Raw genomic sequence first — 56,356 nt, forward strand, 5'->3', positions numbered from 1 at the left:
CGCCCTGGACGCCGCGCGCCAGCAGGTCGGAGCGGCCGAGGAGTCGCTCGCACGTGCTCAGGAGAGTGTTCTGCCGTACCTGCCGTCGAGTGAGGTGCTGTTCCTGACGGAGCTGCCCCGACGCGTCGACGCCGTGAACGTGAAGCGTGGCAGCGCGATCTCCGGAGCGGTGATGACGGTCTCCGGTGCCACGGTTCGCCTGACGGGAGCTGCCGCCGAGGCTGATTCGCGACTGCTCAAGGCCGGCGCCGAGGGAGTCTTCGAGCTCCCCGACGGCACCGAGCACCGCGCGGTGGTGTCGGAGCTCAAGCCGGGGAAGGATGCCAAGGCGCGCTGGGAGGTGCTCTTCGAGCCGGATCCTCTGACCCCGGAGCAGATCGAGCAGCTGCAGGGGAGCAACGTCCGAGTCCGTATCGCGGTCGGCGCGACCGAGGGCGATGTGCTCTCGGTACCGCTCGCGGCGCTCACGGCAGGTCCGGGAGGGGAATCGCGCATCGAGGTCGTCGAGTCGGATCCCCGTGACGGCGAAGATGCCGAGACACGACTGGTGGTCGTCGAGACCGGACTCGCGGCGAAGGGCGCCGTGGAGGTCACAGCGGTCGAGGGCGAGCTCGACGAAGGCGACCTCGTGGTGGTGGGGAAGTGACCGACGCGCAGACGTCGATCCTCCCCGCAGCGCCCGAGACGGATCCTGCCGCGCCGCTCGTCGAACTTCGAGACGTGACGCGGTCGTTCCCGGGGCCGCCAGAGGTGCAGGCGCTCAAGGCGGCGACGCTCACGGTGGCGTCGGGGGACTACATCTCGATCGTCGGGCCGAGTGGGTCGGGCAAGTCGACCATGCTCAACATCCTCGGTCTCCTCGATCGTCCGAGCGTCGGCGAGTATCGCCTCTCGGGGGCTCTCACGGGCGATCTCTCCGACGATGAGCGCGCAGCGGTGCGGGCGCGCTTCATCGGCTTCGTGTTCCAATCGTTCCACCTCCTTCCTCGTCGGACCGTGCTCGACAACGTGCTGCTGCCGATGCTGTACAGCGGGGTGCCGCGGCGTGAGCGGGAGGAACGCGCGCGGGAGGCTCTGACGCGCGTGGGGCTCGGGCATCGGATCGACTTCTTCCCGAACTCCTTGTCGGGTGGCGAACGACAGCGGGTCGCGGTCGCTCGTGCCGTGGTCAGCGGACCCCGGCTGCTGCTCGCCGACGAACCGACCGGAAACCTCGATCAGAACACCTCGGGTGAGGTCATGTCGCTCTTCGAGGAACTCAACGAAGACGGGCTGACGCTCATCGTCATCACACATGACGATGGGGTCGCCCGCCGAGCCCGCCGCTGCATCCGCATCTCCGACGGCCGATTGAGCGAGCTGTGATCGGGAGACTCCGGCGCAGGCGCCGGCAGGACGACGAGGCCCAGCCGCAGACCTCGATGACGGATGCCGCAGGCACTCCGCTCGTGCCCGCCATCGCACATGCCGACCGGTTCACGTTCCAGGACCTCGTCGCCGAGGCGACCTCGGACATCGGATCGCGACCGGCCCGGTTGGTCATGACGATCCTCGGCACGGTGCTCGGCATCGCGTCGCTCGTGGCGACGATCGGCTTTGCGCAGACGGCTGCAGCGCAGATCGCGAGCCAGTTCGACGGCGCGGCGGCGACACGGGTGGTGGTGACCGCGGCCACGGCACAGTCGGGGTCGCAGAACCAGAGCGTCGCTGCAGGCCGACTGCCGTGGGACTCACCCGATCGGGTGGCGTATCTCGCGGGAGTCGAGAGCGCGACTCTGCTCGGCGAGGTCGAGCTCACTGAGGGTGAGACGATCACGGCGGTGCCGGTGAACGACCCGTCGGCCGCGGCGGTCGCCTCTCCTCGTCTGTTCTCGACGTCGCCGGATCTGCTCGACACCGCCGAGGGCGGGCTGGTGACCGGTCGGTTCTTCGACGCCGGACACGATGTGCGCGCCGACCGCGTCGCCGTGCTCGGGAAGCGGGCAGCGGAGCGGATGGGCATCAACCGCGTCGATTCGCAGCCGTCGGTCTTCATCGGCGGTGTCGCCTATGCGGTCATCGGCATCGTGGACGGGATGGAGCGTCGCAGCGAGCTGCAGGATGCGGTGATCATCCCGACCGGGTCGGCCAGGGCCGACTTCGGACTCCTCGCACCGTCGGAACTCGACATCCGCATCGTCGTCGGGGCAGGGCCTCAGGTGGCGGAGCAGGCTGTGCTCGCTCTGCAGCCCGATGACCCCGAGAGCCTGGAGGCCAAGGCCCCCTCGGGATCGTCGGATCTGAGCCAGAGCGTGCAGTCCGACGTGAACGTGGTGTTCCTGATCCTCGGTGTGATCGCTCTGTTGGCGGGCGGTCTGGGCATCGCGAACGTGACGCTGCTCTCGGTCATGGAGCGGATCGGCGAGATCGGTCTGCGCCGTGCACTCGGTGCGACCCGACGTCAGATCGGAGCGCAGTTCATGGTCGAGTCGATCGTGATCGGCTTCATCGGCGGACTCATCGGGTCGGCACTCGGCATCTTCGCGGTGATCGCCGTGGCGGTCGTGCAGGGGTGGACGCCGGTCACGGATCCGCTGATCGCGATCGCGGGCGCGATCCTGGGTGCGGTGGTCGGCTGGGGTTCCGGGTGGTATCCCGCGAGGCGGGCTGCACGGGTCGAACCTGTCGCGGCGCTGCGGGGAGGGTGACTGCTGCTGATCGACCCGAGCGGCCACCACACCGCGCGCCGGGAGTGCAGCGCAGGGCCCTGCCGCTAGAATCGATCAAGCACGAAGGAGCAGGAGTATCGGTGGTTGAGAAAGCGGCGAAGTCCAGGGCGAAGGCACAGAAGGCCGACGAGAAACCCCTCGGACCGACCGGTCGTCCGTATCACGGGTTCGCGACCCCGGCACCGTTGACCTCTCACGGCCCCGCGCGCATCATCGCCCTCTGCAATCAGAAGGGCGGCGTCGGCAAGACGACCACCTCGATCAACCTCGCCGCTGCGCTCGCGGAGTACGGTCGCAAGGTGCTCGCGGTCGACTTCGATCCTCAGGGCGCGCTGTCGGCCGGCCTCGGCATCCAGACGCACGATGTGCCGACCATCTACGACCTGCTGCTCGACACCAGGCGCGATGCGCACGACGCGATCGTGCACTCGGGCGTCGAGGGCCTCGACGTCATGCCGGCGAACATCGACCTGTCCGCGGCCGAAGTGCACCTCGTCAACGAGGTCGCACGCGAGACGATCCTCGCTCGGGTTCTCCGCCAGGTCGCGGGGGAGTACGACGTCATCCTCATCGACTGCCAACCGTCGCTCGGACTCCTCACGGTCAACGCCCTGACCGCAGCACACGGCGTGATCATTCCGCTCGAGTGCGAGTTCTTCGCTCTTCGCGGAGTCGCGCTGCTGATCGAGACCATCGACAAGGTGCGTGACCGGCTGAACCCGTCGATCACGATGGACGGCCTGCTCGCGACCATGTACGACCCGCGCACGCTGCATTCGCGCGAGGTGCTCGAGCGTGTGGTCGAGGCGTTCGGAGACGACGTTCTCGAGACCGTGATCGGCCGTACGGTGAAGTTCCCCGACGCGTCGGTATCGGGCGTGCCCATCACCGAGTTCGCTCCCGAACATGCCGCTGCGCAGGCCTATCTGCGGCTTGCGCGGGAGCTGGTCGCCCGTGGCGCCGTCGCCTGACGAGAGCTCTGTCGACACGACGGATGCCGTCGATGACTCGCGGTTCCGCGTCTCGCTGTCGAACTTCGACGGTCCGTTCGACCTGCTGCTGAACCTCATCTCGAAGCATGAGATGGACATCACAGAGGTGTCGCTCAGTGCGGTCACGAACGAGTTCATCGCCTATCTCAAGGGGCTCGACGACGACGAGGAGCTCGACCAGGCATCCGAGTTCCTGGTGGTCGCGGCGACGCTGCTCGATATGAAGGTGGCGGGCCTGCTGCCGCAGGGAGAGCTGGTGGATGCCGAGGCGGTGGCGTTGCTCGAAGCCCGCGATCTCCTCTTCGCTCGACTTCTGCAGTACCGGGCCTTCAAAGAGGTCTCCGCATGGTTCGCCCGCTGCCTGCAGCGCGAGGACCGACGTCACGTGCGCGCGGTGCGCCTCGATGAGAAGCACCGCAAGAAGACGCCCGAACTGGTCTGGTCGCTCAGCGTCGACGACTTCGCGGCGCTCGCGCTGCTGGCGTTCGCTCCGAAGGAGCTTCCGCACGTCGGGCTCGATCACCTGCACGCGCCGCTCGTCAGCATCCGCGAGCAGGCCGCCATCGTCGTCACTCTGCTCCGGGCTGCCGAGTCGGTGAGCTTCCGCGAGCTGGTCGCCGGGGTGCAGGAGGTGGGGATCGTCGTCGCGCGCTTCATCTCGGTACTCGAGCTGTACAGGCACGCTGCGCTGTCGTTCGATCAGCTGGAGCCGCTCGGTGAGCTCACGCTCCGCTGGGCCGCCGACTCGTGGTCGGACGAGACACTCGCAAGCCTGGGAGCCGACTATGACCGATGACCAGATGACCGACGACGGCTCCGCTGCGGATGAGCCGTCGAACACGCCGCTCACCGAGCGGATCGAGGCGATCCTGCTGATCATCGACGAGCCGATCGGCCTGGTCGCACTCGCCGCCGCCGTCAACGCGCCGGTTGCGGCAGTGCGTCAGGGCATCGAGACGCTCGTCGACGACTACGACGGACGTGGTCGCGGCCCGCGGCGCGGCTTCGAACTGCGCGAGGTGGGAGGGGGCTGGCGGCTCTACGTGCGCGAGGATCATGACGATCTCGTCGCCGACTTCGTCGGCGGGCAGGCACCGGCACGCCTGTCGCAGGCGGCCCTCGAGACCCTGGCAGTGATCGCCTACAAGCAGCCCGTCACCCGCAGTCAGGTCGCTTCCATCCGGGCGGTGAACGTGGATTCCGTCGTGAGGACGCTGCTCGCGCGCGGCCTCATCACCGAGCTCTTCGCCGACTCGGAGACGGGTGCGATCAACTACGGCACGACCGAGACGCTGCTGCAGCATCTCGGAATCAACTCACTCGACGACCTGCCACCTATCTCGCCGCTGCTCGACGACGGCGCAGACGGCTTCGACGAAGGGACCATCCGATGACCTCTCCCGTATCCGACGACTCGACTCAGCCTGAGGGCGTGCGACTGCAGTCTGTGCTGTTCGACGAAGGGACCATCCGATGACCTCTCCCGTATCCGACGACTCGACTCAGCCTGAGGGCGTGCGACTGCAGAAGGTGCTCGCCGCGGCGGGCGTCGCGTCGCGTCGCGTCGTCGAGCAGTACATCGTCGAGGGTCGCATCCGCGTCAACGGCGTGATCGTGACCGAGCTCGGTCGGCGCATCGATCCCGAGACCGACCTCGTCGACGTCGACGGCACGGCGGTGCAGCTCGACGTGTCGAAGCGCTACGTGATGCTGAACAAGCCCACCGGAGTCGTCAGCAGCATGCGCGACGAGAGCGGCCGCCCGGATCTTCGGCGCTTCACCGAGGACTACGAAGAGCGGCTCTACAACGTCGGACGACTGGATGCAGAGACGAGCGGTCTACTCATCCTGACCAACGACGGCGAGCTCGCGCATGTGCTGGCCCACCCGTCGTTCGGCGTCACCAAGGTCTACATCGCGAAGGTCGAGGGAGCCGTCACGGCCCAGACCATCGCGAAGCTCACGAAGGGCATCGAGCTCGACGACGGTCCGATCGCGGCCGACAAGGCGCGTCTTCTCGACACCTCCCGCGGGTCGAGCCTGGTCGAGCTGACACTGCACTCGGGACGCAACCGCATCGTGCGCCGGATGCTCGCAGCAGTCGGCCACCCCGTCACAGAACTCGTGCGGCGCCAGTTCGGCCCGCTGCACCTGGGAACGCTCCCTGCCGGTCGGACCCGCGAACTGAGTAAAATCGAACTCGGTGCGCTGTTGACTCTCGCGCGCCGTGATTCCGGTGTCGCCGAGGCGCCAGGCGAGCAGCAGGAGAACGAGTGACCGACACGACGAGTGCGCCCGAACGGGTGCCGGCCTCGGCGTCGGTCGCGCCCCGCGCCGCCGCTCGACTCTCGGGCACCGTCCGCATCGTCGGGGCGGGACTCCTGGGTGCGAGCATCGGCCATGCGTTGCGCGCCAAGGGCGTCGACGTGGTGCTCGCCGACACGTCTCCTGCCCAGTTGCGCCTCGCCGTCGATTACGGTGCTGGACGCACTGCCGCAGATGACGATGCACCTGCGCTCGTCGTCGTGGCTGTCCCGCCCGATGTGACCGCCGACGTGATCCAGGCCGAGCTGTCGCGTCATCCCGATGCGGTGGTCACGGATGTCGCGAGCGTGAAGCTCGAGCCGTTCCGCGAGCTGCGGAGCCGGGGCGTGGATCTGACCCGCTACATCGGTTCGCACCCGCTGGCCGGGCGCGAGCGCGGGGGAGCGATCTCGGCACGGGCCGACCTCTTCATCGGTCGCCCGTGGGTGGTGTGCCGTGACCACGAGACGAAGGCAACCGATCTCGCACTCGTCGAGGCTCTCGCGCTCGACGTCGGTGCCACGCCGATCGAGATGACTCCTGAGGAGCACGATCGATCGGTCGCGCTGACCTCGCACGTGCCCCAGGTGGTCGCGAGCCTGCTCGCAGGTAGGCTCGCCGGCGCTGACGACGGCGCGTTGCGACTCGCAGGGCAGGGGGTGCGCGACACGACCCGAATCGCCGCTTCGGCTCCCGAACTGTGGGTGCAGATCCTGGGTGCGAACGCACGTCCGGTGGTCGAGATCCTCGACGCGCTGGCGGATGATCTGCGTGAGGTCTCGGAGGCGCTTCGTGCGCCTGATGCGCCGGGCGCACGGCGCGTCGTGGCTGAGGCGATCCGTCAGGGCAATGACGGCGTCGAACGGCTGCCGGGCAAGCACGGTCAGAACCACCGTTTCGAGACGCTCGTCGTCATGGTCGACGACACCGCGGGCCAGCTGGGACGCCTGTTCGGCGAGCTCGGCGAACTCGGAGTCAACGTCGAGGATCTTCGCCTCGAGCACTCGCCGGGGGCGCAGTTCGGTCTCGCCGAGATCAGCGTCGACCCGGCAGCGCTGCACGGAGCGATCACAGGACTTCAGGAACGCGGCTGGCGGATTGCGGGTACGAGCAATGACTGATCTTTCGACGAATGCGGAGCAGACAGAGGCGACCGGCGTCGACTTCATCGCGATCGACGGCCCCGCGGGGTCCGGCAAATCGAGCGTGTCCAAGGCGGTCGCGCGCGCCCTCGGCTTCGGATACCTCGACACCGGCTCGGCGTATCGTGCGCTCGCCTGGCATGTGCTCGACCGCGGCGCCGACACGGCCGATGCCGAGGCGGTTCTCGCGGCGGCATCCGACTTCCCCGTGCGGCTCGGGCTCGATCCCGATGACCGGACCGTGCAGGTCGGCGACGTCGACGTGACGGAGGCGATCCGTGAGTCCCGGGTGTCCGGCGCGGTGAGCGGTGTTGCTCGTATCGGCGAGGTCCGTGAGCAGGTCAATCGACTGTTCCGATCTCTCGTGGCCGACGCGTCGTATCCGGCGGTCGTCGTCGAGGGACGCGACATCACGACCGTGGTCGCCCCTGATGCGCCTGTGCGCATTCTGCTCACCGCGGCTCCCGAGGTGCGCGCCGCGCGCCGCGCCGGCGAGCTCGCCGGAGAGAACGCCGAGGCGGTGGCCGCGGCGCTCCACAAGCGCGACGCATCCGACAGCGCCGTCGTCGACTTCCTGAATGCCGCAGAAGGCGTCGAGGTCGTCGATTCGACGGAGCTCGATTTCCCACAGACCATCGACGCCGTGCTCTCGGTGATCGAACGAATCCGAGGAGTACACCATGGCTGACGACGAATACGAAGGCGGCCCCGACCAGCTCGCCGAGAAGATGGAATCGCTCGACGAGCAGCTCGCTGAGGCGCGCGCCGAGACGCTCCGCGCAGGACTCGCCGACTACGACCTGGACGATGAGGACGCAGCTCTCCTCGCCGGCATCACGATGGGTGAAGACGGGATCCAGTTCTTCCCCGCTCTGCCGGTCGTCGCGATCGTCGGACGGCCGAACGTCGGCAAGTCCGCGCTCGTGAACCGCATCCTCGGCCGCCGTGAGGCCGTCGTGGAGGACACACCCGGCGTGACGCGTGACCGAGTCACGTACAAGGCCGAATGGGCCGACCGCCGATTCTCGCTCGTCGACACCGGCGGGTGGGAGCCGGATGCCCGCGGCATCGACCGGTCCGTCGCCGCGCAGGCGGAGGTCGCGATCGACCTGGCAGACATCGTCCTCTTCGTCGTCGACGCGATGGTCGGCGCGACGTCGACCGACGAGCATGTCGTCAAGCTGCTTCGCAAGAGCGGCAAGCCTGTCTTCCTCGTGGCCAACAAGATCGATGACGCGCGTCAGGAGCCGGAAGCCGCCGCGCTCTGGAACCTGGGTCTCGGTGAGCCTCACCCCGTCTCGGCCATCCACGGCCGGGGCGTCGCAGACCTGCTCGACGCCCTGCTCAAGAAGCTTCCGGATGTCTCTGCCGTCGCGAAAGCAGAGATCGGCGGACCGCGCCGCGTGGCGATCCTCGGTCGTCCGAACGTCGGCAAGTCGTCGCTGCTCAACAAGGCCGCCGGTGAAGAACGCGTTGTGGTGAACGACCTCGCCGGCACCACGCGCGACCCGGTCGATGAGATCGTCGAGCTGGGCGGCAAGCTGTGGACGCTGGTCGACACCGCCGGCATCCGCCGTCGCGTGCACATGGCCCAGGGGGCTGACTTCTACGCCTCGCTGCGTACATCGGCGGCTCTCGAGAAGGCCGAGGTCGCCGTCGTCGTGCTCGACGTCTCCGAGACGATCAGTGAGCAGGACGTTCGCATCATCGATCTGGTGCTCGAGTCCGGGCGTTCGCTTGTGCTGGCGTTCAACAAGTGGGACCGTCTCAACGACGACGACCTCGAGAACGCCGACCGCCGACGCTATCTCGAGCGGGAGATCGAGCAGGACCTGGCGCACGTCGCCTGGGCCCCGCGGGTCAACATCTCGGCGAAGACCGGTCGTCACCTCGACAAGCTCGTTCCGGCACTCGAGACGGCCCTCGAGAGCTGGGATCGGCGAATCCCCACGGGCAAGTTCAACGCGTTCCTGGCGGAGCTGGTCGCCGAGCACCCGCACCCGCTGCGTGGTGGCAAGCAGCCGCGCATCCTGTTCGGCACGCAGGCATCGACCCGCCCGCCGACGTTCGTGCTCTTCACGACCGGCTTCCTCGACCCGGGCTACCGCCGGTTCATCCAGCGTCGCCTGCGCGAGCTGTACTCGTTCGAGGGGACGCCGATCGTCGTCAACATGCGCGTGCGCGAGAAGCGCCAGCGCTGAGCAGTCAGGCTGCCCGGCCCGATCGTCGTCACGTACCGCGTTCCCGCGTGTGACGGCGATCGGTGCCAATACCGGAATGCTGTGAAAGGCTTGCACGGTGACTGTCGTACCTCCTGCTGCCGGTGAACCTCGTCGCCCTGAGGGGCCGAGAAATCCCGGTGATGCGTGGGTCGTCGCGCCTTCGGGGGAGAAGTACTGGGGTCGTTTCGGCGCTGCGGGACTTCTCGCCGTCGATCCCGAGCGGGGCATCCTGCTGCAGCACCGTGTGGCCTGGAGCCATTTCGGCGGCACGTGGGGGCTTCCCGGCGGTGCGATGCACGAGGGCGAGAGCGCCATCGTCGGCGCTGTCCGCGAAGCGCAGGAGGAAGCAGGCGTCCCGGATGCCTCGGTGCGCCCACGGTTCACGAGCGTGCTCGATCTCGGGATCTGGTCGTACACGACGGTGATCGCCGATGTCGTGCGCCCGTTCGAGCCCGTGATCAGTGACCCTGAGAGCGTGGCGCTCGAGTGGGTGCCGGTCGACGAGGTCGACTCGCGACCGCTGCACCCCGGCTTCGGCAGCGCATGGCCGGCTCTTCGCTCGCTGCTCGAGGTTCGTCCGTCGCTCGTCGTCGATGGCGCCAACGTCGTGGGTTCCGTGCCTGACGGCTGGTGGAAGGATCGCGCGGCCGCGGCAACGCGACTGTCTGGGCGGTTGAACGGCCTTGCCGTGCCTGCGTCAGATCTCGGGATCGACGGGACGCTCTGGTTCCCGGAGGTCGCGCTTGTCGTCGAAGGGCAGGCACGCGGGATCTCCGCACCGTCGCCGTCAGCGTCAGCGTCTGCTGCTGCTGCTGCTGGTGCTGGTGCTGATGCAGATGCGATGGCCCCTGAGCTGCTCCCCGCCGGAGGTGTCTCGGTGGTGCGCGCTGAGGCCGCGGGCGACGATGCGATCGTCGCGGAGGTAGAACGTCGATCGCGGTCTGGACAGTACGTCGTCGCCGTCACGAGCGACCGCGAGCTGCAGAACCGCGTCATCGCGGCAGGCGCCGTGAACGTGCTCTCTGCCGGCTGGCTGTTGGGTGTGCTGCCGCAGAAGGTGTGACGGTTGCAGCTGAGGCGGCAGCACACAGGCGGCGTCGCTGCGATCAGACGAACATGACCCGTCGACGAGGTGGGTCGATGTAATCTCTGCCGAGGGGGCTGGTCCAGGTGATGCTCCCATCAGGAGCCTGACGGGCCGTCCACCGATGCCTCTCATCGATGTCGGGGTGTTTGAGCGAGTGATGCGTGGTGCAGAAGTGGCTGAGGTTGTCGACGCGCGTTCGTCCACCACGAGCGTGGTCGTGGTTGTGGTCGATCTCGCAGCGGTGCACCGGCATCCTGCACCCGGGGAACCTGCAGTGTTCGTCTCTCGCTCGAAGGAAGCGTTTCATCTGCTCGGTGGGGGAATAGGAGTCGGTCTCTGTCACCAGGCCGGTCGCGTTGAGGAACAGGCGTGACCATCCGGTGCAGCGCCCCGCGAGCCCGCGCGCGACATCGGGATCGAGTGGTCCGTGTCCGTCGAGCTCTGCGGGTCGGTCGTCATCTCCGGCGAGAGTGCTCGCCGCGACCGTGACCTGAATGCGGGCCGAGATGTTCTCGAGTCCTGTGCCGTTCACTTCGCTCGGATCAGTGGAGAGCAGCAGATCGGCCAACAGATCGGCGCGGATCTGATCGAAAGTGCGTGTATCGCCCGAAAGGTGCTCGATGTCGGGACTTGCCGGATCGGTCATCGGGTCTATCAAGCCGGCGAGCGGATCGGTGACGAACGTGCCGTCGGCAGCGATCACTCCGGCCTCGAAGTAGGTGCCGTACCGGGGATCCTCGGGGGAGAGATCGGAGAGGTAGAGCGAGTTTTCGGAGTCGTCGTCGAGCGGCTCGAGGATCGGCTCCCGCTCGTCGCGGGTGCGGGCGATGTGTCGTGCCATTCGCGTGAGGCGATCGGAGATCGCCACGGCGACCCACTCAGGCAGGATCGCCGTGAGCGCAGCCAGGCCGTCGCCCACCGATCTGACGGTGACAGAGCGTTCTGCCGTCGCGCGGCGCTGGGTCTCGACGACGGTCTCGCCGACGAGACGGGCCGCGACCTTGCGAGCGTGGGGCTTCGTGCGCGACGCGGTGTCCTGCTCGGCGACTACGAGCACTGCGGCCTCGTAGAGACCCATCGTCGCGGCTACCACGCGTCTGTCGCGGATCGCGTCGTCGACGATCTCGCCGGCTCGCACGATCTCACGCACATGGTGCGCACTGATCGAGCCAGCCGCGAAGGAGGCGAACACGGCAGGTAGGGCCCGTGACAGGGTGCGCGCATCGGTGAAGGCGTACTCGACGGAACCCTTCGGGATATGCCCCGCCGCGGAGTACTCCGCGATCATCGAGCGATAGATCGCGTCGCGATGGTGGGGGCTCTCGGAGACGTCCGCGTCGTGCACGCCGATGCGCTCGACGAGGAGCGAGTACGACTTGGCTTCAAGCGCAGCGATCTGGCGCCGCGTCGCGATCCACTCATCGAGCAGGCGACACCGCTCCTCGAGATCGAGGTCGAGATCGGTGCGGTGAGCCATACCTCAAGATTAGAACAAAGATTCGAACAATGGCAGGGGTCACTCCGGGAAGATACCGGCATCCCCAGATGCACGGCCGCGCAGCCGATCGATATCGCGTCGCTCGCGCTTCGTGGGGCGCCCAGCGCCGCGATCGCGCAGCCCGAGAGCGGCCTGCGGCTCACGCTCCGGCGTGCGGTCCTCATACGCCAGTGCGGCCAACGGAGCGCCCACGCGTTTGACCAGCAGCTGCCGGACGATCAGGATCCGATCGAACCCGGCGATGCGCACGCGCAGCTCATCGCCGATGCGGATGTGTTGAGCCGCCTTCACCTTGTCGCCGTTCACGCGCACATGCCCTGCGCGGCATGCGGTCGTGGCGGCAGACCGCGTCTTATAGACCCGGATCGCCCAGAGCCAGCTGTCGACGCGTGCAGCATCCGCCATCAGGAACCTCGCTTTCGCAGGGTGATCAGGGTGCAGGCGATGATCAGCCCCTGCCCGATCGTATAGGTGAGCATGATCACGGGGCTGCTCCACGGCGGGAGGGAATCCGGCAGGAAGAGCCTGAAGGCGAGCACGGTGTCGCTGGCGAGGAAGAACACGCCGCCCGCGGCGACGAGCGGGTGGCATCGCGTGGAAAGGGCCGCAGTCGCGCCGAGCACGAGTCCGTATGCGGCGACGGCGGGAAGAAGGCCGCCCGTGTGCGGCCCGAGAACGACGAGCATCGCCACCCACCACGCGGCGTATACGGCGGCCCACCACGGCATCTTCCGTCGCGCGAGATGCCGGGCGAACAGTGCGATGTAGGCGAGGTGTGCGATGCCGAAGAAGAGGAGCATGAGCGGCACCTCGAGTGCCGCGGGGAAGATTGCACCGACGCTGTCGCCGAACCACGAGAAGACGATCGCGGCGCCGGTGAGAATGATGGCTGCGCGCGGGGCGATCCGCCGGAGCGACACCAGAACGGGGATCGCGAGCAAAGGCATCAGCAGTAACTTGGTCGGTCCTGCCAGAGGGCTGCCCATCGCGAGCAGAACCACGTGCAGCGCCGAGACTGAGGCGTAGGGGACAAATGCCCAGATCAGCCGGTCTGTCGAGCGGTGGCGCTGCATCTCCCCATCGTATGGCGGGGTCGGACGGGAGCTGATGGTCAGGACTCGACGGTCACCTGAGTGATCTGGCCGTCGGTGCCGAGATGGACAGCGGGCCAATAGCCCTCGGGGAAGTGCTGACCGCAGGTGTCGATCAGGTGCAGCACGATGGTGCCGTCTGCCGAGGCTTCCAGTGTCTCGAGGCTCAGGTCGCCGGCTGCGTCGTCGAGCTCGTGCTGTTCGGGAGTTCCTGCGCTGAACGCCGCCACGACGGCATCTGACGCCAGACGCCGCAGGACGGGAAGTGCCGCGACGGTCTGGTGCACATGGGGGAGCAGAGTGCTCGCCTGCTCGGCATTCGTGCCCTCGATCATGAGGTCGAGGGGTGCCCCGTCGACGACGGTGCCTCCGGCATACCAGTCGTGCGTGAGGATCGTGCCGTCGCCCAGTTCCGTCGTCGCGCGGACGAGGGTGCCGAGTTCAGGGTCTTCGATGATCGGATGCTCGTCGCTCATGTCATCCACGCTACTGGTCGTTCACGGTGCCAACGCCATGCCTGCGGCATCGAGATGCTCCTGCAGGATGCGGATGGCCTTCGGCCCGACGCCGTGGATCGAGAGGAGGTGCTTCTCGGATGCTCCGTCGAGCTGCTCGAGGCGAGTGAGCCCGTGCAACGCGAGCTCTCGCCGCGAGACCTTTCCCATCGACGTGGGGAGTTCGGACTCGTCGGTCATGACGTGAGCGCTCGAGAGACGAGTGTGCGGCCCGGCTTCATCTCGACCCGCTCCGTGAAACCTGCCGCGAGGAAGGTGCCGAGGGTGCCGTGGAAGAGATCGTTCGTGCGCTTCTTCTCGCCACGGGTGTCGACCGGATAGCCCTCGATGACCCTTGCCCCGGACGCGCCCGCAAAGTCGACGGCGGCGCGGAGCAGCTCGAGATTGAGGCCCGAGCCCCGGTGCTCGCGGCGCACGACGAAACAGGTCACCGCCCAGACGGAGTCGTCGTCGAGCGGTTCGTCGGACGCCGTGGCGATCATGCGGGTGCGGGGGATTCGTGCCTGACCGGTGCGCGGGCCGATGCGGATCCAGCCCGCAGGCTCGCCGTCGACGTAGGCGATGAGTCCCGGAGGCGGGCCGTCGGCGATCTCGTCTCGGAGCATCTCCGTGCGCTGGGGAACGGTCGTCCCGTTCCAGTCCTTGTTGCTCAGCATCGGCCAGATGCACTGACAGCTGGCGCCGTCGCCGCCGCCCGTGAGTGCATGCTGAACATCATCCCAGCGGGTGGTCGTCGCCACCTCGGTCGTGATCGTCACCATGTAGGTGACCGTACGCCGAGCCTCGGACACCACGCAACGCCCGGCGTGCGTTCGGTTCGCGGAGCACGCGGGAGTAGGGCTAAGATAGGGGAGTTGCCTGCGCGAGAGCGCAGAACAACGGGCTGTGGCGCAGCTTGGTAGCGCACTTGACTGGGGGTCAAGGGGTCGCAGGTTCAAATCCTGTCAGCCCGACCAGATGGGGCCCGGAAACTCGCAAGAGTCTCCGGGCCTTCTTCATGTCCCGGGCCTTCTTCCTGTCCCGGGACTCGCCGCTGAGCCGCTGAGAGCGCACGGATACCGGGCTAGTGACTCAGCGTCGCGTCCCTGATACCGGGGAATCGAACAGCAATCCGTCGACGATGTGGTTCCGTACTGCTGGCCGCGAGCTGATGTACGTCAGCAGATCCTCGAACTGGGAGAACACGACGACCGTCTCTTCGAACTCCGGCTCTGATCCGTGGACGACCGCTCCATCGTCGCGCACTGCCAGGTACTCGTATCCGTTGCGAACAGAGAGTAGGAGGGGGAGGTGGCGCTTCCAGAACAAGGACACCGCGACCACCTCGTCATCCGTCACCGCGGCTTGGACACTCAGCTGCTCGCACTCATTCCATGCGAACGCGTCGTCCGCTACGTTCGAGTAGTCGTGACGGGAGAGGAACCACACCGTCTCGTCCGCGTTCGACAACAGTGAGAACGAGGACACCCAGCGGATCACCGTTTCGGGTGCTGTCTGCAGCGCGGAGGGAACAGTGCCTTCCGCAGGGAGAGGTGGCGCACACGTCCACCCGGCTTCCTGTAGGGATGCGGACGTGCACCGGAAGAGTTCCGTCATCATGTCCACGTCACCGAGGGGGCTCGCAGGCAGGTGGTCATGTGGTCGCGCCTGTGTTGGCCCATTCGAGCGTCGACATCTTCGCCTCGATCTGCTCGAGCCCGATGTTCCCGCATCCGACCAGCGTGAGCCTGCGCAGTCGCGGGAGATCGTTGACGGCGGCGATGCCGGTGATCTTCTTGCAGTACTGGATGTTCAGGATCTCGAGCAGCTGGAGAGCAGCCAGCTCTGAGATGTCGCCCAGAGCGGTGAGGTTCTTCAGCCGCAGCGACTCCAGCTGGGGGAGCGCGCTGATTCCGGTGAGGGTCGTCAGTGTGCGTCCACCGATCAGCCCGAGGCGGCGAAGCCCGGCAGGTTCGACGAGGCGGAAGATCTCCTCGTCAGCGGGAACATTCAACAGATTCAACTCTTCCAACGGCAGCTCGAGCGCTTGCCGCACGTTGTTCAGAGATCTCTGCGGGTAGAGGGAGAGCGCGCGGAGCCGGGGGAAGTGCTCGTTCTTGAAGCGGAAGGGCTCACCGACGTAGAGGGTCGTCAGGTTCGGCACCACCACATCCGGCCACACCAGCGTCCGATCGCCGATGTGCACGGAGAGCTCTTCCAGACTCTCGGGGATATCGCCCTGCCGCAGTCGGGTGACGACGGTGGGAAGCACCCTGCCCGGGCCGATGCTGAGGGTCTTCAGGCTCGTCATCGCTGTGATGATCTCGGGGAGTCGGTCGATGGGGCCGTTCAGGGGAGACCACAGGTGCACATCGGTGATGTGCGCGAGTTGTTCGGCGGTGTAGGACTGGTCGTAGAAGACGAGCTCTCTGTCGGGCACGTCGAACTGGTCCCGGTGTGCGCTGTGCAGCACCATGGTCCGCATGCTCATGTCGCCCTCATCCGTTCCTCCTCGAATCCACCGGCTGCAGTGCCACGCCGACACTCAGATTAGTGGCGCCTGCTGTCGTCGCCGAGTGGTGCGTCCGGTGGTGCCGGCAGGAGTCCCCAGCCATCGAGAATCCCGAGGACGGCACGGGTCACGTGCTCCGGTGCATCCCAGGTGATCATGTGGCCGGCATCAGGGATGACGTGTTCGTCGACCATCTCGGCTGCGGACCACCGCGCTGTTGCCGTGGCGATATTGCCCGTTCGGTCCCGCTCACCGCGGATGAGGGCGATCGGCACCGGGGAGCGGTATCCGGGATCGGGAGCGACGAACGATGCGGTGGCCGCCCAGACGTCGAGGAAACTGCGCTTGGGCATCCGAGCGAACGCCGCTTCGGTGCGAGCGACGGCGTTCGCGGACTCAGCCGAGGCTCGCGCCATCACCCGAGCAAGCATCCGCTCCGGTATGACGGAGAGGGTGGGTGCAGCGATTCGAAGCGCGAATCGCTCGAGGGCTGACAACGGTCCGGCATTCCATGCCGAGTCGAGGATGATGAGACCGGCCGCTTTCTCCGGGTGCTCCTTCGCGAACGCCTGGATGAGGTTTCCTCCCAGAGAATGTCCCACGAGCACCGGAGCGTCGACGCCGCACTCGGCCACCAGCGCGCCGAGATCATCGAGGGCATCGCGGGCCGTGAAGCGCACTCCGGCATTGAGGGTCGACTGCCCATGCCCACGCAGATCCCAGACGATCACCCTGACGGCCCGCTCGGAGAGCGACGCCGTCAGCGCATCGAACATCGTGTGGTCGACGCCTGCGCCGTGCGTGAGTATCACCGTGGGTGTGCCCTCGCGTGCATCCGCGAAAGCAACGTCGGCGGTCGGTCGCACGAGACTGCGGTCGAGGTACTCCATCCTCCGACGCTACCCAGTTCTGTGTTCTATCGGGGCGGGGCCGGACTGCTCACGCGGGCGGCACCCGTTCATCGCGGGCCGAGTCGCGTGTGACCGTGCTGCGATCGGATAGCCTGCAGTGTTGACGCGAACTATCGGGGGGTAGTCATGACAGAGGCAGCGCCAGGCTGGTATCCGGATCCGGAAGACACGCAGTACCACCGATGGTGGGACGGTTCGGCATGGACGGATCACACGAATCGCCCGCAAGGGTCGGTGTCGACCCCGACCCCGACCCCGAACGCAGCGGAGCAGCTCCCGCGCAAGAAGAAGAGCCGGAAGGTGCTCTTCTCTGTCGTCGGCGCAATTGCCGCGGCGGCTCTCGTCGGCGGCGGGGTCGTCGTCGTCAACACGCTCAACAGCGGAAGCGGAGCGGTCGAGGCGAACGGCTACCTCTGGGAGCCCGTCACGTATCTCGATCCGGACGAGTCGTTCGCGCTCCCCTTTGATGTCGACCCCGACACGCTCAGCACCGCGAACGACCCGGTGTTCCCGACGCGGGGCGTCATCGACGTGTACGTCGACGACGCCTTCACGATCGTTCCCAGCAGGACGCTCGTCTTCTGGATGAACGACGACAAAGGGGTGACGGTCGATGTGCGCGCCACTGCCGCGTACACCTGGGCGATGGACTCCGAACCTCTCCTCACCGACGGCCCTGTCGCCACGGAGGACATCCTGAGCTCGCCCGGTGCGACGGACACTGCGCTGTCCGCGCCGTTGTGGACCGAGATGGATCGGTACTACGTCGTGCAGAGCTTCGACCGCAGCGGCGAGAAGCTCGAGACGCCGATCGTGCACACCATCGAGGCCTCGGACGAGGACGACAAGATCCACGCACCCCTCGACCTGGTCACCTCTCTCGGCGACACCCCCGGCTCCGTCAAGTTGTCATGGAACGAGCCGAAAGGGATGCCCGAGGACTTCACGTATTACGTCATCAAGACGCGGCCCGAAGACGTGATCATCGACGGCGAACGCACCGACGTCCATTCGGTGGAGCCTCAGGTCATCGCCGAGACCAAGGAGACGTCGTGGGAATCGTCGCCGGTGCTGCCCAACGAGGCGGCGTCGCAGGCCAACCGCGAACTCGCGCTCTACGACCTCGACTCGGCCGACGACCTCAACTTCGGCTTCGCCTCGGGGACCGATCGGAACCGGGCGCCGTCTGACCTCGCCGTCATCGCGCTGTCGGACGACCGGACCGAGAGAACCTCGATGGTTCTTCAGAGCGTCGTCGACGAGATCGGCGGCTTCCCCTACAAGAAGGCACGCGGCCAGGCCAGGGATCTGTTCCCCGCCGATGCCGGCGACCTCACCGGGCTCCCGACCTGGTATCCGGTGACGACCCTCGACGGTGACACCGCCCAGATGCGAGTGAGCATCGACACCGCGGCGATCGAGTCCGCGTATGAGAGCTACTGGAATCTCGATGGCACGGGTGAGTTCTACACGAGGATGCCTTTCACGATCGCCGGCACGGCGATGTCGGGCACGATCACCGCGGTGAAACCAGACGCCCTCAGCGAGGAGCAATGGCTGGCACAGTCCATCGCGAATGCCGAGGCGTACAACGCGCGTGCTCAGAGCGAAGGTCCACTCGTCGGCGACACCACGCTCGCACAGGACCCCACCATGTCGCTCGACGCCTTCAATGACATCGAGCCCGCCTCGACGGTGCCGGACTCCGAGTACGACGTGTACGGCAGTAACGAGTTCAGCATCTTCCTCGCCGGACACATGGTGGGCGGCACCCGACTGATCGACATGACGGAGTACATCGACACTCCGGGATTCCCGTCGCCGGATGACGCCGTGTACGAGGCGATCAGACAGAACCCGATGGTGAAGATGTCCGTCGTCAGCTACCGCGTGAGCGACAGCACGCTCTACGTCAACTACGCCTCGGATGCCGATGAGATGAAGAGCCAGGTCACGGCGCTGGCAGACGACGCCGTCGCTGCTGTCATCGATGACGGCATGACTGATACGGAGAAGGTGGCGGCGCTCAACAGTTGGATCGTCGACACCATGGAGTACGATTACGAGGCGCTCGCGGCTCTCGAGTCCACTCTGGGCCGGCTCGTCCTGGAGGACACCGGACGCTACTCCGACGCACGCGGGGGTCTGATCGACAAGCTCGTCATCTGCGGCGGGTACGCCGACACCTTCAACCTCCTGGCCCGCAAGGCAGGTCTCGAGTCGGTGTACGTCAGCGGCGTCATCGCGGAGTCCGGATCGAGTCACGCGTGGAATCACGTCAAGGTCGACGACGAATGGAAGGCGATCGACACCACGTGGAACGATGGCGGCGACGAGACGGAGTACTTCCTGATCAACGAGTCGGACTTCACCGGTGTCGCCGAGCGCACCACCAGGGACAGCGGCTGGATCGTTCCGCAGTACCAGCACCTCTACGCGACGCCGTAGCTGAGGAGGGCAGTCATCCGGTCGTGGTCAACCCCCTCTGCCGATCGGATGCCTGCGCGTAGCGTCGCCCTCCCACGCATCCCCACAGAGGAGACGACAATGAGTGATCTGCAGAACACGCACGGCACGCCCGGCGGAGACGAAGAGGCCGACACGGCATCCGGTGGCGCCCCCGAGGAATCGACGTCGAAGAGCACGGATGAGATCCTCGAGGACGAGACGACCGACGAAGACGGCAAGCCGCTGGAGAACCCCTCCGGCGGCTGAGCCTTCATCATCACGGCGTGAGAGCGCCGCTTGCGGACAACCGGCGAGCGGTGCTCTTCGTCTGTATGACGGACCGCATTGTCGAGTCGATGGTTCCCGGTGCTTCGGGGTTGGTTGCCCTCCCGAGTCATCCACCCCAGATGGATCGCTCGAGAGGGCTCACCGTCCATCCCGGACGGTAGGGGAGGCGGCGAAGATCTCGCTGCTCTCGTCGGCTGATTCCCCATTCCCCAGCCTGTAGCCCCCGCTACTGAATGCAGAATATCGCGAAAACCTCTTGTCCGCCATTTGGGGGACAAAGAAATCTACGAATGTTTCTTCCAGATTCTGGGGTTGCCCTGAGAGCGCCGACTCATAGAGTGGGGTAATGGACAGAAAGCTCGTGCTCGATGCGCAGCTCGCCATCGCCGTCGGTCACCGCATCGAGGTCACCGAGCACCTTGTCGAGGCGACAGGTAAGCCCGCGGTGCTCCTGATCGTCGACCTCGACACCGGCATCCGTTATCGTCGCGAGGGTGCGCCGCGGGGCGAGCTCGTGCGCTGGTTCGGACGGGTCGTCGACTGCACGGTGTCGATCAGCGGTCGCACCGCCTACACCGCGATCGCAGTCGACACCGACGGTGACGGCAGCGGGGCAGCGGGAGCCGAGGCGGCACTGCTGGGAGCGGATGCCGCAGTCGAGGCGGCGAAGGCGCAGGCCGCGCGTTGGGGAGGCGGCGATCGCATTCCCCAACCGGAGCCCGAACGCTTCTGGTGAGGCTGCTCACCGGAAGTCGCGCGAACGATGCGCGACACCGGTGCGGAGATCTTCGAAAGCATCGGCCAGCACGTTCACGACCCCTTCTGCCGAACGCTCGAGGATGCCGCGGATGATGAGCGCAGGTGAATCGCGAGCGACCCGTCGATAGCGAGACCACACCCCGGTCGAGCAGATCACATTGACCAGACCGCTCTCGTCCTCGAGATTGAGGAACGTCACACCCGCCGCCGTCGCCGGACGCTGTCGGTGTGTGACGAGCCCCGCCACCTCCACCCGTCGGCCGACCTCATGGTTCTGCAGGTCTGCGGAGGAGAGCACTCCTCGCTCTCGCAACAGACCGCGGAAATGCGACATCGGATGGTCATCGGTCGAGACGCCGGTCGACCAGAGATCGGCGGAGAGCCGCTCATAGCTGGACTGGTCGCTGAACAGCGGCGGCTGCACGGCCACGGTCGTCCCGGGAAGATACTGCGCGCGTTCCTCGGCTGCCGCGCCCGAGAGCCAGATCGCCTCTCGCCGCTGGAGCCCGAGACACTCGAAGGCGCCGGCCGTCGCCAGGGCCTCCAGCTGCGCGGCCGTGGCATCGGTCCGCCGAACCAGATCATGCAGGTCACGGTAGGGACCCTCTGCGTCTCGCTCGGACACGATTCGCCTGGCCAGCGGCATGCCGATCCCGCGCACGCCGCTGAGCCCGAGGCGCACCGCATAGGCGCCGTCCCTGCGATGCTGCGCCGACTCGTCGGGGTGGGAACGGTCGAATCGGGGGACGCGCGGCTGCGCCGGATCGCAGCAGGAATCGAGCCCCGTCGGCATCCGCAGCGGCGCCCCGCCTTCGAGGGGCTCGAGAACCTCCGTCGCGCCGGAGGCATGCAGGTCGGGACGTCGCACCTCGACACCATGGCGTCGGGCATCCGCAGTGAGGGTCGAAGCGGAGTAGAAACCCATCGGCTGCGATCGCAGGAGACCGGCGAGGAAGGCCGCCGGGTAGTGCAGCTTGAGCCAGGAGCTCGCGTACACGAGGAGAGCGAAGGACAGCGAGTGGGACTCGGCGAACCCGAAGTTCGAGAACGCCTGGATCTGCGCGTAGATGCGATCGGACTGCTCGGAGGTCATTCCCCGCCGGGACATGCCGGCGTACAGCTTGTCGCGCACCTTCTCGATCTTCTCGAGGCCGCGCTTCGACCCCATCGCGCGGCGCAGAAGGTCGGCCTCATCTGCGGTGCAGTCGCCGATGGCCGTCGCCATCTGGATCAGCTGCTCCTGGAAGATCGGGATGCCCAGCGTTCTCTTCAGGATCGGCTCGAGATCGCTGTGAGGGTAGGGGATCTCGAGCACCACGGGGGCATCGCCACGGGCGGCTCGCGCTCGGTTCTCCTCGTCGAGCGCATCCTTCGCGATCTTCCGGCGGACGAAAGGATGCACCGCCCCGCCCTGGATGGGACCGGGGCGGATGAGAGCGATCTGGATGGCGAGGTCGTAGAAGGCACGGGGCTGCAGGCGTGGGAGCAGACCGATCTGCGCACGGGACTCGACCTGGAACACGCCGATCGAGTCTGCCCTGCACAGCATGTCGTAGACGGCTGGCTCTTCCTTCGGGAGCGTCTCCAGCGTCCATTCCTCGCCCGTGGCGTCGCGGATGAGATCGAAGCAGTGCTGCAATGCCGCCAGCATCCCGAGACCCAGCAGGTCGAACTTCACCAGGCCCATCCAGGCCGCATCGTCTTTGTCCCACTGGATCACCGTGCGGTTCTCCATGCGCGCATGTTCGACGGGCACGACCTCCCCGACGGGTCTCGCCGTGAGGACCATTCCTCCGGAGTGGATGCCGAGGTGACGTGGTGCCTTCAGCAGCTCGCCGGCATACTCGACGACGTTCTGCGGGATGTCGTGTTCCTCGGCCATCTCCAGCCCGGAGCTCCAGCCGTCGACCTGTCGGGACCACGCGTCCTGTTGGCCGGGGGAGTATCCGAGAGCCCTCGCCATGTCGCGCACGGCGTTCTTCGGGCGGTACTGGATGACATTCGCCACCTGGGCCGCGCGCTCTCGCCCGTACTCGCCGTACACCCACTGGATGATCTCCTCGCGGCGGTCGGAGTCGAAGTCCACATCGATGTCTGGCTCCTCCTGCCGGGTGGTGGCCAGGAACCGCTCGAACGGCAGCCGGTACAGGATGGGATCGACCGCGGTGATCCCGAGGAGGTAGCAGACCGCGCTCGCCGCGGCCGATCCCCGTCCCTGGCACAGGATGCGGCGGCGTCTCGCCTCGGCGACGATGCCGTGCACGATGAGGAAGTAGCCGGGGAAGTCCTTCTCGGCGATGACGTCGAGTTCGCGCTCGATCCGGCGATGGCCTTCGTCATCGAGGTTCGGATACTTCGTCGGCACTGCCTCCCAGACGAGGTGGCGCAGCCAGCTCATCGGCGTGTGCCCGTCTGGGACCTTCTGCTGCGGCAACGCAGGACGTGCGCGGCGAAGAGGGAAAGCCGATGCCGCCGCGAGGTCGAGTCCGTAAGAGATCGCGCCCGGATAGCGGCGGAAGCGCGCCGCCATCTCCGCCCCGCTTCGCAGGTGCGCGCCGCCGTGCGAAGGGAGCCAGCCGTCGAGGTCGTCCATGCTCCGCACGGCCCGCACCGCGGCCACTGCCTCGGCGAGCGATGCGCGCTCCGGGGTGGCGTAGTGCACGTTGTTGGTCGCCACCACCGGAAGCCGCAGGCTTCGGGCGAGGTCAGCCAGGGCGTCGTTGCGGCGTGTGTCCAGCGGGTCGCCGTGGTCGAACAGCTCGACGGCGACGTGGTCCTGGCCGAAGAGGTCGACGAGCCGCTTCAGGGGGGTCAGTGCGTCCCCTGCTTCGAGACCACGACGGACTCCGCCCTTGCGGCATCCCGTGAGGATGGTCCAGTGTCCGTCGGCCGTCGCCGCCAGCTCGTCGAGATCGTAGACGGGCCGCCCCTTCTCTCCTCCCCGCAGATGGGCCGCGGTCATGGCGCCGGAGAGACGGTGATATCCCTCCAGCCCGTCAGCGATCACGAGCAGATGGTCGCCGACGGGATCTGCGGAGCCGCGTTGCGGTGCATCGAGTCCGAGCGAGAGCTCGGCTCCGTAGACCGTCTGCACCTCGACCCCCATGAGCTCGGCGACCTCGGCGAAACGTGCCGCCCCGTAGAAACCGTCGTGGTCGGTGATGGCCAGAGCGGTGAGGCCGAGCCGTTCGGCTTCGGCCAACAGATCTTCGGGGGAGGAGGCGCCGTCGAGGAACGAGTACGACGAGTGCGCGTGCAACTCGGCATAGGGCACAGCGCCGTCGGGTCGTGTCGCGGACGGCGGGTTGCGCTTTCGGCGAGTGCTGATGGGCCCCGGATCGGGGCGGATGGTCGGAGGCTCTCCGCCGATCGGGTGGGGGGACTCCTCACCGCTCAGGGCGCGCTCCAGCTCATTCCACGTCATCGGAGGGTTGTGCCACCCCATCAGCGATACCTCCCTTCGGCCCACCAGCGGCCGCCGGCGCTGAAGACGAGCCAGGCGCGATCGTGGCCGTCGACGATCTGAAGGCGATGCCCTCTCTTGCCGCCGGATGCATCCCACCGTCGTTCATGGATCGGCCAGGGCCCGGCCCATGCCCGTATATCGTCTCCGTCGATGTGAGACGGGGCAGCGGACAGCGAGCCCCGTTCGTCGACGGCCACCGTCTCTCCCCCCTCTGAGTGGACTCCGATCGGTCGGGGTGGCAGGAACACTTCAGCGGGCAACGGGTCGGGCAGGCTGCCTGGCCAGGGCAGCTCCGGGTCACGGGGAGCGACAGGCCGCTCCCCCACGGGGTGAGGACCTGGCGATCGGCGAGCCATCGGCCGCCCGAGAGGGCGGCGGTGACCACACCCTGATGGCCGAGCATGGTCTGCACGCGGGACACGGCATGATGCAGGCGCTCGTCCGTGCCGGAGCCGAACAGCCCGGGTTGATGATGGGCCGCATCGTCCACTGACACGGGAACGATGCGCACCACAGTGATGCCCCCGAACGACCGCGCCTCGTCGACAGGGTCCTTTGCAGACTCGGCGGCCAGGGCCTCCAACTGCCAGCGGACCCTGTCGACGAGGTCTGCGGCATCGAAGCAGGTGGGATGCAGCCAGGAGCGGGAGAACACCTCGCCGTTGTCATCGGTCAGGTCGATGCGCACCTCGGTGCAGACGACCGATGCCTCACCGAGCGCGAGCATCACGGAGTCGGCTGTCTGGCGAACCGCGAACGCCACTTGATCGGTTCCTGCCAGAGGGGACTCGAACTCGATCGAGCGCACCAGCTCAGGATCGGGCGGACGCGGAACCACTCCACGCGAGTCGGCGCCGGCAGCAAGGGCATGCAGGCGGGCGCCGCGCTCGCCGAATCTGTCACGGACCTCGATCTCGTCGAGCGCCGCGAACTCGCCGAGAGTGCGGACCCCGAGTCTGACCAGCAGGCCGGTGAGCTGTTCATCACGAAGGACGCCCACCGGAAGCGGGCGGAGGAAGTCTTCTGCCTGACCGGCGGGCACGACGGTGCAGGTCGTCGGCCCTCTGGCTGCGAGCTCGGCCGTGAACGGACCGTCGGCGATGCCCACGCGCACCTCGGGGAAGCCTGCCTCGGCCAGCATCCGGATCAGGCTCTCTCCGGCTGGACTCTCTCCGTCGTGATAGCGGGAGATGCCTCGGGCGCGCACGGCGGCGAGCCCCGGTCGCAGCAGAGCCGCCCCGGGGGCATGCCTCTCGATGAGTCGGAGCACAGGCAGGAAGGCCCTCTCGTCGCGCGCCGGATCGTGGGGGAGCACCCGCAGTGAGGAGAGGTGTCCCTGCGCGACCCTGCGGCGCTGCCCTGCACGCACTCCGTGCTCGCGGGCCGTCGCCGTGCAGGCGACGACGGTGTTCGCGTGCATGAGGGCGGTCGGTTCATGAGGTGGTGGGCCGCCCAGAGCCGCACGCAGCGGCCAATCGGGGAACCACAGGACGAGCACGCGCAGAGGGGCGGTCATCCTGCCACCGCCAGAGGCGGACGCCCCTGTGTGGGATCACGCTGTTCGCGCAGTGCGGGCAACGCTGTCAGCTCGGCCACCGAATCGCCGGCCGAGGTCTCCGTGGGCAACTCCTCGACGGCTCCCAAGGGGCCGGGCAGGCGCACGCGCACGCTCGCTGGCAAGGGGCTGTGCCGTGTCGTCGCGGTCACCGTGGCGGTGGAGCCTTCGATCAGTCCCCACCCCTCGCCGATGCCCTCCCACCGCTGATCGTGGAGGCGGATCGTCCCCTCGCTCTGCGGCCAGGCCCCCGCAGCGCTGGACTCGGTGACGAGGAGGGTGCCCCCGCGATCCCGCAGACGTGCGCTCAGGCGTGACACGTCGGCATCGCGTGCCCGACTGCCGGGCTGCACGGCGATCAGCGGCACGACCTCTGCCAGCGCGGAGGTCGCGGCGAGCCATCGGTCTCCCGGTTCGGGGACGAGGATCAGTCGGGGCAGCGCTATGCCGAACGCTGCCGCGGCTTCGACGCCCAACGTGGGCATGCCGACCACCGCGCACCAGAGCCCTCGGCGGGAAGCGGCGCTGAGGAGCGCGAGCACCAGGCTCGGGGAGGGCGAGACCGTATAGGCGGTTCCGGTCTGCAGTCCCTGCTCGGGAAGCAGCGAGGAGAAGGCGGTGTCGAGAGGAAGCAGTGGGAGCTCGCTACGACGCCGCTGCATACGGCTGATCTCCCGGCGCAGCCGCAGGACCTCTCCGGCGCGAGAGTCGCCGACCGGAGAGAGCGCGGTCACCGCTTCGAGCCCGATCCCCATGCATCCATCCTCGAATATATGTACGAATAAATCAACTGGAGATGATGACTCTATTTCGAACGTCGGACATTCGCAGAACGGCGCGGATGTCGGATCCACCGCGCCGGCCCGACGTTATCCACACCGCTCCCCGCGGGTGGCCGGGATCTCCTACCCTTCCCGCATGGACCCCCGCACCCTGACCCTGATCGTCGTGCACCTCGCACTGCTCGCAGTGGGCTGCGCGCTCCTCGTCATCGACGTCCGCTCGCACCGGCTGCCCGACAGGATCGTCCTGCCCACCCTCGCATCGCTCCTCGTGCTCGTGCTCCTCGACGCCGTGGTGGCGGATGGAAGCGGGCGTTCCGCGAGAGCCGGTGCCGGCCTGCTGATCCTGGGCGGCTTCTACGCGCTGCTGCGCCTGATCAGTCGAGAGGGGATGGGCGGGGGCGACGTGAAGCTCGCCGCCGTGATCGGGCTCGTGCTCGGCTGGCACGGCTGGCAGGCGCTCGCCGTGGGAGCCGCCTCGGCATTCGTTCTCGGAGCACTGCACGCCATCGTGCTGATGTCGATCCGCCGGGCGGATCGGTCGACGCGCATCGCCTTCGGTCCCTGGATGATCATCGGGGCGATGCTCGGCATCCTCGTGGCGTGAGCCGTGTCCGGCGTGACAGGGCTAGTGTGAAACACATGGCACTCGCACGACTCCACGGAGGCCCGCTGGACGGGCAGATCATTCCCCTCGACGATGCGGACGACAAGCTGATCGTCCCCTACAGCGAGACGCAGGTGGTGTACAACCGCCGCGGTGACGAGCAGAACACCGGCAGCGACGACGGTCCCACCGAGATCGACTACTGGTTCGACGAGTCGCTCGAGGACCTCACCTCTTCGGATGACTGAGGGAACACACGGTTCCCCGCCTTCGCGCGTCGTCGAGGTCGAGCGCAAGTACGACGTCGACGACGCCACACCTCTTCCGGTGTGGGTGGGGATCCCCGGAGTGGACGCCGTCTCGTCCGGTGAGGTGCGCGAACTCGACGCACGCTACTTCGACACCGAGGATGCCGAACTCTCCCGCTCAGGAGTGGCTCTTCGTCGCCGCACCGGCGGCCCCGATGCCGGATGGCACATCAAGGGACCCCGCGAGGGTGACGGACGTCTGGAGATTGGCTGGCCTCTGGGAGACGGCGACGGCATCCCGGATGCCGTGACCGAGACGCTCTCGCGATGGACGACAGGGCCGCTGACCCCGCTCGCCCGGATCGAGAACACCCGGACGGCATACCTGCTCACGGGCGCCGCAGGGGTGGTCGCCGAGTTCGTCGATGATCGCGTCCGTGCGACCGATCTCCGGCATGACGTGCGGCGCGAGTGGCGGGAGTGGGAGTTCGAGCTCGGGCCCGCCGCCCCATCCGATGCCGCAGGGCGAGAGGCCCTGTTCGAGGCCGTCGAAAGGGTGATCTCCGAGGTCGGTGGTCGCGATGCGTCATCCGGCTCCAAACTCGCCCGTGCTCTGGGTTTCTGACTCCCTGCGCAAGCCCCTTCCGTGGGCGAGCGGGGCCATGCTTGAGTGGCTGACATGACCCGCTCCGCCGTCCTCCGCTCGCTGCGGACGATCGTTCCAGACACCGTCATCGAGCAGCACGAGGTACGCGACATCTTCGCCTCGCAGCCTGACGTCGGACGCCTCGCGCAGCGGATCATCGGAGCGTCCTTCAACGCCTCGGGCATCGACACCCGTCACACGGTCATCGAAGAGCTCTCTCCTGCAGCGGAGACCGACGACAACGTCTTCTACGATCGCGCGACAGGCCTTCTGCAGTCTCCGGGAACGGCTGCGCGCAACGACGTCTACAGACGAGAGGCGTCGCGCCTCTTCGTCCAGGTGGCGCGCGACGCCATCGACGCCGACCCCGACATCGTCGCCTCAGACGTCACGCACGTCATCACGGCATCGTGCACGGGTTTCCACGCACCCGGCCCCGAATACGAGATCGTGCGGGGGCTCGGCCTCTCCGACAGCGTGCAGCGCTATCACCTCGGTTTCATGGGCTGTTACGCCTCGCTGCCGGCGCTCCGTGCCGCGAGTCAGTTCTGCGCGGCCGATCCCGCGGCCGTGGTGCTCGTCGTCAGCGTCGAGCTGTGCACCGTGCACCTGCGCTCGTCTGAGGACCCGGATCTCATCGTCGCCAACTCTCTCTTCGCCGATGGCGCGGCTGCAGGCATCGTGACCGCGCGCGAGCTCGCGACTCCGGTGCCCGCCGTACGCCTCGACGGCTTCCACACGGCGATCGCCGCGGAGGGTGAGAAGGACATGGCCTGGACCATCGGCGACCACGGTTTCGAGATGATCCTGTCGACGAAGGTGCCTCAGATCATCGGCGAGACCATCGTCGGCGCCATCCGTCCGCTCTACGCCCGCGAGGGCGAGCTCGGGGCCGCCTTCGACGACGGGCGGGTGGGGGATCGGGTGGAGCACTGGGCCATCCATCCCGGTGGGCGCAGCATCCTCGATCGCGTGCAGGAACGACTGAATCTCAGCGACGCGCAGCTGCACCCGGCCAGGGAGACGCTTCGCGAGAACGGCAACATGTCGAGTGCGACCGTGCTCTTCGTCATCAAGCGGATACTCGACGATGGCGCGACCGAGGGGTCGCGGGTCGCGGCGATGGCCTTCGGGCCGGGGCTGACCGCCGAGAGCGCGCTGATGACGGTCACCACCGGCGTCTCGTGAGGCACGACCTCTCGTCGCGCGCCACCGAGGCGCGCGAGCTCATGGACGATCCGGATGCCGATATCAGGATGCTGGAGCGTACCTACCGACGATTCCAGCTGGTGAACGCGCTCGTCTCCCGCCCCGGACTCCTGTACCGCCAGGAGATCCGTCCGCGCGCCCGGCGCGGTCCCATCCGCATCCTCGACATCGGCGCGGGCGGTGGTGACGTGTGTCGGATGATCGCGGCGCGGTTGCGGCGAGCAGGACTGGTCGCAGAGATCACGGCGCTCGACGCCGACGAGCGCGCGATCCGGTGGGCGGCGGAGCACGACGGTGGAGCCGGCATCCGGTATCGCTGCGCCTTCTCGACCGATCTCGTGGCCGAGGGCGAGCAGTACGACGTGGTCTTCTCGAATCACGTGCTGCATCACCTCACGGGTGCGGAGCTCGACGGCCTGCTCCGCGACTCGTCGGCGCTCGTCGCTGCCGGCGGCGTCGCGGTGCACCGTGACATCGCCCGCACCCGATCGGCCTATGCGCTGTACGACGCCGCGACGTGGATCTTCTCTGGGACGCTGTTCCGAGGCTCGTTCATCAGAGAGGACGGCCTCATCAGCATCCGTCGCTCGTACACGAGGAGCGAACTCGCCGCTCTCGTGCCGTCCGGGTGGACCGTGCGCTTCGGCCTCCCCTCGCGGCTGGAGCTGCGCACGCACGCCGACCCGGCCTCATGACACACGAAGGCCCGGCCACGCGTGAGCGTGCCGGGCCTTCGAGTCGATCGCGGTGATCAGAAGTTGATCATGTGACCTGCGAGGCCGTGGAAGCCCTCCTGCAGCGCCTCCGACAGCGTGGGGTGGGTGTGCACGTTGCGGGCCAGCTCGAGAGCAGTGAGGTCCCACTTCTGGGCCAGCGTGAGCTCGGGCAGGAGCTCCGACACGTCGGGGCCGATCATGTGGGCGCCGATGAGCTCGAGGTGCTCGGCGTCGGCGATCAGCTTGACGAAGCCGACGGGCTCGCCGAGTCCGTGCGCCTTGCCGTTCGCCATGAACGGGAACGTCGCGACCTTGATCTCGCGCCCCTCGTCCTTGGCCTGCTGCTCGGTGAGGCCGAACGAGGCGACCTGCGGCGAGCAGAACGTCGCGCGGGGCATCATGCGGTAGTCGCCGAGCGTCTGGGTCTCTGCTCCACCGATCGTCTCGGCCGCGACGACACCCTGGGCCTCGGCCACGTGGGCGAGCTGCAGCTTGGCGGTGACATCGCCGATGGCGTAGATGCCCTCGACGTTGGTGCGCATGTGGTCGTCGATGTCGATCGCGCCGCGCTCGGTGAGCTTCACACCGGTGGCCTCGAGTCCGAAGCCCTCGATGTTCGGGGCGAAGCCGACCGACATGAGGACCTTGTCGGCCTCGATCGACGACTGCTGGCCGTCCTTGCCGGTGTACGACACAGTGACGGACGAGCCGTTGTCGACGACGGACTCGACCTTGGTGGAGGTCAGGATGTCGACGCCGTAGTTCTTGTACTGCTTGGCGATCTCCTTCGACACATCGGCATCCTCGTTGGGGAGGGCGCGGTCGAGGAACTCGATGATGGTGACCTTGACGCCGTAGTTCGTCATCACGTAGGCGAACTCCATGCCGATGGCGCCGGCGCCGACGATGACGATCGACTTCGGGAGCTCGCGGCTGAGGATCTGCTCCTCGTAAGTCACGACGTTGTCGCTGAGCTGGACGCCCGGGAGCAGTCGCACCTTCGAGCCGGTGGCGATGATCGCGTTGTCGAAGGTGACCTCTTCGGTCGAACCGTCGGCCTTGGCGACCGAGATCGCCTTCGGGCCCGTGAAGGTGCCGCGACCGTCGTACTCGGTCACCTTGTTCTTCTTCATCAGGAAGTGGATGCCCTTGACGCGGCCGTCGGCGACGACACGGCTGCGGTCGAACGCCTTGCCGTAGTCGATCGTGAACTCACCCGAGATGCCGAAGAAGTCGGCCTTGTGGTTGAGCGTGTGCGCGAGCTCCGCGTTCTTCAGAAGAGCCTTGGAGGGGATGCAGCCGACGTTGAGGCACACACCGCCCCAGTACTTCTCTTCGATGATGGCGGTGGACAGACCGAGCTGCGCGCTGCGAACCGCAGCGACGTATCCGCCAGGACCTGCACCGAGGATGACGACATCGTAATGTGGCATGCCTTAAGCCTATCGCTCCGTCGGCGTCGCGGAATCGGTCGCGCCGGGACCGCGACGACCTCGGATCACGAGCCAGACGATGATGCCGACGATCACGAGCACACCGGCGATCGCGAGCACCCAGATCATGACGGTCGAGGGTGAGGTCTCCTCGGCCTCGGGACTCGGCGAGACATCCGTGCCCGGCCCCGCGGTCGCGGTGGGCGCTGCGGCTGTGGGCTCTGCCGTGGGCTCAGCAGTCGACTCCGAGGTCGGCTCTGGGGTCGACGTGCTCTCCGTGCTGTTCGCGACGCTGAAGGAGAACTCTTCCGAGATGGGGTGGCCGTCGCTCGAGACCACCTTCCACAGCACCGTGTATTCACCGGCCGCGGCCTCGGCCACGAGTGGTTGCGTCACGATCGCGCCGGTCACCGTCGCCGGGCCGTCGGTCACTGCTGTGCCGGAGGCGTCGGTGACCACGACCTCGGTCGCTCCGTCTCCGTCGATCAGCTTCGCGCTGAATGTCAGAGTCAGCTCCGTCGGAAGTGTGTCGACAGTGCTGTCCGCCTCAGGTGAGGAGGCCGTCAGACTGTCGTGTGCCGACGCGGACAGCGGCGCGAAGAGTACGAGGAAGGCGGTCAGCAGGGCTGCGGCGAGAGCGATCGGAGCTGCGGAGAGGCGTCGAGCATCGGTTTTCACATATACAGCTTAGGAACTCGCGGTGTGCGGGGACTGAGTGAGAACCCGGATGCCGCGAGCCGGTCCGCATCCGTTAGTCTGGAGGACTAGGAGGGCAGAAGTGACAGACAGCGAAGGCCGACAGGCCGGTGATGCCGCGATCCACCGTTCCGGCGAGCAGCGACACGATGTGACGCAGACGTTCGGACACGATTCGGATCTTTCCTTCGTGCCCTTCGGGGTCGAGTTGACAGACGTCGAGCAGAGTGCCATCGCGGCGCTTCCCTCGGGTTCTGCTCTGCTTCTGATGCGCTCCGGCGCACTCGCCGGTGCACGTTACCTCCTCGACACCGATGTGACCACGGTCGGACGGCACCCCGAGGCCGACATCTTCTTCGACGATGTGACGGTGTCTCGTCGTCATGCGGAGATCACCCGAACAGGTTCGGCGTTCGAGATCATCGACCAGCGGTCGCTCAACGGCACTTACGTGAACGGCGAACGTGTCGACCGCAGTGCCCTCGTCGACGGCTCGGAGCTGCGGGTCGGAAAATTCCGGCTGAACTTCTTCGCGTCGCCCGCCGATCGCGCCGCAGCGAACGCCTGATGGCGGCATCCTCCGCCCGTGAACGCTCCGCGTCCGCGGGCCTTCTGAGCATCGGCCAGGTGCTGGCGCGACTCACTCCCGAGTTCCCCGAACTCACCTCCAGCAAGCTGCGATTCCTCGAAGTGCAGGGGATCGTCTCCCCGTCGCGAACAGAATCCGGCTACCGCAAGTTCTCTCACGCCGACATCGAGCGGCTCCGGCTCGGGCTCACCCTGCAGCGTGACCACTATCTGCCGCTCAGCGTCATCCGCGAGCAGCTCGATGACGCTGAGGCGAACGGCGACTCCGCCTCCTTCACACCGCCGCCATCGATCGCGCCTGCTCCGCGTCGCTATCGGCGCGAGGAACTGCTCTCGGCTGCCGGGGCAGGGCCCCAGCTCCTCAACGATGCGATCAGCACCGGCGTGATCACCGCTCAGGAGATGTATCCCGAGGCGACCGTCACTCTGCTGCGCGGTCTCGTCGCTCTCGACCGCCACGGCATCGAGCCCCGGCACCTTCGCTCACTGCGACAGGGCGCCGAACGCGAGGTCGCGCTGATCGAATCGGCCTTGTCTTCACTGCTGCGCCGCACGGACGCCGCGTCGCGCGCGAAGGCGAGCGATATGGCTCCGAACTTGGCCGCGAAGATCGACGAGGTGCGTTCGCTCTTCGTCAAGGACGCGATCGCACGGTTGCTTTCGTAACGAACTGATTGCGACACACCTTCGGTGTACTACGGATGTCATTGCCGGTGCCGGAGGGCTGCTCTAGCGTGGGGGTAACGGCTCCAGGGAGGATTTCAGATGAATGCGGATGAGCGTGCGGGTGACCCGCGGTTCGTACCCGAACTCCTCTTCACCGACGGACTGCCGGCGATGGATGACGAGGTCGGCTACCGCGGTGCGGTGGCGGCCCGTGCCGCTGGCATCACCTACCGGCAGCTCGACTACTGGGCCCGCACCGAGCTCGTGGTGCCGACGGTCCGCGTCGCGAGTGGTTCCGGTTCGCAGCGCCTCTACGGATTCCGCGACATCCTCGTGCTCAAGCTCGTCAAGAGCCTTCTCGACACGGGAATCTCCCTGCAGCAGATCCGCACCGCCGTCGACGAGCTTCGTCGTGCAGGCATCCGTGATCTCGCGGGGACGACGCTCATGAGTGACGGCGCATCAGTGTACCTGTGCACGTCGAACGACGAGGTCATCGACCTGGTCAGCCGCGGCCAGGGCGTCTTCGGCATCGCGGTCGGCAAGGTCCTTCGAGAGGTCGAATCCACGCTCGTGGCCTTCGAATCCGCAGCACCCGACCCCGTCGACGAGCTCTCGGCTCGCCGCTCCAAGCGCTCAGCCTGAGCGTGCGCGACCCGCGAGTCGCGTGACACGAAGAAACGGCCACCCTCGCGAGAGGATGGCCGTTCTGCGTGTGACGTGGCTCAGGCCTGAGGACCGGTCTCCGGGACCGGGATACGGCCGGTGCGGATGATCCGGTCGAGCAGCGAGTCGAAGTCGGCGGCGAGCTCCTGGGCGGAGTCGCCCGGCCAGATGTGCAGGGGCTTCGCGGCACCCTGAGCCTGCTGCAGCGACGTGCGCTCCGGCAGCTGAGGGGAGAGGACGAGCGGGCCGAACATGTCGCGGAGTTCCTTGATGCGGAACTGGTGCTCGATCGACTGCGGACGCACGCGATTGACCACGATGCCGAGAGGCTGGAGTCGAGGGGAGAGGCCTCGGCGGATCTCCTCGATCGCACGCAGTGCACGGTCGGCGGCTGCCACCGAGAAGAGACCTGGCTCGGTGACGACCATCACACGGTCGCTCGCCGCCCAGGCCGTGCGAGTGAGAGCGTTCAGCGACGGCGCGCAGTCCACGAGGACCAGGTCGTAGTCCGCCTCGACGGCGGCGAGCGCCTCTTCGAGCTTCCAGACGTCGCGCACGCTCGGGTGCGGACCGTCGAAGTTGATGGCCGACGGGCTCCCGATGAGCACGTCGATCGTGCCGGGGTGCACCTTCGCCCAGCCGCTGGCGGTGATCGCCTGACGGACGACCTTCTCCTTGGGGTTGGCCAGGACGTCGGCGACATTGAGCCGACCGGCCACCTGGATGTCCATGCCTGTGGACACATCGGACTGCGGGTCGAGGTCGACGACGAGCGTTCGGACACCACGGGCGAAGGCCGCTGAGGCCAGGCCGAGGGTCACGGTCGTCTTGCCGACGCCTCCCTTGAGAGAGCTGACGCTGAGTACGTGCACGAACACCACGTTACCTTCCCCTAGGCTGGGTGCACACTCAGCCCCGCCCCATGCGCGCCGGATCACGGCGAGCATCGAGCTTTCAGAGGTGTGCATGTTCCAGAAGATCCTTGTGGCGAACCGCGGCGAGATCGCGATCCGCGCCTTCCGAGCGGCCTACGAGGTCGGAGCGAGAACCGTCGCGGTGTTCCCGCATGAGGATCGCGGGTCCGTCCACCGGCTCAAGGCCGACGAGGCCTACGAGATCGGGGAGCGGGGTCACCCCGTGCGTGCGTACCTCGACGTCGACGAGATCATCAGGGTGGCGAAGGAGGCCGGCGCCGACGCGATCTACCCCGGCTACGGGTTCCTCTCGGAGAACCCCGAGCTCGCTGAGAAGGCTGCAGCCAACGACATCGTCTTCATCGGGCCTCCGGCGAAGGTGCTCGAGATGGCCGGCAACAAGGTCGAGGCGAAGAGGCATGCGATCGAGGCCGGAGTTCCCGTGCTCCGCTCGACCGAGGCATCCGACGATGTCGAGACGCTCCTGGCTCAGGCTGACGACATCGGATTCCCGCTGTTCGCCAAGGCCGTGGCCGGCGGGGGCGGGCGCGGGATGCGGCGTGTGGGGAGTGCGGAGGAGCTCGCTCCCGCACTCGCAGAGGCGATGCGCGAGGCAGCGAGCGCGTTCGGCGACGCGAGGATGTTCCTCGAGCAGGCCGTCGTGCGGCCCCGCCACATCGAGGTGCAGATCCTCGCCGACAAGGCCGGCGAGACGGTGCACCTGTTCGAGCGTGACTGCTCGGTTCAGCGTCGGCACCAGAAGGTGGTCGAGATCGCCCCGGCGCCCAACCTCGACGACGGCATCCGCACGGCCCTGCACGGCTATGCGGTCGCGTTCGCCCGGTCGATCGGCTACGAGAATGCGGGAACAGTCGAGTTCCTTCTCGAGACGGCGGGGGAGCGCACCGGTGAGGTCGTGTTCATCGAGATGAATCCACGGATCCAGGTCGAGCACACCGTGACGGAGGAAGTCACCGATGTCGATCTGGTGCAGAGCCAGATGCGGATCGCGGCGGGGCAGACGCTCGCCGAGCTCGGGCTGCAGCAGGACGATCTGCACGTGCGAGGTGCCGCGCTGCAGTGTCGGATCACGACGGAGGATCCGACCCAGGGATTCCGTCCGGACACCGGCAAGATCACTACCTACCGTTCGCCGGGAGGGGCGGGAATCCGTCTCGATGGCGGCACCGTGCACCAAGGCGCCCAGATCAGTCCGCACTTCGACTCCATGCTCGCGAAGCTGACCTGCCGAGGCCGTGACTACCCGGCTGCCGTCGCCCGCGCGCGTCGGGCACTGGCGGAGTTCCGCATCCGCGGCGTCTCGACCAACATCCCGTTCCTGCAGGCGCTGCTCGACGACGACGCGTTCATCGCCGGTGACGTGAGCACGTCATTCATCGATGAGCGCCCGGAGCTGCTCAAGGGCCGCGAGTCGAAGGACCGCGGTACGAGGATCCTGAGCTGGCTGGTCGACGTCACCGTCAACAAGCCGCACGGAGCTCACCCCGGTGTCATCGATCCCCGCACGAAGCTGCCGTCGATCGATCTCGATGCGGCACCTGCTGCGGGGTCGCGGCAGCGTCTGCTCGAACTCGGTCCGGAGGCTTTCGCCAGGAACCTGCGTGAGCAGACCGCACTGGCGATCACCGACACCACTTTCCGTGACGCGCATCAGTCGTTGCTCGCGACCCGTGTGCGCACCAAGGATCTCGTCGCGGTGGCACCTCACATCGCACGGCTCACTCCGGGTCTGCTCTCCGTCGAGGCCTGGGGCGGAGCAACCTACGACGTCGCCCTGCGCTTCCTCGGCGAAGACCCCTGGGAACGCCTCGACAAGCTTCGCGCAGCACTGCCGAACGTCGCTATCCAGATGCTGCTGAGGGGCCGGAACACCGTCGGCTACACGCCGTACCCGACCGCGGTCACAGAGGCCTTCGTCCGCGAAGCCGCGGCGAGCGGTGTCGATATCTTCCGCATCTTCGACGCCCTGAACGACGTCGAGCAGATGCGACCGGCGATCGAAGCCGTGCGTGCCACGGGCACCTCGGTCGCCGAGGTCGCGCTCTGCTACACCGGTGATCTGCTCGATCCCGCAGAGAACCTCTACACGCTCGACTACTATCTCTACCTCGCAGACCAGATCGTGGCCGCGGGCGCACACATCATCGCGATCAAGGACATGGCGGGCCTCCTGCGCCCCGCCGCTGCGGCGAAGCTGGTCAGCGCGCTCCGCGACCGCTTCGACCTCCCTGTGCACCTCCACACCCACGACACCCCGGGCGGTCAGCTCGCGACGCTGCTCGCCGCGAGCGCAGTCGGAGTCGACGCGGTGGATGCCGCTTCGGCACCTCTGTCCGGCACGACCAGCCAGCCCTCGCTGTCGTCGCTCGTCGCAGCGCTCGCCCACACCGACCGAGACAGCGGCATCGACCTCGGCGCCGTGTCGGATCTCGAGCCGTACTGGGAGGCGGTGCGGCGTCAGTACTCGCCCTTCGAGTCAGGCCTGCCCGGGCCCACGGGACGCGTCTACCACCACGAGATTCCCGGGGGACAGCTGTCGAACCTGCGTCAGCAGGCCAAGGCGCTGGGGCTTGCAGATGATTTCGAGCTGATCGAGGACATGTATGCCGCGGCGGATCGGATTCTCGGACGTGTGCCGAAGGTGACGCCGTCGTCGAAGGTCGTGGGCGATCTCGCTCTGCACCTCGCGGCCGTCAAGGCGGACCCGGCCGACTTCGAGGCGAACCCGGAGAAGTACGACGTACCCGACTCCGTCGTCGGATTCATGGCGGGCGAGCTCGGAGAGCTGCCGGGCGGATGGCCGGAGCCGTTCCGTTCCAAGGTGCTGGCTGGTCGCACGGTGCGCACGGGTCTCACCGAGATCTCGGCCGACGATGAGGCAGCGCTCGCGAGCGACAGTGCAACGCGTCGCGCGCGCCTGAACGAGCTGCTGTTCCCCGCGCCGACGCGCGAGTTCATGCAGACGCGGGAGCAGTTCGGTGACGTCTCCGTGTTGGACACGAGCGACTACCTGTACGGGCTCGTACAGGGGCAGGAGCATCTCGTCGAGATCGACAGAGGCGTGCAGCTGTACGTCGGTCTCGAGGCCATCGGCGATGCGGATGAAAAGGGCATCCGCACGGTCATGACCACCCTCAACGGCCAGTTGCGCCCTGTCTTCGTCCGCGATCATGCCGTCGCGGTCGACGCCCACGAGGTCGAGAAGGCCGACACCTCTGTGCCCGGCCAGGTCGCCGCGCCGTTCTCCGGTGTGGTGACGCTCAAGGTCGACGTCGGAACCGCCGTCAGAGCAGGAGAGCCGGTCGCATCGATCGAGGCGATGAAGATGGAGGCGGCCATCACCGCATCCGTCGACGGAGTCATCGAGAGGCTTGCGATCGGCGCCACCCAGCAGGTCGATGCAGGCGACCTTTTGGTCGTCATCCGCCCGGCACACTAATCTTGTGCGGGCGCGGGTCGCGCACCGATCGATGCGCACCCGAGGCCCGCGCAAGGCTTGGAGTGACAAAGTGACCCCGAAGAAGAGGGCAGAATCGCCGGACGAAGAGTCCCGCGGAATGCTCGATGACGCCGCGTCGATGGACACGGCCGTGATCGGCATCCTCAGCGGCACCGCGCAGGTGAGCGTGCAACTGCCGAAGGATGACGACGACGATCTGGCTGACGACGGCGTCGTCGAAGGAGAGGTCATCGCCGACCTCGTCATCGACGAACCGGTCTCTGCGGCGAAGGCGGCCGAGATCGTCGCTTCCGCAGACCTTCCGAGCATCCCGATGGAGCCGATCATCATCGAGCTTCCGCCTGAGCCTGAGCCTGAGCCTGAGCCTGAGCCTGAGCCTGAGCCTGAGCCTGAGCCTGAGCCTGAGCCTGAGCCGGAGCCGGAGCCGGAGCCGGAGCCGGAACCCGAACCGGAACCCGAGCCCGAGCCGGAACCCGAGCCCGAGCCCGAACCGGAGCTCGAACCCGAGCCTGAACCCGAACCGGAACCCGAGCCGGAAGCGGAACCCGAGCCTGAGCCGGCACCGGAGCCCGAGCCCGAGCCCGTGGTCGTCACGCCTGCCCCCACAGCTCTGATCGAGGCAGACGCCGTGACCGAGGAGGCGGCCGCCGCGGCCGCGTTCGTCGCCCAGGCGAAGGCGGACGTCAGAACACGAGCCTCGATCCGTACCGGCGCGATCCCCACGGTGTCCGCTGCGCATACCGCGCCCGAGAAGAGGGAGGTCCCACGCGTGGACACGCCGAAGCCAGCCTCACAGGCGGCACGATCGACCCGTGCTGCCCGCCCCGACGCGAACCTGTCGTCGAAACGTCTCGGCGAGCTCGGCGACTCCTCTCGCGAGACCGCCGACCTGCTCACGGCGGACCGCCTGCTCGACCCGCATCGTGTGACGAAGCCCGAACCGGAGGGGGCATGGAGCCACTTCCTGTACACGATCTCCGGTCGCCGGATCAATATCGGTGACGGCAAGCGCGCGCGGGCACGCAAGGCACTGTCGGCGCGGATCTCGGCACCGCTCGTCGGAGGAGCACGCTTCGTGCCCGTGCTGTCGCGCAAGGGCGGCGTGGGAAAGACCACGATCACGGCCCTGCTGGGCATGGCGCTGGCTGATGCTCGCGACGACCGGGTGATCGCGGTGGATGCGAACCCCGACCGCGGGACCCTCGCCGATCGCGTCGAGCGACCTCAGCACTCGCGGTCGGTGCGCGACCTCGTGCGCATCCACGATGAGGTGCGCGGTTATCACGACATCTCTGCGATCGTCGCGCGTGATGCGACCCGGCTGGACGTGCTCGCTTCCGACTCCGACCCTCGCATCGCAGAGGCGTTCAGCGACAGCGACTATCGCGACGTCGCCGGTGTCGCAGCCCACTATTACTCGCTCGTGCTCACCGACACGGGAACAGGGATCGTCCACTCCGTGATGTCGGCGACGCTGGATCTCGCCGATCAGATCGTCATCGTCTCCGGTCTCAGCGTCGACGAGGCGCGGCTCGCGTCCGAGACGCTGACCTGGCTGGAGACGAACGGCTACGCCGAGCAGGCCAGAGAGGCGGTGGTCGTGCTCAACCAGTCCACCCCCGGTGCTCCGTTGGTGCGCCTGAACGAGCTCGAGGCGCACTTCCGTACGCGCGCGGCGCATGTGGTGCGCATGCCCTACGACTCGCAGATCGCCGGAGGAGGCACGATCGTGTTCGCGAATCTGCAGCTCGAGACACGGGTCGCCGCGCGAGAGCTGGCAGCTCTCCTCGTCGAGGGCCTTCGGGCCAAGGGCGCCTGATGTCGGTTCGCGAGATCCGCGTCTTCGGCGACCCCGTGTTGCGGACCGTGTGCACGCCCATCGAGAACATCGACGACGGAGTCCGTGCCCTCGTCACCGACCTGGTCGACACCGTCGAGCTTCCCGGACGCGCCGGCGTCGCTGCACCCCAGATCGGTGTGGCATTGCGTGCGTTCAGCTACAACATCGACGGTGACATCGGCTACATCATCAACCCCGTGTTGACCGAGGTCCGGGGCGAGCCCGTGCCGACGGGGGAGGGATGCCTGTCCGTCCCCGGCTTGTGGCACGACGCCCTCCGTCATCCGTGGGCACGGGTTGAAGGGATCGACCTCGACGGAGCGCCCGTGGTGCTGGAGGGCGACGGACTCCTCGCCCAGGCGCTGCAGCACGAGACCGATCACCTCGACGGCAAGCTCTATCTGACCCGGCTCGACGCCGAGACCCGCAAGCGGGCGATGCGAGAGGTCCGCGAGAGCTCCTGGTTCTGAACGTGACAGAAGGAAAGGGCCCCGCCGAGGCGGGGCCCTTTCGTCGTGTCACAGTCGGTCAGCCGCCGATAGCGACGTTGGTCGTCGACACCGGCTCGTCGTAGATCGCGGCGACCTCGTCGGCGAAGTCCTTCATGATCACATTGCGCTTGATCGACAGCTTCGGCGTCAGATGACCTGAGGCTTCGGTCCACTCGGTGTCGAGGATCGAGAACTTGCGGATCGACTCCGCGCGCGAGACGTGCGAGTTGGCGACGTCGACAGCCCGCTGGATCTCAGCGCGGACGGCGTCGTTCTTCGCCGCCTGCGCCAGGGTCATGTCTTTGTCGAGTCCGTTGTTCGCGAGCCATGTCGGCAGCATCTCGGAGTCGAGCGTGATCAGCGCCGAGATGAACGGGCGCTGATCGCCGACGACGACGACCTGACCGATGATCGGGTTGGCGCGGATCGGGTCCTCGAGCGCGGCCGGGGCGACGTTCTTGCCGCCCGCCGTGACGATGATCTCCTTCTTGCGGCCGGTGATCGTGAGGAACCCCTCGGAGTCGAAGCTGCCGATGTCGCCGGTGTGGAACCAGCCACCGTCGCTGAAGGCCTCAGCAGTCGCCTCGGGGTTGTTCCAGTACTCCTTGAAGACGTTGATGCCGCGCACCTCGATCTCGCCGTCGTCGGCGAGTCGTACTCCGACTCCCGGGAGAGCGGGGCCGACGGTTCCGATCTTCGACTTGTCGGCGAGGTTGACCGTGGCCGGCGCAGTCGTCTCCGTGAGTCCGTAGCCCTCGAGGATCACGACACCGAGGCTGTGGAAGAAGTGCCCCAGGCGGGCGCCCAGCGGGGCGGAGCCGGAGACCGCATAGACGATTCGGCCGCCCATCGCCTCCCGCAGCTTGCCGTAGACGAGCTTGTTGAAGAGGGCGAACTTGAGTTTCATCCCGAACGGGATGCTCTTGCCGGCCTCGAGGAGCTTCGAGTGCTCGATCGCCACATCGGCGGCGGCCCGGAAGATCTTGCCCTTGCCACCCGCCTCGGCCTTCTGCTCCGCGGAGTTGTAGACCTTCTCGAAGACGCGCGGCACGGCCAGCAGGAAGGTCGGCTTGAAGGAGCCGAGCGCGGGGAGCAGCTGGCGAGTGTCGGGCTGGTGCCCGGTGCGGACGCCGGCATGCACGTTGAGGATGGAGATGAAGCGCGCGAACACGTGGGCGGTCGTGATGAAGAGCAGCGTCGAGGAGCCCGGCGTCTGAACCACCGCGTCGAGTGCCTTGCCGGAGTTCCGTGACAGTTCGACGAAGTTGCTGTGCGTGAGGACGCAGCCCTTCGGGCGCCCCGTGGATCCCGACGTGTAGATGAGGGTCGCGATGTCGGAACCGACGGCGATGCTGCGGAGCCGGTCGATCTCGGCGTCGGGGATCGAGACTCCCTGCGCGGTCAGGGCGCTGATCGCGCCGAGGTGCAGCTGCCAGGTCTCGCGGATGAGCGGGAGGTCTCCGCGCACCTCGTCGACCCGAGCGAAGTGCTCGGGGGATTCGACGATCAGCGCGATGGCACCCGAGTCCTCGACAATCCACTGGATCTGCGTGGGGGAGCTGGTCTCGTAGATCGGTACCATCACCGCGCCCGCGTAGAAGAGTGCGAAATCGACGAGCGTCCAGTCGTACGTGGTGCGGGCGAGGAAGCCGACCTTCTCGCCGGGCTGGATGCCGGCAGCGACGAAGCCCTTGGCCAGAGCGATCACGGCCGTCTGGAAGTCGGCGGCAGAGATGTCACGCCACCCGTCGCCCTCGGGCACGGAGAAGAGCGCGCGATCAGGGGTCGCCTCCACGCGCTTCACGAGCAGATCTGCGATGTTGCCTTCGGGGTCGGCGGGGACGACGGCGGGGACTTCAAACTGGACCACGGCAGCTCCTTCGGTACCGGTCGGGCACGGGGTTGCACACGAGTCTAGGGCATGACACTCAGTCGCATCGCAGATGGCACTGAGTCGCGCGATCGAAGTGTTCTCCTCGCCGCGCCGGCAGACGTCGGTCGCGGGGATAGACTTCACCTCGATGTTCTACTGGCTGATGAAGTACGTCGTGATCGGCCCCGTGGTCAAGGCGATCTTCCGCCCCTGGGTCGTGGGCCGAGCGAACGTGCCCGCGAGCGGTGCGGCGATCCTCGCCAGCAACCACCTGTCGTTCGCCGACTCCATCTTCCTCCCGCTGATGATCGACCGATCGATGTCCTTCCTCGCCAAGAGCGACTACTTCACCGGGCGGGGCATCAAGGGATGGGCGACGAAGTTCTTCATGAAGGCGACGGGGCAGATCCCGATCGACCGCTCGGGCGGTAAAGCGTCCGAAGCGTCGCTGAACACCGGGCTCCAGGTGCTCGGCAGTGGCGATCTGCTCGGCATCTACCCTGAGGGCACGCGCAGCCCCGACGGAAAGCTCTACCGTGGGCGCACCGGACTCGCGCGCATGGCGCTCGAGGCGAAGGTCCCCGTCATCCCCGTCATCATGGTCGACACCGACACGGCTATGCCGATCGGTCAGCGACTCCCTCGAGTGGTTCGCGTCGGGATCGTCATCGGCGAGCCGCTCGACTTCTCCCGGTACGCGGGGATGGAGAACGATCGCTACATCCTCAGATCCGTCACCGACGAGATCATGGTGGCGTTGCAGCGGCTGGGGGAGCAGGAGTACGACGACGTCTACGCGTCGACCGTGAAGGACCGTCTCCCGGTGCGCGTCACACGGCGCCCGTAGGGCATCCGGCGTCAGTCGCGAGCACTAGGCTGGACTCATGCTCCAGCACCACATCGACGCGCTAGATGCGTGGCGCTCGCTCCCGATCAAGCAGCAGCCTCAGTGGGGTGACGCCGAGCGCGTCGCCGAGGTCTCCGCTCAGATCGCAGCGATGCCGCCCCTGGTGTTCGCCGGCGAGGTCGACAACCTCCGCGATCGCCTGGCTCGGGCGGCATCCGGGCAGGCGTTCCTGCTCCAGGGTGGCGACTGCGCCGAGACGTTCGCCGGCGCCACCGCCGACCAGATCCGCAATCGGATCAAGACCGTGCTCCAGATGGCGGTCGTGCTCACCTATGGCGCTTCGATGCCCATCGTGAAGATGGGGCGCATGGCGGGGCAGTTCGCGAAGCCGCGGTCGAGCGACACCGAGACACGCGGCGACGTCACGCTGCCGGCCTACCGTGGCGACATCGTCAACGGATACGACTTCACCGAGGGATCGCGCCGCGCGGACCCTGGTCGCCTGCTGCAGGGATACCACACGGCTGCGTCGACCCTGAACCTCATCCGTGCGTTCACGCAGGGAGGTTTCGCCGACCTTCGCGAGGTGCACTCGTGGAACAAGGGCTTCGCGCAGAACCCGGCGAACCAGCGCTACGAGCGCATGGCAGCCGAGATCGATCGTGCGATCAAGTTCATGGAGGCCGCCGGCGCGGACTTCGACGAGCTCAAGCGCGTCGAGTTCTTCACCGGGCACGAGGGTCTGCTGATGGACTACGAGCGCCCGATGACCCGTATCGACTCCCGCACGGACACGCCCTTCAACACGTCGGCGCACTTCCTGTGGATCGGCGAGCGCACCCGCGAGCTCGACGGCGCGCACGTCGACTACTTCTCGAAGATCCGCAACCCGATCGGCGTCAAGCTCGGTCCCACGACGACCCCCGAGACCGCGCTCGCGCTCATCGACAAGCTCGACCCGAACCGCGAGCCCGGACGCCTGACGTTCATCACCCGTATGGGGGCGGGCAAGATCCGCGACGCCCTGCCTCCGCTGCTCGAGGCCGTGCGCGACTCCGGCGCTCAGCCCCTCTGGGTCACCGATCCCATGCACGGCAACGGCATCACGACGCCGACCGGGTACAAGACCCGTCGATTCGACGACGTGGTCGACGAGGTGCGCGGGTTCTTCGAGGCGCACCGCGCGGCGGGCACCTTCCCCGGTGGTATCCACGTGGAGCTCACCGGCGATGATGTGACGGAGTGCCTCGGCGGCTCGGAGCACATCGACGAGGCCGCGCTCGCGACGCGCTACGAGAGCCTGTGCGACCCGCGTCTGAACCACATGCAGTCCCTCGAGCTGGCGTTCCTCGTGGCTGAGGAGCTCGAGAAGCGCTGACCCTCGCAGGCTGACGCACAGAGCCGCCCTCTCCGGATCGGGGAGGGCGGCTCTGTGCGTCAGCTGAGAGGTGACACTGTGCGCGGCGGCGCGTCGGATCTCAGCCGGAGAGCTGGATGGACAGCTTGACGTTTCCGCCTCGCGGCAGCTGCTTGTCGGCACCAGGATCCTGTCCGGTGACGCGAGCGAGCTCCGCGAAGCCGGGCAGGTCGCCCCAGGCGGCGTAGCTCGCTGTGAAGCCGGCATTCTCGAGGATGCGTTTGGCCTCGATCAGCGTCTCATCGGACACATCGGGCACGGGGAACAGCTCCGGTCCCTTGGACACGATGAGCGTCACCGTGTCACCCGGCCGGCGGTTGCCCTCCTCGGCGCGGTCCTGCACACCGATCACGATGTCCTTGTCGACATCGTCGCTGAAGCGGTAGTCGATCTCGCCCGCGACGGCGACCTGCTGGGCGGCGAGAGTGCTGGTCGCTTCGTCGACCGACATGCCCGCGACGTCGGGGAAGGCACCGGCCGAGACATAGAGCTCGACAGAGTCGTCTTCGAGGAGATCGCAGCCGTCGCCGCATCCGTAGACCTCGGCGCCGTCACGAGGGGTCACGAACGCGTTGATGACGCGCCCGGCCTCGGCATCCGAGAAGAGGATGAGAGGGTTCTCCGCCACGTTCACGTCGATGTCAGCCAGATAATCGCGTGCTTCCTGCTCCGTCTTGCCGTTGAGTGCCTCGACGGAGTGCGATGCAGGACCCACGGAGACGATCACCGTGATCTCGGTGCCCTGGTCGAGGCGGGCTCCTTCGTCGGGGTCGGTGCGGATCGTCACGTCGCGTGCGACGTCGATGGAGTTCTCTTCGCCGCGCACAGGCACGAATCCTTCAGCGGTCAGCGCAGCCGCTGCATCGTCGTACGACTGTCCGGCAACCGCGGGTACCGCGATCAATGAGCCGGGACCGGATCCGAACCACCAGCCGACTCCGCCGGCGACGGTGGCCAACAGCAGCACCAGTGTCAGAAGGAAGGCTCCGCGTGCGCGGCGCTTCGATGACCGCCGCCGCAGCAGCGTCGCGTTGTCCACTGCCTCGGTCGCGGGAGCGGAGGGGCTCGGCAGCACCATCGTGCTGGGCATGACCTTGGTGAGATCCGCCGAGTCGGACTGTGCGCGCTGCGGAGCTGTCGCTGCCGCGACCGCGGGCGCGATTCCGAGGCCGCGCTCGATCTCTCGCAGGCGCTCCAGCATCTGCCCTGCATCGTCCGGACGCTCGTCGGGGGACTTCTCGGTCGCCCACAGCACGAGTTCGTCCAGCTGCTCCGGCACCCCGGGATTGCGCACACTGGGGCGCGGTACCGACTCGGTCGCGTGCTGGAAGGCGATCTGCATGGGCTGCTCGCCCTTGTAGGGCTGCTCACCCACGAGCATCTCGTAGAGCATGATGCCGAGGGCATAGATGTCGCTGCGCGCATCTGCAGTGCCGCGGGTCACGAGCTCGGGTGCGAGGTACGCGATCGTCCCGAGGAGCTGCTGACCGGTGGCCGTGTTGGCGGTGGTGGCCCGCGCGAGGCCGAAGTCGCCGATCTTGATGCGTCCGTCTTCAGCGAGCAGCACGTTCTCGGGCTTCACGTCGCGGTGGACGATTCCTGCGCGGTGCGCTGCCGAGAGCCCGGCGAGCACGGCATCCATGATCGTGATCGTCTGCGGCACCGTGAGTCGCTTCTGCTCGCGCAGGAGCTCGCGCAGTGTGATGCCGGGCAGATACTCCATGACCAGATAGGCGAGCTCGCCGTCCTGGCCCTGGTCGAAGACATTGACGACGTGCGGATCAGCGAGTCGGGCCGCCGCACGTGCCTCCTGGATGAAGCGGCTCTGGAACGCGGAATCGTCGCTCAGGTGCGCGTGCATGACCTTGAGCGCGATGCGGCGCTCGAGGCGCAGGTCGGTCGCGACATAGACCGTGGCCATCCCGCCGCGCGCGATGCGGGCGCGTACCCGGTACCGACCGTCGACGAGCCGCCCGATGAGGGGGTCGGCCTGCTGATTGGTCGTCACGTCAAGATTCTATTGATGACTGCCTGAAAGCTCCGGGAGCGGCTCGCCCCTCGACCCTGCGCGTTTACCGGGAGGCGGGTCAGCCGTGCTGCGCGAGCCACTGGTATGCCTGCGTCTCCCACTGGCCGTAGCGCTCGGGATATGCGGAGATCTGCACGGCCTGAGCGGCATCCGTGAAGGCCATGCTCTCCCAGCCGGAGACGTCGAGCAGGCCGCGCGTGCTCTGTCCGTTCGGGTCGCCCGCGCCGCCGAAGAAGACTCGAGTGCTCCGGTGCGCATCGACGACCTGCTCGGGCGTTCCCCAGCCCGTGCTGGGGCGCTGCTGGAAGAGTCCCAGAGAATCGCGATCGCCGAAGCTCACATTCCGCAGACTGGATTCGACCATCGCCGTGGCGAGAGCGATGGCCACTGCGCGATCCGAGACGCCGAGCTCCCTGCCGATCGAGATGATGAGCCGGGCGTTGCCCGCCTGTTCGGCATCGAGTCCTGCGAACAGCTGGGCCGGCGGACCGACAGGTGCAGCGGGCGCGGGCGCCGCGGGGGCAGGCGCCGGCGGTGCGGCGGCGACCAGGATGCTCTGGCCCGGATAGATGATCGCATCGCTGCCCAGACCGTTGAGCGCGAGCAGTGTTCCGGTCGACGTCCCGTACGTGCGGGCGATGCCGAAGAGCGTGTCACCGGCGGAGACCGCATGTGTCGTGCCGCCGGCCGTCGCGGATGCCGTCGCGGATGCCGGGGCAGGGGCCGGGGCTGCGGCCACGGTCGGCGCGGACGTCGGCGTGCCGGAGATCGCGAGTGTCTGGCCGGGGTAGATCACGGATGCCCTGTCCAGCCCGTTGGCAGCGAGCACGGCGTCGACGGTGGTGCCGTGCTGCCGGGCGATGCCGAAGACCGTGTCGCCGGCGACCACCGTATGCGAGGCGGCTGCAGCCGCGGGGGCACTCTCCGGAGCCGCCGCCGGTGCCGCGCCTCCGTTCAGTGCGAGCGTCTGTCCGGGGTGGATGACGGATCTCCAGCTGAGACCGTTCCACGCGAGCACATCAGCGGTGCGCAGCGCGAAGCGGGTCGCGATCGAGTACACGGTGTCGCCGGGCTGCACGGTGTACGTGGCGGGGGCGGCCTCGACCGGGACCAGGCGGGTGGAGGGTGAGGCGAGTCGCTGCACGACCGGCGCGCTGTCGGCCGAGGCCGAGGCCGAGGCCGGCGCCACGGCCAGGGCGCTGGAGAGCGTTCCCAGGACGGCGGCGGGGACTCCGAGTCGCAGATAGCGCGTTCGACGCGCGGCGGTGGGCGTTGTCAAGGTGTCTCCCTCGGTCGGCGTCCGCCCACGGTGTCACGTCTGTATACGGAAGTCAACAGAAGTGACGGATGTTGAACGCGTGACAGAAGTGACGAAATGCGATGAGCGCCAGGAGATGAGATAGTGGCAGGGTGTCTGCGCAGCCTGAGAACCACCCCACCGAGAACGCCTCATCCTCCGAGCAGATCGGCGATCAGGGCGTGACCCCCACCGAGTGGCTCGCGATGCCCGACCTCGTCGAGGTGCTCGATGTGCCTCTCGGTCGTGTGCGCCGGTTCATCGACGAGCACTATCTCGTCGGTTCGCGCCGATCCGGCGTGTTCGCGGTGCCGTCCGTCTTCATCGTCGACGGGCATCCGCTTCCCTCGTTGCGCGGGACCATCATCGTGCTCCAGGACGCAGGGTTCTCCGACGACGAGCTCATCGACTGGCTGCTCGCCCCCGAGGAGGAGTTGGGTCGTTCGCCGATCGCGGCGCTGCTCGCCGGGCACAAGAGCGCGGTTCGCCGCCTCGCTCGCACCCTCGCCTGAATCGAGCCGAAGCCGCACCCCGGCGCGGCCGCTCAGCTGCCTCGACTCAGGCGGCTCGCACCGTGGCCGCGCGGGCGAGATCGCGAAGGTCGCCCACCGCCGCGTTGTCCAGACGTGCGCCGGAGAGCGCTCGATCGGCCTCGGTCGCATACTCGGAGATCATGTTCTCCACTCGATCGAGCGCGCCGGATGCGGAGATCGTCGCCTGCAGGAAGGCGATCTGCTCGGGGGTGAGTTCCGGGTCGCCGAGCATCTCGTCGAAGAGGTTTCGTGTCGAGGTCTCGAGCGTCTGACGGGTCAGCGCGACGAGCACCGTTCGCTTGCCCTCACGAAGGTCGTCGCCCGTCGGCTTGCCGGTGACGGATGCGTCGCCGAAGACTCCGAGCACGTCGTCGCGCAATTGGAACGCCATGCCGACGGGATGGCCGAAACGGCGGAGTGCCTCGAGCTGGTCGTCGTCGGCATCGGCGATCGCCGCGCCGAGCACGAGGGGCTGCTCGATGCTGTACCGAGCCGACTTGAGCGAGACGACTCGCAGTGCTCGTTCGACGTGCGAATCGGTCGCGTTCACACTCCATGCCGACTCTTCGGCGATGTCGAGGAACTGCCCGACGGTGACGTCGCGCCGCATGCGCGCGTACTCGCGTCGGACCGACGCGGCGTGCGGCAGCGCCGCGACCGCATCCTCGAAAAGATCGTCGCTCCAGGCGACGAGCAGGTCGCCGAGGAGGATCGCCGACGAACGACCGAATGCCGCGGCGTCACCCCACCAGCCGGACTCGCGGTGCGACCGTTCCAGCGCACGATGCGCGGACGGGCGGCCCCGACGCGTGTCGGAGTTGTCGATGATGTCGTCGTGCACCAGTGCGGCCGACTGGAAGATCTCGAGCGCCGCGCAGACATCCCAGAGCGCCGAGGATTCTGCCGCGGTGCGATCGCCGAATCGCGACACGCCCAGCCAGCCGGCATGGCAGAACCGGGCACGCAGACGCTTGCCGCCCACGAGCGTGTCTGCGGCGGAGCCGATCAGAGCGGCGGCATCCGGGCCGTATTCGACGGACTCGACGCGCATCCTCTCGATGAAGAGGCTCAGGCGTTCTGCAACGGCGTCGGAGACGAGTGTGGGGGACGGCACGACTCCCAGCATACGTAAAGCCAATCCGGGGTCCGACAGCTAGCCTCAGGCGACATACCGCGCGTAGAATGAACAGACGATACCCGAGGGGGACGAAATGCCACTCTCCGAACAGGAGCAGCGTCTGCTCGACGAGATGGAACGCCATCTCCTGCACAACGACGCCGATGTCGTGAGCGCGCCGTCAGGCGACCGAGCTCTCAGCTACCGAAATCTGGTCTACGGCGCTCTTCTGCTCCTTGCCGGTGTCGGCGGACTGATCGTCGGCGTCATCCTGGGCGATGTGTGGGGCGTCGTCGTCGGCGTCATCGGATTCGCTGCGATGCTCGGCGGGGTCATGCTCGCCGTGACGCCCGTGCGCAGGCCGGTATCCGCTGCTCCCCGCGAGCGCGCCGCCACTCAGCACAGTTCCGCGTCCTTCATGGACCGCATGAACGATCGATGGGATCGACGACAGGACGGTCGCTGACCTCCCCTCCACTCTTCTTCACACCGAAGGCCCGGATGCTCTGAGCATCCGGGCCTTCGGCGTTTCTGTGGCCGCGCGCTCGTGTGCCATCGGTGCGGCGCTGTGATGCTCCACATTCCCTCCACTCGTACTCCACTTCGCTCCACCGCGTAATCCCGCGGTTTCTCGATGATCGATGTGCGCAGCACGGTAGTGTCCTGCGTATTGGTCGTAGGTTTGTGGAGGAAAGTGGAGTAAAGTGGGGCTCACCTCGAGTTGGCCGGACGTAGAGGGGGTGATGGCTGATGTTGCTGGGAACGCATTCTCCGAAGCTGGACGACAAGGGCAGGGTCATCCTCCCCGCGAAGTTCCGCGAAGACCTCGGTGGCGGCATCGTCGTCACCCGAGGACAGGAACGCTGCCTCTACGTGTTCAGCACGGCCGAGTTCGAGGCGATGCACGAGCGGATCCGTCAGGCGCCGCTCGCGAACAAGCAGGCGCGTGACTTCATGCGACTGTTCCTCTCCGGTGCGAGTGCGGAGATGCCAGACAGCCAGAACCGCATCACCATTCCCGTGCACCTTCGTCAGTACGCGGGTCTGCAGAAGGAGCTCATCGTCACCGGAGTCGGCGCGCATGCCGAGATCTGGGATGCAGAGAGCTGGAACACCTACCTCGCAGCCGGCGAGGAGTCGTACTCCGAACTCGAGCAGGAGGTGATCCCGGGACTGTTCTGACCACGGCTGTGATGCCCCGCCGCTCCCGCCCCGACACACTTCCCCGGTGCCGGGTCGAGAAGCGGAGGGGGATCAGGGCCCTGGTCACCGAGATACAGAGAGCACCCGAGAGAGATCATGAGCCTCCGCGACATCCACACCCCGGTTCTGCTCGAGCGCTGCGTCGAGCTGCTCGCCCCGGCGCTCCAGCACGATGGAGCGGTGCTCGTCGATGCCACGCTCGGCATGGGCGGCCACTCGGAGGCTCTGCTCGAACGCTTCCCGAACATCCGCCTCGTCGGTCTCGACCGCGACACCGACGCCCTGCGAATCGCCGGCGAGCGGCTTGCGCGTTTCAGTGACCGCATCACGCTGGTGCACACGGTCTACGACGAGATCGGCCTGCACGCGCAGGGTGCGGCAGGCATCCTCTTCGACCTCGGAGTCTCGTCGCTTCAGCTCGATGAAGCCGAGCGCGGGTTCGCGTACTCGAAGGATGCCCCGCTGGACATGCGGATGGACCAGACCGCAGGGGTCACCGCCGCCGAGGTGATCGCGACGTACAGCGAAGGCAACCTCCGTCGGATCTTCGAGCGCTACGGCGAGGAGAAGCTGGCCGGGCGCTACGCGCGTTTCATCATCGCCGCGCGCGAGAAGGCGCCGATCACACGCTCGGGCGAACTCGTCGACATCCTGATCGCCGCGACACCCGCCGCCGCACAGCGGGCGGGACACCCCGCCAAGCGCGTGTTCCAGGCGCTTCGCATCGAGGTGAACGCCGAACTCAACGTCCTCGCAGATGCGATCCCCTCGGCCATGGACGCTCTTTCCGTCGGCGGACGGATCGTCGTCATGTCGTATCAGTCGCTGGAGGACCGGCTCGTCAAGCAGGCTTTCGCCGCAGGCGCCGCCTCCACCGCGCCGAAGGGGCTCCCGGTCGAGCTGCCCGAACATGCACCGCGCTTCAGGATCCTCACGCGTGGAGCCGAGCTCGCCGGTGACGACGAGCGGGCACGCAACCCCCGCGCCATCCCCGTGCGTCTGCGTGCCGCCGAGAAGATCAGGGAGAGCGCATGAGCCTCAACGCCGCCGTCCGCAAGCCGCGCGCGCTGCCGGAATCTCCCGACCGCTCGGGCGAGCGCGCACCGAGCCGCCGCCTTCAGCCGGTCATCGGCACACCCGCGCGCCGCAAGCCGAAGCTCGCCTACGCGATCGTCGCACTCGCCGGCGCGATGGCCATCGGCGCCGCGCAGATCGGGCTCTCGCTCGCGATCACCCAGGATTCGTTCGTGCTCGCCGGCCTCTCGGCGCAGCAGCACGAACTCGACCTCCGCACCGACGCGCTGCACGAGGACCTCACCGGGATGAGCTCGCCGCAGTCGCTCGCCACCAGCGCGGCAGGACTCGGGATGATCGTCGCAGGTTCGCCGTCGTACCTCCGCCTCAGTGACGGTGCCGTGTTCGGCGCGGTCGCCGGGGCCGGGGGGGTGTCGACCATCAATCCGAACGGCGCCGGCGCGGTGAGCAACGCGCTGCTGCAGAATCCGGTGGTCGCTCCGAGCGCCGGCGACGCGAGCTCACCGACTGACGGGGACGGAGCGACAGATGCCGCGCAACCGCCCGCACAGGACCTCCCACCCGCCATCACCGACGGGCTTCCCAGTCCCACCACCCGATGACGCGCCCGCGACCATCATGACCATCACGAACTGACGGAGACAGTCCATGACGACACGAGCCACCCGGAGTCCCCGGCGACGCACGGTCGTCGCGCTGGCCGTCATCCTCGCGATCCTCGCGGCGTTCGTCGTACGCCTGGTCGATATCCAGGTCGTCAGGGCCGATGAGCATGTCAATGAATCGCTCAAGTACATCTCGGTCGGAACACCGCTCCCCGGCCAGCGCGGGTCGATCGTCGATGCCGACGGCACGGTGCTCGCGCAGAGCGTGACCGTGTACGACTGGAGTCTCGATCCCCAGGTCGTGTATCTGCTCGAGGACGATGAGAAGAATCCTCCGGAGATCCCCTGGGCAGAGGCTGCGCAGCGCATCGCCGAGATCACGGGTCTCGACGCGGACACCCTGCGCACGGAGGTCGAATCCCAGCACGCCGCCGATCCCGACTCGCGCTGGTATCAGGTGCAGAAGGGGCTGACCACCGAACAGCACATCGAGCTCAAGGACCTCAAGGCGGAGGGCCTGCCCTATCTGCACTTCACCGCGCGGGAAACGCGCGTGTATCCGAACGGCGCCGTGGCAGGCAATGTCATCGGATACCTCGACGGCGAGGGCGAAGCCCAGGCGGGCATCGAGAAGATGGACAGCCAGTGCCTCGCCCCGACCGACGGTGAGGAGAGCTACCGCACCGGCAAGGACGGCGTGATCATCCCCGGCAGCGAGACGCGGGTCGATGCGGTCGACGGCGGCGCCGTGCAGCTGACGATCAACAGCGACCTGCAGTGGTACATGCAGCAGATGATCGCGGAGGAAGCTCAGGCGCAGGGCGCCAAAGGCGGAACCGTCACGGTCGTCGAGGTGAAGACGGGCAAGATCCGCGCCGCCGCGGAGTGGCCGACGATGGACCCCAACGATCTCGACGCCTCGGGTTCCGACACCTGGGGAAGCGCGCTGTTCTCCCGCACTTTCGAACCCGGCTCGACGTTCAAGGCCGTCACAGCCGCGGCGGTGATGGAGAACGCGGGAGTCACGATGACCGGTCCGACAGTCACCGCGTCGTCGCACGAGAAGTTCGAGAACGGCGCCGTCATCAACGACGCGTTCGTGCATCCGGCGTTCCAATACACGCTGGCCGGTGCGCTGATCGACTCGTCGAACGTGGCGCTGTCGAAGTTCGGCACCATGGTGAGCCCCGACGTCCGATACGACTACCTGCAGCGCTTCGGAGTGGGCGAGCCCACGGTCGGATTCCCGAACGAGGAAGGCGGTGAACTGCACCCGACCGCCGACTGGGACAACCAGTCGCTGTACACCACCACGTTCGGTCAGTACTTCACCGTCACCGCGCCCCAGGTGGCCGCGGCCTATCAGGCCATCGCGAACGGCGGGGAGAAGATCGATCTCTCGCTGATCGAATCGTGCACGGGAGCCGACGGCACGGTGGTCGCACCCGACGCGCCTGAGCACGAGCAGATCATCGCACCTCAGACGGCCGCCGATCTCACGCGCATGCTCGAGAACGTCGCCATACAGGGCGGCAACGCCGAGCGCATCGAGGTTCCGGGCTACCGGGTGACGAGCAAGACGGGTACGGCGCAGGTGCCTGACGGCAACGGCGGATACAAGCAAGGCATCTACTACACCAGCATGGTGGGCTTCGCCCCGGTCGACGATCCGCAGTACGTCGTCGTGGTGACTCTCGACGAGCCGACTAGAATTACATCGTCTGCCGCTACCGCCCCGGCCTTCCAGAAGGCGATGACCCAGACCATGAAGACCTATCGCGTGATGCCATCCTCCACTCCGATGGACGCGCTTCTTCCCAAGTTCGAATAGTCGGCGCTTCCGCGCCTGGAGACGTCATGATCGCCCTGTCGCTTGCTGAGATCGCCGCCGTCCTCGGGGGTGAACTCAGGCTCGCCGGATCCGCCACGGCGGACACCGTCGTCGACGGCGTCGTGGACACCGACTCGCGCAAGATGGCGCCGGGGTCGATCTTCGTCGCCAAGCCGGGCGCCGAGACCGACGGCCACCGTTTCGTCGGCGCCGCGCTCGAGGCAGGCGCCGCACTCGCCGTCGTCGAGCACCCCGTCGACGAGCAGATCACCCAGATCGTCGTGGCGGATGCCGTCGCAGCCCTCGCCGACCTCGCCCGCGAGGTCGTCGCGCGGGTGCGCGCCGCCGGCGGGCTCAAGATCGTCGGGATCACCGGTTCCAACGGCAAGACCACCACCAAGAACTTCCTCGCGCGCATCCTCTCGGACGAGGGTGAGACGGTCTCGCCGATCGCCTCGTACAACAACGAGGTCGGCGCCCCTGTGACGATGCTGCGGGTCACCCATGACACGCGCTTCCTGGTCAGCGAGTTCGGCGCGGACGCCCCGGGCAGCATCGCGCGTCTGGCCGGCCTCGTGCAGCCCGACGTCGCGGTGGTGCTGATGGTCGGCATGGCGCACGCCGGCGGCTTCGGCGGTATCGAGGCGACGGCGAAGGCCAAGTCCGAGCTCGTCTCCGCGGCGATCCCGACGGGATCGGCCGTGTTGAATGTCGATGACCCTCGCGTATCCGCGATGCGCCCGCTGGCGGAGAGCCGCGGGATGACCGTGGTCGGATTCGGCCAGAGCGACGCCGCCGACGTGCGGGCGCACGATCTCGAGGTCACGGCCTCGGGCACGACCTGTGTGATCGAGAACGCGGGAGAGCGGCTCCCGCTGCGGCTGAAGGTGCTCGGCGCGCACCACGTGAACAACGCTCTCGCCGCCATCGCCGCGGCCGGCGTGCTCGGCGTGCCCGCCTCCGACTCCATCGCGCGCCTCGAGACCGTCGAGATCGCGGAGCGCTGGCGTATGCAGCCACTCGGGAGCGACCGTGTGCGCATCATCAACGACGCGTACAACGCGAGCCCCGACTCGATGGCCGCTGCACTGCGCACTCTCGCGCAGATCACCGGCCCGGACGAGCGCACGGTCGCGGTGCTCGGGGCCATGAGCGAACTCGGCGAGACGGCGGGAGAGGAACACGACCGGATCGGTCTGCTCGCCGTGCGCCTCAACATCCAGCGCATCGTCGTGGTCGGACCCGAGGCACGCCGGCTCTTCATCTCCGCGATCGGCGAGGGATCCTGGGACAGCGAAGCGGTGTTCTTCCCCGACCAGGATGCCGCGTACGAGTATCTGCGCACCGAGCTCCGTGACGGTGATCGCGTGCTCGTGAAGTCCTCCAACTCCGTGGGCCTCAGGCATCTCGGCGATCGTCTGGGAGAATTGTTCTCGTGAGGTCACTCATCATGGCGGCGGCCATCTCGCTCGCCTTCACCCTCTTCCTGACTCCGGTCTTCCTGCGGCTCTTCCGCAAGTGGGGCTGGGGACAGGTGATCCGAACGCCCGAGGCCGTCGAGAATCCGAGCCACGAGGCGAAGCGAGGCACACCCACCATGGGTGGTGTGATCTTCATCGTCGGCACGATGGTCGGGTACTTCACCGGGGTCTACGTCGGCGGAGGCACTCCGGCGCTCTCCGCGCTCCTGGTGATGTGGCTCATGGTGGGCTTCGGCGTGGTCGGCTTCATCGACGACTACATGAAGGTCAGAAGTCAGCGGAGCCTCGGCCTGTCGGGATGGCGGAAGGTCATCGGTCAGCTGCTCGTGATCATCCCGTTCGGGATCGTCGCGCTGAACTTCCCGAATCAGTTCGATCAGACTCCGGCATCCGGGTCCATCTCACTGTTCCGCGACATCCCCTGGCTCAACCTGTTCGCCTTCACCGCCATCCTCGGCTGGGCGCTCTACCTGCTCTGGATCTCGGTCATCGGCGTCGCGACCTCCAACAGCGTGAATCTCACCGACGGTCTCGACGGTCTCGCGGCCGGTGCCGGTGTGCTCGTCGTCAGCGCGTACAGCCTGATCGCCTTCTGGCAGTTCAAGCAGTCGTGCGTCGGCGAGGGTGT

The 56,356-nt window shown here is 67.3% G+C and carries 54 protein-coding genes, 1 tRNA gene and 1 pseudogene (2 of these 56 running past the window's edge); 37 read left to right on the forward strand and 19 right to left on the reverse strand.

Annotation, left to right across the window (positions count from 1 at the left end):
- From ACZZZN_RS04390 to ACZZZN_RS04440, 11 genes are all read left to right on the forward strand, one after another.
- Positions 1-646: the 3' end of an efflux RND transporter periplasmic adaptor subunit gene (locus ACZZZN_RS04390; protein WP_463503993.1), read on the forward strand. It extends 902 nt beyond the left edge of the window; 646 of the gene's 1,548 nt are visible here — the last part of the coding sequence; its start codon lies beyond the left edge, outside the window; it ends in the stop codon at positions 644-646.
- The gene (locus tag ACZZZN_RS04395; RefSeq protein WP_463503994.1) at positions 643-1,365 is read left to right on the forward strand and encodes an ABC transporter ATP-binding protein; all 723 of its coding nucleotides are present in this window, start codon (positions 643-645) and stop codon (positions 1,363-1,365) included. Before ACZZZN_RS04390 ends, ACZZZN_RS04395 begins: the two co-directional genes overlap by 4 nt.
- Positions 1,365-2,687: an ABC transporter permease gene (locus ACZZZN_RS04400; protein WP_463506545.1), complete on the forward strand. Its 1,323-nt coding sequence runs from the start codon at positions 1,365-1,367 to the stop codon at positions 2,685-2,687. Before ACZZZN_RS04395 ends, ACZZZN_RS04400 begins: the two co-directional genes overlap by 1 nt.
- Positions 2,688-2,788: 101 nt before the next feature.
- Positions 2,789-3,679, forward strand: a complete 891-nt coding sequence (locus ACZZZN_RS04405) for a ParA family protein (protein WP_463503995.1) — start codon at positions 2,789-2,791, stop codon at positions 3,677-3,679.
- Positions 3,663-4,496, forward strand: coding sequence for a segregation and condensation protein A (locus ACZZZN_RS04410; RefSeq protein ID WP_463503996.1), 834 nt, complete (start codon positions 3,663-3,665; stop codon positions 4,494-4,496). Before ACZZZN_RS04405 ends, ACZZZN_RS04410 begins: the two co-directional genes overlap by 17 nt.
- Entirely contained in the window at positions 4,486-5,094 is a 609-nt protein-coding gene (scpB, locus tag ACZZZN_RS04415; protein ID WP_463503997.1) for an SMC-Scp complex subunit ScpB, read from the forward strand. The genes ACZZZN_RS04410 and scpB overlap by 11 nt, the downstream gene beginning before the upstream one ends.
- 79 nt (positions 5,095-5,173) lie before the next feature.
- Positions 5,174-5,977: a pseudouridine synthase gene (locus tag ACZZZN_RS04420; protein WP_463503998.1), complete on the forward strand. Its 804-nt coding sequence runs from the start codon at positions 5,174-5,176 to the stop codon at positions 5,975-5,977.
- A gap of 26 nt (positions 5,978-6,003) precedes the next feature.
- On the forward strand, positions 6,004-7,125 hold the full coding sequence (locus ACZZZN_RS04425; RefSeq protein ID WP_463506546.1) for a prephenate dehydrogenase: 1,122 nt from the start codon (positions 6,004-6,006) through the stop codon (positions 7,123-7,125).
- The gene (gene cmk / locus ACZZZN_RS04430) at positions 7,118-7,834 is read left to right on the forward strand and encodes a (d)CMP kinase (protein ID WP_463503999.1); all 717 of its coding nucleotides are present in this window, start codon (positions 7,118-7,120) and stop codon (positions 7,832-7,834) included. The genes ACZZZN_RS04425 and cmk overlap by 8 nt, the downstream gene beginning before the upstream one ends.
- Positions 7,827-9,347 (forward strand): ribosome biogenesis GTPase Der, encoded by a 1,521-nt coding sequence (gene der, locus ACZZZN_RS04435; protein WP_463504000.1) that lies wholly within the window; start codon positions 7,827-7,829, stop codon positions 9,345-9,347. Before cmk ends, der begins: the two co-directional genes overlap by 8 nt.
- 97 nt (positions 9,348-9,444) lie before the next feature.
- Complete coding sequence (locus tag ACZZZN_RS04440; RefSeq protein WP_463504001.1) at positions 9,445-10,431, forward strand: NUDIX domain-containing protein; 987 nt, start codon at positions 9,445-9,447, stop codon at positions 10,429-10,431.
- Positions 10,432-10,474: 43 nt separating this feature from the next.
- Here ACZZZN_RS04440 and ACZZZN_RS04445 read toward each other — a convergent pair whose 3' ends face one another.
- Genes ACZZZN_RS04445 through ACZZZN_RS04470 form a run of 6 tightly spaced genes read right to left on the reverse strand, consistent with a single transcriptional unit; the run spans position 10,475 to position 14,320 of the window.
- The gene (locus ACZZZN_RS04445; protein WP_463504002.1) at positions 10,475-11,932 is read right to left on the reverse strand and encodes an HNH endonuclease signature motif containing protein; all 1,458 of its coding nucleotides are present in this window, start codon (positions 11,930-11,932) and stop codon (positions 10,475-10,477) included.
- Positions 11,933-11,971: 39 nt separating this feature from the next.
- Complete coding sequence (locus tag ACZZZN_RS04450; RefSeq protein ID WP_463504003.1) at positions 11,972-12,358, reverse strand: RNA-binding S4 domain-containing protein; 387 nt, start codon at positions 12,356-12,358, stop codon at positions 11,972-11,974.
- Positions 12,358-13,026: a lysoplasmalogenase family protein gene (locus ACZZZN_RS04455; protein ID WP_463504004.1), complete on the reverse strand. Its 669-nt coding sequence runs from the start codon at positions 13,024-13,026 to the stop codon at positions 12,358-12,360. Before ACZZZN_RS04455 ends, ACZZZN_RS04450 begins: the two co-directional genes overlap by 1 nt.
- Positions 13,027-13,064: 38 nt before the next feature.
- Entirely contained in the window at positions 13,065-13,520 is a 456-nt protein-coding gene (locus tag ACZZZN_RS04460) for a hypothetical protein (protein ID WP_463504005.1), read from the reverse strand.
- Between the two features lie 21 nt (positions 13,521-13,541).
- Positions 13,542-13,739: a helix-hairpin-helix domain-containing protein gene (locus ACZZZN_RS04465; protein ID WP_463504006.1), complete on the reverse strand. Its 198-nt coding sequence runs from the start codon at positions 13,737-13,739 to the stop codon at positions 13,542-13,544.
- Entirely contained in the window at positions 13,736-14,320 is a 585-nt protein-coding gene (locus ACZZZN_RS04470; protein ID WP_463504007.1) for a GNAT family N-acetyltransferase, read from the reverse strand. The genes ACZZZN_RS04465 and ACZZZN_RS04470 overlap by 4 nt, the downstream gene beginning before the upstream one ends.
- 118 nt (positions 14,321-14,438) lie before the next feature.
- On the opposite strand from ACZZZN_RS04470, the gene ACZZZN_RS04475 reads away from it, so the two are divergent.
- Positions 14,439-14,515: transfer RNA gene (locus ACZZZN_RS04475), tRNA-Pro, on the forward strand.
- A 115-nt stretch (positions 14,516-14,630) separates the two neighbouring features.
- On the opposite strand, the gene ACZZZN_RS04480 is transcribed toward ACZZZN_RS04475, so the two are convergent.
- Genes ACZZZN_RS04480 through ACZZZN_RS04490 form a run of 3 tightly spaced genes read right to left on the reverse strand, consistent with a single transcriptional unit; the run spans position 14,631 to position 16,940 of the window.
- Positions 14,631-15,158, reverse strand: a complete 528-nt coding sequence (locus ACZZZN_RS04480; protein WP_463504008.1) for a hypothetical protein — start codon at positions 15,156-15,158, stop codon at positions 14,631-14,633.
- A gap of 34 nt (positions 15,159-15,192) precedes the next feature.
- Positions 15,193-16,029: a leucine-rich repeat domain-containing protein gene (locus ACZZZN_RS04485; protein WP_463504009.1), complete on the reverse strand. Its 837-nt coding sequence runs from the start codon at positions 16,027-16,029 to the stop codon at positions 15,193-15,195.
- A gap of 59 nt (positions 16,030-16,088) precedes the next feature.
- On the reverse strand, positions 16,089-16,940 hold the full coding sequence (locus tag ACZZZN_RS04490; RefSeq protein WP_463504010.1) for an alpha/beta fold hydrolase: 852 nt from the start codon (positions 16,938-16,940) through the stop codon (positions 16,089-16,091).
- A 147-nt stretch (positions 16,941-17,087) separates the two neighbouring features.
- Between ACZZZN_RS04490 and ACZZZN_RS04495 the strand changes: the two are divergent.
- The 4 genes and pseudogenes from ACZZZN_RS04495 to ACZZZN_RS04510 form a co-directional block, all read left to right on the forward strand.
- Positions 17,088-17,180: pseudogene (locus ACZZZN_RS04495) on the forward strand (DUF2510 domain-containing protein); the annotation flags it as partial.
- Positions 17,181-17,195: 15 nt separating this feature from the next.
- Entirely contained in the window at positions 17,196-19,409 is a 2,214-nt protein-coding gene (locus ACZZZN_RS04500) for a transglutaminase domain-containing protein (protein WP_463506547.1), read from the forward strand.
- A 99-nt stretch (positions 19,410-19,508) separates the two neighbouring features.
- Positions 19,509-19,676, forward strand: coding sequence for a hypothetical protein (locus ACZZZN_RS04505; protein ID WP_463504011.1), 168 nt, complete (start codon positions 19,509-19,511; stop codon positions 19,674-19,676).
- A 367-nt stretch (positions 19,677-20,043) separates the two neighbouring features.
- Positions 20,044-20,433: a hypothetical protein gene (locus ACZZZN_RS04510; protein WP_463504012.1), complete on the forward strand. Its 390-nt coding sequence runs from the start codon at positions 20,044-20,046 to the stop codon at positions 20,431-20,433.
- 6 nt (positions 20,434-20,439) lie between these two features.
- Here ACZZZN_RS04510 and ACZZZN_RS04515 read toward each other — a convergent pair whose 3' ends face one another.
- From ACZZZN_RS04515 to ACZZZN_RS04525, 3 genes are read right to left on the reverse strand one after another with little or no spacing between them, the layout of a single operon-like run.
- A complete protein-coding gene (locus tag ACZZZN_RS04515) occupies positions 20,440-23,901 on the reverse strand; it encodes an error-prone DNA polymerase (RefSeq protein WP_463504013.1) in 3,462 nt (1,153 codons plus the stop codon).
- On the reverse strand, positions 23,867-25,438 hold the full coding sequence (locus ACZZZN_RS04520; protein ID WP_463504014.1) for a DNA polymerase Y family protein: 1,572 nt from the start codon (positions 25,436-25,438) through the stop codon (positions 23,867-23,869). Before ACZZZN_RS04520 ends, ACZZZN_RS04515 begins: the two co-directional genes overlap by 35 nt.
- Positions 25,435-26,232 (reverse strand): hypothetical protein, encoded by a 798-nt coding sequence (locus ACZZZN_RS04525; protein WP_463504015.1) that lies wholly within the window; start codon positions 26,230-26,232, stop codon positions 25,435-25,437. Before ACZZZN_RS04525 ends, ACZZZN_RS04520 begins: the two co-directional genes overlap by 4 nt.
- Before the next feature lie 163 nt (positions 26,233-26,395).
- On the opposite strand from ACZZZN_RS04525, the gene ACZZZN_RS04530 reads away from it, so the two are divergent.
- The 5 genes from ACZZZN_RS04530 to ACZZZN_RS04550 are packed head-to-tail and all read left to right on the forward strand — an operon-like array spanning position 26,396 to position 29,664.
- On the forward strand, positions 26,396-26,866 hold the full coding sequence (locus ACZZZN_RS04530; RefSeq protein ID WP_463504016.1) for a prepilin peptidase: 471 nt from the start codon (positions 26,396-26,398) through the stop codon (positions 26,864-26,866).
- Between the two features lie 35 nt (positions 26,867-26,901).
- Positions 26,902-27,114, forward strand: coding sequence for a response regulator (locus tag ACZZZN_RS04535; RefSeq protein ID WP_463504017.1), 213 nt, complete (start codon positions 26,902-26,904; stop codon positions 27,112-27,114).
- Positions 27,107-27,739 (forward strand): CYTH domain-containing protein, encoded by a 633-nt coding sequence (locus tag ACZZZN_RS04540; RefSeq protein WP_463504018.1) that lies wholly within the window; start codon positions 27,107-27,109, stop codon positions 27,737-27,739. The genes ACZZZN_RS04535 and ACZZZN_RS04540 overlap by 8 nt, the downstream gene beginning before the upstream one ends.
- A 54-nt stretch (positions 27,740-27,793) precedes the next feature.
- Positions 27,794-28,948 (forward strand): type III polyketide synthase, encoded by a 1,155-nt coding sequence (locus ACZZZN_RS04545; RefSeq protein WP_463504019.1) that lies wholly within the window; start codon positions 27,794-27,796, stop codon positions 28,946-28,948.
- Entirely contained in the window at positions 28,945-29,664 is a 720-nt protein-coding gene (locus tag ACZZZN_RS04550) for a methyltransferase domain-containing protein (RefSeq protein WP_463504020.1), read from the forward strand. The genes ACZZZN_RS04545 and ACZZZN_RS04550 overlap by 4 nt, the downstream gene beginning before the upstream one ends.
- A gap of 56 nt (positions 29,665-29,720) precedes the next feature.
- On the opposite strand, the gene lpdA is transcribed toward ACZZZN_RS04550, so the two are convergent.
- Together lpdA and ACZZZN_RS04560 are read right to left on the reverse strand one after the other, a co-directional pair.
- The gene (lpdA, locus tag ACZZZN_RS04555; RefSeq protein WP_042538477.1) at positions 29,721-31,118 is read right to left on the reverse strand and encodes a dihydrolipoyl dehydrogenase; all 1,398 of its coding nucleotides are present in this window, start codon (positions 31,116-31,118) and stop codon (positions 29,721-29,723) included.
- Between the two features lie 9 nt (positions 31,119-31,127).
- Entirely contained in the window at positions 31,128-31,796 is a 669-nt protein-coding gene (locus ACZZZN_RS04560) for a copper resistance CopC family protein (protein WP_463504021.1), read from the reverse strand.
- 100 nt (positions 31,797-31,896) lie between these two features.
- On the opposite strand from ACZZZN_RS04560, the gene ACZZZN_RS04565 reads away from it, so the two are divergent.
- The 3 genes from ACZZZN_RS04565 to ACZZZN_RS04575 all read left to right on the forward strand — a co-directional run bounded on the left by ACZZZN_RS04565 (position 31,897) and on the right by ACZZZN_RS04575 (position 33,713).
- Positions 31,897-32,382: an FHA domain-containing protein gene (locus ACZZZN_RS04565; protein ID WP_463504022.1), complete on the forward strand. Its 486-nt coding sequence runs from the start codon at positions 31,897-31,899 to the stop codon at positions 32,380-32,382.
- A complete protein-coding gene (ftsR, locus tag ACZZZN_RS04570; protein ID WP_463504023.1) occupies positions 32,382-33,068 on the forward strand; it encodes a transcriptional regulator FtsR in 687 nt (228 codons plus the stop codon). The genes ACZZZN_RS04565 and ftsR overlap by 1 nt, the downstream gene beginning before the upstream one ends.
- Positions 33,069-33,167: 99 nt before the next feature.
- On the forward strand, positions 33,168-33,713 hold the full coding sequence (locus tag ACZZZN_RS04575; protein WP_463504024.1) for a MerR family transcriptional regulator: 546 nt from the start codon (positions 33,168-33,170) through the stop codon (positions 33,711-33,713).
- An 80-nt stretch (positions 33,714-33,793) separates the two neighbouring features.
- Here ACZZZN_RS04575 and ACZZZN_RS04580 read toward each other — a convergent pair whose 3' ends face one another.
- Complete coding sequence (locus ACZZZN_RS04580; RefSeq protein WP_463504025.1) at positions 33,794-34,606, reverse strand: ParA family protein; 813 nt, start codon at positions 34,604-34,606, stop codon at positions 33,794-33,796.
- 94 nt (positions 34,607-34,700) lie between these two features.
- Between ACZZZN_RS04580 and ACZZZN_RS04585 the strand changes: the two genes are divergently transcribed.
- The 3 genes from ACZZZN_RS04585 (at position 34,701) to def (ending at position 40,439) form a co-directional block, all read left to right on the forward strand.
- Positions 34,701-38,108 (forward strand): pyruvate carboxylase, encoded by a 3,408-nt coding sequence (locus ACZZZN_RS04585; protein WP_463504026.1) that lies wholly within the window; start codon positions 34,701-34,703, stop codon positions 38,106-38,108.
- 70 nt (positions 38,109-38,178) lie between these two features.
- Positions 38,179-39,948: a MinD/ParA family ATP-binding protein gene (locus ACZZZN_RS04590; RefSeq protein WP_463504027.1), complete on the forward strand. Its 1,770-nt coding sequence runs from the start codon at positions 38,179-38,181 to the stop codon at positions 39,946-39,948.
- Positions 39,948-40,439, forward strand: a complete 492-nt coding sequence (def, locus tag ACZZZN_RS04595; RefSeq protein ID WP_463504028.1) for a peptide deformylase — start codon at positions 39,948-39,950, stop codon at positions 40,437-40,439. Before ACZZZN_RS04590 ends, def begins: the two co-directional genes overlap by 1 nt.
- 58 nt (positions 40,440-40,497) lie before the next feature.
- On the opposite strand, the gene ACZZZN_RS04600 is transcribed toward def, so the two are convergent.
- On the reverse strand, positions 40,498-42,330 hold the full coding sequence (locus tag ACZZZN_RS04600; protein WP_463504029.1) for an AMP-dependent synthetase/ligase: 1,833 nt from the start codon (positions 42,328-42,330) through the stop codon (positions 40,498-40,500).
- A gap of 151 nt (positions 42,331-42,481) precedes the next feature.
- On the opposite strand from ACZZZN_RS04600, the gene ACZZZN_RS04605 reads away from it, so the two are divergent.
- Together ACZZZN_RS04605 and ACZZZN_RS04610 are read left to right on the forward strand one after the other, a co-directional pair.
- A complete protein-coding gene (locus ACZZZN_RS04605; protein WP_463506548.1) occupies positions 42,482-43,180 on the forward strand; it encodes a lysophospholipid acyltransferase family protein in 699 nt (232 codons plus the stop codon).
- A gap of 37 nt (positions 43,181-43,217) precedes the next feature.
- Positions 43,218-44,558, forward strand: coding sequence for a class II 3-deoxy-7-phosphoheptulonate synthase (locus tag ACZZZN_RS04610; protein WP_463504030.1), 1,341 nt, complete (start codon positions 43,218-43,220; stop codon positions 44,556-44,558).
- Positions 44,559-44,658: 100 nt separating this feature from the next.
- On the opposite strand, the gene pknB is transcribed toward ACZZZN_RS04610, so the two are convergent.
- Together pknB and ACZZZN_RS04620 are read right to left on the reverse strand one after the other, a co-directional pair.
- A complete protein-coding gene (gene pknB / locus ACZZZN_RS04615) occupies positions 44,659-46,605 on the reverse strand; it encodes a Stk1 family PASTA domain-containing Ser/Thr kinase (protein WP_463504031.1) in 1,947 nt (648 codons plus the stop codon).
- Positions 46,606-46,684: 79 nt separating this feature from the next.
- The gene (locus ACZZZN_RS04620; RefSeq protein WP_463504032.1) at positions 46,685-47,905 is read right to left on the reverse strand and encodes a LysM peptidoglycan-binding domain-containing protein; all 1,221 of its coding nucleotides are present in this window, start codon (positions 47,903-47,905) and stop codon (positions 46,685-46,687) included.
- Between the two features lie 224 nt (positions 47,906-48,129).
- Between ACZZZN_RS04620 and ACZZZN_RS04625 the strand changes: the two genes are divergently transcribed.
- Positions 48,130-48,435 (forward strand): Rv2175c family DNA-binding protein, encoded by a 306-nt coding sequence (locus ACZZZN_RS04625; RefSeq protein WP_463506549.1) that lies wholly within the window; start codon positions 48,130-48,132, stop codon positions 48,433-48,435.
- A 46-nt stretch (positions 48,436-48,481) separates the two neighbouring features.
- Here the strand turns inward: ACZZZN_RS04625 and ACZZZN_RS04630 are convergent, their stop codons facing one another.
- Positions 48,482-49,582: a polyprenyl synthetase family protein gene (locus ACZZZN_RS04630; protein WP_463504033.1), complete on the reverse strand. Its 1,101-nt coding sequence runs from the start codon at positions 49,580-49,582 to the stop codon at positions 48,482-48,484.
- Positions 49,583-49,667: 85 nt separating this feature from the next.
- On the opposite strand from ACZZZN_RS04630, the gene ACZZZN_RS04635 reads away from it, so the two are divergent.
- From ACZZZN_RS04635 to mraY, 7 genes are all read left to right on the forward strand, one after another.
- On the forward strand, positions 49,668-50,039 hold the full coding sequence (locus ACZZZN_RS04635; RefSeq protein WP_463504034.1) for a DUF3040 domain-containing protein: 372 nt from the start codon (positions 49,668-49,670) through the stop codon (positions 50,037-50,039).
- Positions 50,040-50,323: 284 nt separating this feature from the next.
- Positions 50,324-50,755, forward strand: a complete 432-nt coding sequence (gene mraZ, locus ACZZZN_RS04640; RefSeq protein ID WP_201470129.1) for a division/cell wall cluster transcriptional repressor MraZ — start codon at positions 50,324-50,326, stop codon at positions 50,753-50,755.
- Between the two features lie 117 nt (positions 50,756-50,872).
- A complete protein-coding gene (gene rsmH / locus ACZZZN_RS04645; protein WP_463504035.1) occupies positions 50,873-51,811 on the forward strand; it encodes a 16S rRNA (cytosine(1402)-N(4))-methyltransferase RsmH in 939 nt (312 codons plus the stop codon).
- A complete protein-coding gene (gene ftsL, locus ACZZZN_RS04650; RefSeq protein ID WP_463504036.1) occupies positions 51,808-52,413 on the forward strand; it encodes a cell division protein FtsL in 606 nt (201 codons plus the stop codon). The genes rsmH and ftsL overlap by 4 nt, the downstream gene beginning before the upstream one ends.
- A gap of 46 nt (positions 52,414-52,459) precedes the next feature.
- On the forward strand, positions 52,460-54,247 hold the full coding sequence (locus tag ACZZZN_RS04655) for a peptidoglycan D,D-transpeptidase FtsI family protein (protein WP_463504037.1): 1,788 nt from the start codon (positions 52,460-52,462) through the stop codon (positions 54,245-54,247).
- Positions 54,248-54,273: 26 nt separating this feature from the next.
- Positions 54,274-55,686: a UDP-N-acetylmuramoyl-tripeptide--D-alanyl-D-alanine ligase gene (locus ACZZZN_RS04660; RefSeq protein WP_463504038.1), complete on the forward strand. Its 1,413-nt coding sequence runs from the start codon at positions 54,274-54,276 to the stop codon at positions 55,684-55,686.
- Positions 55,683-56,356: the 5' portion of a phospho-N-acetylmuramoyl-pentapeptide-transferase gene (gene mraY / locus ACZZZN_RS04665; protein ID WP_463504039.1), read on the forward strand. It continues 439 nt past the right edge of the window; the window shows 674 of its 1,113 coding nt (coding positions 1-674); the start codon lies at positions 55,683-55,685; its stop codon lies off the right edge, out of view. Before ACZZZN_RS04660 ends, mraY begins: the two co-directional genes overlap by 4 nt.

Source organism: Microbacterium sp. AC145 (assembly GCF_979258505.1).

Coding starts and splice junctions, on each gene's coding strand:
- scpB (WP_463503997.1), top strand. CDS start 4,486: ATGACCGATGACCAGATGACCGACGACGGCTCCGCTGCGGATGAGCCG.
- ACZZZN_RS04420 (WP_463503998.1), top strand. CDS start 5,174: ATGACCTCTCCCGTATCCGACGACTCGACTCAGCCTGAGGGCGTGCGA.
- cmk (WP_463503999.1), top strand. CDS start 7,118: ATGACTGATCTTTCGACGAATGCGGAGCAGACAGAGGCGACCGGCGTC.
- der (WP_463504000.1), top strand. CDS start 7,827: ATGGCTGACGACGAATACGAAGGCGGCCCCGACCAGCTCGCCGAGAAG.
- ACZZZN_RS04445 (WP_463504002.1), bottom strand. CDS start 11,932: ATGGCTCACCGCACCGATCTCGACCTCGATCTCGAGGAGCGGTGTCGC.
- ACZZZN_RS04450 (WP_463504003.1), bottom strand. CDS start 12,358: ATGGCGGATGCTGCACGCGTCGACAGCTGGCTCTGGGCGATCCGGGTC.
- ACZZZN_RS04455 (WP_463504004.1), bottom strand. CDS start 13,026: ATGCAGCGCCACCGCTCGACAGACCGGCTGATCTGGGCATTTGTCCCC.
- ACZZZN_RS04460 (WP_463504005.1), bottom strand. CDS start 13,520: ATGAGCGACGAGCATCCGATCATCGAAGACCCTGAACTCGGCACCCTC.
- ACZZZN_RS04465 (WP_463504006.1), bottom strand. CDS start 13,739: ATGACCGACGAGTCCGAACTCCCCACGTCGATGGGAAAGGTCTCGCGG.
- ACZZZN_RS04470 (WP_463504007.1), bottom strand. CDS start 14,320: ATGGTGACGATCACGACCGAGGTGGCGACGACCACCCGCTGGGATGAT.
- ACZZZN_RS04480 (WP_463504008.1), bottom strand. CDS start 15,158: ATGATGACGGAACTCTTCCGGTGCACGTCCGCATCCCTACAGGAAGCC.
- ACZZZN_RS04485 (WP_463504009.1), bottom strand. CDS start 16,029: ATGAGCATGCGGACCATGGTGCTGCACAGCGCACACCGGGACCAGTTC.
- ACZZZN_RS04490 (WP_463504010.1), bottom strand. CDS start 16,940: ATGGAGTACCTCGACCGCAGTCTCGTGCGACCGACCGCCGACGTTGCT.
- ACZZZN_RS04505 (WP_463504011.1), top strand. CDS start 19,509: ATGAGTGATCTGCAGAACACGCACGGCACGCCCGGCGGAGACGAAGAG.
- ACZZZN_RS04510 (WP_463504012.1), top strand. CDS start 20,044: ATGGACAGAAAGCTCGTGCTCGATGCGCAGCTCGCCATCGCCGTCGGT.
- ACZZZN_RS04515 (WP_463504013.1), bottom strand. CDS start 23,901: ATGGGGTGGCACAACCCTCCGATGACGTGGAATGAGCTGGAGCGCGCC.
- ACZZZN_RS04520 (WP_463504014.1), bottom strand. CDS start 25,438: ATGACCGCCCCTCTGCGCGTGCTCGTCCTGTGGTTCCCCGATTGGCCG.
- ACZZZN_RS04525 (WP_463504015.1), bottom strand. CDS start 26,232: ATGGGGATCGGGCTCGAAGCGGTGACCGCGCTCTCTCCGGTCGGCGAC.
- ACZZZN_RS04530 (WP_463504016.1), top strand. CDS start 26,396: ATGGACCCCCGCACCCTGACCCTGATCGTCGTGCACCTCGCACTGCTC.
- ACZZZN_RS04535 (WP_463504017.1), top strand. CDS start 26,902: ATGGCACTCGCACGACTCCACGGAGGCCCGCTGGACGGGCAGATCATT.
- ACZZZN_RS04540 (WP_463504018.1), top strand. CDS start 27,107: ATGACTGAGGGAACACACGGTTCCCCGCCTTCGCGCGTCGTCGAGGTC.
- ACZZZN_RS04545 (WP_463504019.1), top strand. CDS start 27,794: ATGACCCGCTCCGCCGTCCTCCGCTCGCTGCGGACGATCGTTCCAGAC.
- lpdA (WP_042538477.1), bottom strand. CDS start 31,118: ATGCCACATTACGATGTCGTCATCCTCGGTGCAGGTCCTGGCGGATAC.
- ftsR (WP_463504023.1), top strand. CDS start 32,382: ATGGCGGCATCCTCCGCCCGTGAACGCTCCGCGTCCGCGGGCCTTCTG.
- ACZZZN_RS04575 (WP_463504024.1), top strand. CDS start 33,168: ATGAATGCGGATGAGCGTGCGGGTGACCCGCGGTTCGTACCCGAACTC.
- ACZZZN_RS04585 (WP_463504026.1), top strand. CDS start 34,701: ATGTTCCAGAAGATCCTTGTGGCGAACCGCGGCGAGATCGCGATCCGC.
- def (WP_463504028.1), top strand. CDS start 39,948: ATGTCGGTTCGCGAGATCCGCGTCTTCGGCGACCCCGTGTTGCGGACC.
- ACZZZN_RS04605 (WP_463506548.1), top strand. CDS start 42,482: ATGTTCTACTGGCTGATGAAGTACGTCGTGATCGGCCCCGTGGTCAAG.
- ACZZZN_RS04610 (WP_463504030.1), top strand. CDS start 43,218: ATGCTCCAGCACCACATCGACGCGCTAGATGCGTGGCGCTCGCTCCCG.
- ACZZZN_RS04625 (WP_463506549.1), top strand. CDS start 48,130: ATGCCCGACCTCGTCGAGGTGCTCGATGTGCCTCTCGGTCGTGTGCGC.
- ACZZZN_RS04630 (WP_463504033.1), bottom strand. CDS start 49,582: ATGCTGGGAGTCGTGCCGTCCCCCACACTCGTCTCCGACGCCGTTGCA.
- ACZZZN_RS04635 (WP_463504034.1), top strand. CDS start 49,668: ATGCCACTCTCCGAACAGGAGCAGCGTCTGCTCGACGAGATGGAACGC.
- mraZ (WP_201470129.1), top strand. CDS start 50,324: ATGTTGCTGGGAACGCATTCTCCGAAGCTGGACGACAAGGGCAGGGTC.
- rsmH (WP_463504035.1), top strand. CDS start 50,873: ATGAGCCTCCGCGACATCCACACCCCGGTTCTGCTCGAGCGCTGCGTC.
- ftsL (WP_463504036.1), top strand. CDS start 51,808: ATGAGCCTCAACGCCGCCGTCCGCAAGCCGCGCGCGCTGCCGGAATCT.
- ACZZZN_RS04655 (WP_463504037.1), top strand. CDS start 52,460: ATGACGACACGAGCCACCCGGAGTCCCCGGCGACGCACGGTCGTCGCG.
- ACZZZN_RS04660 (WP_463504038.1), top strand. CDS start 54,274: ATGATCGCCCTGTCGCTTGCTGAGATCGCCGCCGTCCTCGGGGGTGAA.